The sequence below is a fragment of the Caulobacter segnis genome, assembly GCF_019931575.1.
In the GTDB taxonomy this organism is placed as follows: Bacteria; Pseudomonadota; Alphaproteobacteria; order Caulobacterales; family Caulobacteraceae; genus Caulobacter; species Caulobacter segnis_C.
Map to the genome: position 1 here is coordinate 4,526,270 of NZ_CP082923.1, position 57,671 is coordinate 4,583,940.

The window sequence follows — 57,671 nt, forward strand, 5'->3', positions numbered from 1 at the left end:
GCCGGAGTCCGCGTTGAACTGGAAATTATAGCCGGCCACGTTGGCCGCCGTGTGCGCGGCCGCCGGGTCCTTCCAGATGATGTACGGCGAGTCCGGCCCGGTGTTGATCGCCGGGCTCTGCACGCCGACGAAGTTGCGCAGCAGGCCGAAGTCCGGACGCGACAGGGCGCGCGAGGCGGCGAAGCGGACGAACTGCTTGTCGGTCAGGCCGAAGCGAACGTTGAAGCTGGGCAGCCAGTTGTCGTGCGTCTGGCCGTAGTCGTTCAGCGCCGAGCCGCCGTTCGAGAAGGCCAGCAGTTCGGGCTTCAGCCAGCACGAGATGTTGGTGACGTTGTTGCCCGACAGCGGCGTGGAGCACGGGATCGCGGCCGCGGTCGCGTACCAGGTGCTGACCGGATAGGCGACGCCGCCCGAACTGGACACGTCGGTGTGGACGTAGCGCAGGCCGACATTCCCCTGGACGGTGACGCCGTCGAAGATCGTGGCGTCCTGGCCGCCGAACCTCAACATGGCGTAGGCCGCCGTGGTCTTCTCCCGCACCTTCAGCATCTCGGGCGCGATGAAGCAGCCCTCGGTGTTGGTGGTGCGCTCGCACAGTGGGGTCCACTGCATGGGCGAGTTGGTGGTCTTGCCCGACAGCGCCTTGATCAGTCCGTCGTGGTCGGCCAGCGTATCCTTGCTCAGGAACACCATGTCGCCGTTGGGGAAGACCTTGCCGTTGTAGAAGTCGCCCAGGCTGTCGACGCTCCAGATGCCCGCGCCGTAGCCCTTGAAGGTGTCGGTGCGGCCGCAGGCGGCCGGGTACGGGGTCGGCGTGGTGTTGTCGATGTTGAAGCCCGGGCCGTTGCAGTTCCACGGCGCGGCCACCGGCGACCAGTTGTAGGTCGAGTAGCGCACGTTCTGCTTCCGGTCGGCGTAGCGCACGCCCACCTTCAGCGAGTTCAGCCAGCCGCCGCCTCCGAAGCTGTATTCGGCGTCGGCGCGCAGGGCCAGTTCCTTGGCGTCGTTGTCCTCGTAGTGGTCCTGGATGAACGGGATCCAGTAGTTGTGCGGGTTGGCCAGACCGCCCGCCGCATAGTTGACGTTCGAGCCCGGCAGCAGGGTGATCTTGGGCGTGCCGTCCTTGTTCACCTCGTACTTGGCGTCGGCCATCGTCCGGTTGGCGACCAGGATGTCGTAGTTGTTGGTGTCGGCCTTGATGTATTGGCTGTCGAAGCTGGTCTTCAGCTTGTCGCTGACATCCCAGTCCAGGTGCATCGAGAAGTCCTTGGTGCCCTCGGAGTGGTTGAAGTTCCGGGCCTGGTTCTCGATGTAGAGGCCTTCGCGCTGGGTGGCGCAGGTCGCGCCCGCGCCGCAGTAGTTGACGAAGGGCAGGCCGGCGACCGCCGAGCCCCGCGCGATGTTGTCGGCCGTGCTGCCGCCCCAGTCGCCGGTCGGCTGGGTCAGGACGCCCGAGGTCAGCATGCCGTCGGCGCCGAAGGTGAAGGCCGGCGTGCCGGCGGCCGGCGCGAGGAAGGCCGTGGTCTGCGGCGAGAAGGCCGGCGAGGCCCAGAGACCGAAGCCGACCACGTTGACGCTGCGCTCGAGCCAGGCGTTCTTGTAGTAGCTGTCGTTGTACTGGGCCGAGAAGCGGACGTTGCCCTCGTTGTTCTCGTACTGGAAGGCCAGGGCCGTGCCGTGGCGCTTCCGGTCGTAGACGACCTGCGAGTAGTTGACCTGGTCGGGGATGAACACCCAGCTCGACCCGCCGTATGGGTTGGCCGTACAGGCGATCGTGCCGTCCGACTTGACGATCGGCTTGCCGCTGGCGTCCTGGTAGCCGGCCGAGCAGAACGTGCCCAGGCGCTGCATCACCACGCCTTCGGTCTGGGTCAGGACGTGCGAGTTGGCGTAGTTGGCCATCAGCCCGACGCGGCCGATGCTGGTGTCCCACGTCTTGGTGATGATGCCCGAGTACTCGTAGGTGACCTTCTCGGACTTGTCGCCGTAGTTGGCCTTGCCGGTGACCGAGATCACCTGGTTCTTGCTGTCGAACGGCAGGCGGGTGCGCAGGTTGACCGTGCCGGCGATGCCGCCCTCGATCATCTCGGCCGTCTGGTTCTTGTAGCTGTCGACGCCGGCCATCAGCTCCGGCGAAATGTCGTTGAAGTTCAGGCCGCGATTGGCGTCGGCCGAGAAGCTGTCGCGGCCGTTGAACTCGGTGCGCACCTGGGTCAGGCCGCGGATCAGCACGCTGGCCGGCTCGGCCGAGAAGTGCGAGCTGTCGTCGCTGGACTGCAGGCGCGAAACGGTGACGCCCGGCACGCGCTGCAGCGCTTCGGCCACGGACTTGTCGGGAAAGGCCCCGATGTCGGTCGCGGTGATCGAGTCGACCACCGTGTCGGAATTCTTCTTGATGGTCTGGGCGGTCTCCAGCGACTTGCGCACGCCGACCACCACGACCTCGTCGACGGTGTCGTCGCCCGGCGCGCTCTTGGCGGTTTCCTGCGCATAGGCCTGGCCGGCCATGCCGACAGCGCACAGCGCCACAAGCGAAACGGTCCCCCGCAGGACAGACTTCCGGCCCGCGCCGAAATCGAACTTCCTCATCCCTCGCTCCCTAACGTCTTGATCGCCCGCGCCTGATCGCGGGTCTCGTGTTCGGTTCACGCCCCCTCACCGATCGAGCGGACGCCTCATCGCTTGTTGTTGCTTGTCCCGGTCGCCCGAACGCGCTTCGTGCTCGCGGCCGGACGCTTGCCCGACGCCCATCGGCGCGGGATCCCTCCTTCGTTTCCCCCGAGAGCATTTTACGCAATTTTTGCGCAACTTCCGGCGCCCCGGATGGCGCGAAGCCATCAGTCGCGGGGCCGCCACACTCTCTTGTTGCGTCGTTTTTGCGCGAATTTGCGCGCCTTGCAATAGCGCCGTTACGGAAAATTACGCAAAATTACGCGCAGTGTCGCGGGAAACACTTGAAGGGCAAGGCTTCGAGATCCGCGTTACGCAAACATGTTGCGCAAATTTTGCGTTGAGCCGATAGTGAGGATCGATGAAGGGGCCGGCCGTCGATCCACGCAAAACCTGCTCCGCCGCCACGACCCGCGGACGGCGTCTAGCCGCGTTCGGCGTGGTCGCGGATGGTCAGGGCCAGGATCGCCCCGACGGCGAAGGCGCCGCCGGCCAGGGCCAGGGCCAGGATCGCCTGGCCGCCCAGCACGCGCGCCACCAGCGGCCCCAGGACGGTGGCGGCCACCATCTGGGGGATCACCAGGAACAGGTTGTGGATGCCCATATAGACGCCCATCTTGCCCGGCGGCACGGCGCTGGAGAGCATGGCGTACGGGGCCGACATGATCGACGCCCAGGCCAGGCCGATGCCGACGATCGGCAGCCACAGCAGCATCGGATCGTCGATCAGCACGAAGCCGGCGAAGCCGACCGCGCCCAGGGCCAGGCAGACGGCGTGGCTGGCGGGGCGGCCGATCCGGCGGGCCAGCAGCGGCAGGGCCAGGGCGGCGATGGCGGCGACGCCGTTGTAGCCGGCGAACAGCACGCCCACCCAGTCGGCCCCGGCGTTGTAGGCGGCCGAGGCGGTGTCGACGGCGTCGTAGTGGCGCGCGGTCACGGCCGGGGTGGCGTAGATCCACAGGGCGAACAGGCCGAACCAGGTGAAGAACTGGACCACCGCCAGGCGCTTCAGCACCTCCGGCATGTGGACGATGTCCTCGACCACCTCCAGCAGGCCGACCGAGCTGCGCCCCCGGCCGCGCTGCCAGCTCGTCGCCAGCTGCGCCGCGCCGAAGATCACGCCCAGGATCGCCAGCACGTAGATCTCGCGCCCCCAGCGCCCGAGGAAGGCGCAGAGACCGACCAGGACCGCGCCCGCGATCCACAGCAAGCCGCTGCGGCGCATCCAGGCCACGGTCTCCGCCGTCGGCGTCCGCGCGGCGATCGCCGGCGCGCCCGAGGACAGGCGCTCGGGCGGGGTCTCGGTGGTGGTGAACACGGTCCACAGCACCGCGACCATCAGGCCGGCCGCGCCGACATAGAAGGCCGCGTGCACGGACGGCGGCAGCACGCCCGGCGCGGCCTGGCCCGAGACGCCGAACCCGTGGGTCAGCAGCCACGGCAGGGCCGAGGCGAACACCGCTCCCGCGCCGATGAAGAACACCTGCATGGCGAAGCCGGCGGTCCGCTGCTGGTCCGGCAGCGAGTCGGCGACGAAGGCCCGGAACGGCTCCATGGCGACATTGATCGAGGCGGTCAGCAGCCACAGCGCCAGGCTGGCGGTGATCACCGTCGGGGCGTTGGGCATCAGGACCAGGGCGACCGCCGTCAGGATCGAGCCGTACAGCAGGTAGGGCCGGCGACGCCCCAGTCGCCCCCAGGTCCGGTCGCTGAGATGGCCGATGATCGGCTGCACCAGCAGGCCCGTGATCGGCGCGGCGATCCACAGGATGGCCAGTTCGTTGACGTCCGCGCCCAGGGTCTGGAAGATCCGGCTGGTGTTGACGTTCTGCAGACCCCACACGATCTGCACGCCAAACAGGCCGCAGCACATGTTCCAGATCTGAAGGAAGCTGAGACGGGCCTTGGCCGGCGGCGGCGACGCGGTCGCGCCCGGGAGGTCTTGCGGCTCTCCTGGCAAAGGCTTTCTTTTCCCCCGGCCCTACGGCCTTTTTCTTATAGTTAGAGCGCGATGGCCGACGATAACAGCAACAACATCACGCTTGAAGACCTCGCCGCCCTGGCGGGGGTTTCCGTCTCGACGGTGTCGCGGGCGCTGAACGACCACCATTCGATCAGTACACGGACCAAACAGAAGATCTGGGCCCTGGCCCGGGAGCGCGGCTACTCGTTCCGGCGCTACATGCCGGCTGCGCCGATCGGCGCCGAGGGGGCGATCGCCATCGTCATGCCGCGCACCCACGGCCGGCCACTGCCGCTGTCGCACCCGTTCTTCCTGGAGCTGCTGGCCAATATCGGCGAGGCCGCCCGCGACCGCGGCTGCGACTTCACCGTCAGTCACACCGCCCCGGCCAACTATGACGACCTCTATCTGGCGGCGACGGCCAGCCGGGCCAACGGCGTGATCTTCCTGGGCCAGGGCGACCTGCACGAGGCCTTCAACCAGTTGGCCGCGACCGACGCCCGCTTCGTGGTCTGGGGCGCCCAGCTGCCCGGCCAGAAATATTGCTCGATCGGGTCGGACAACTTCCTGGGCGGCCGCCGTGCGACGCTTCACCTGGCGCGGCTGGGCCGCAGGCGGATCGTGTTCCTGGGCGAGACCCATCCCGAGGCCGTGCAGCGCCGCGACGGCTATCTGGACGCCCTGCGCGAGAGCGGGCTCGAAGCCGACCCGTCGCTGATCCTGCCCGTCGATTTCGAACTGGAATCGGCCGAGGCGGCCATCAGCCGCCTGCTGCGCCGCAAGGCTTCGTTCGACGCCATCTTCGCCTCGTCCGACCTGATCGCCCTGGGGGCCATCCGCGCCCTGGGCCGGGCGGGCCTGAGCGCGCCCAAGGACGTCTCGGTGGTCGGCTACGACGACATGCTGCTCTCGCGCCTGTCGACCCCGACCCTGACCACCATCAAGCAGGACACCTACAAGGCCGGTCGCCTGCTGGTCTCGCGCATCCTCGACGCCGACGGCGACCATCGGCCGGAATATCTTCCGACCGACCTGATCGTGCGGGAGTCGTGCGGGGCCTGAGCGCCTATTTCGGCTTGATCTCCAGGATCGAACCGTCGGGCCCGTAGGCCAGCGGTTCGATGGCGATCGAGCGCCTGTGGTCGCCGCCGCCGGGCAGCAGGTTGTCGTGATAGAAGAACCACGTCCGCCCCTTGGCCTCGATGATCGCCTGGTGGTTGGTCGAGATCTTCAGATAGTCGAGGATCACGCCGCGATAGGCGTAGGGGCCCGTCGGGCTCTTCGACGTCGCATAGACGATCTGGCCCGGCCAGCCGGTCGAGAAGCTGAAATAGTAGAGCCCCGCGCGCTTGTGGATGAACGGGGCCTCGCCGTACTTCTTCTTCGGGTCCTCGGCCGGGAAGCCGGTGACGACGATATCCTGGATCGGGCCGGCCAGGCTCTTCATGTCCTTGCCCAGCTTGACGATCTTGGGCGCGCGGGTCCCGAAGACCATGTAGGCCTGCCCATCGTCGTCGATCAGCACCTGGGGGTCGATCGGCTCGGCCCCGGCGTTCGCGTCGCGGGCCTTGTCGACCAGGGGCGCGCCGATGGCGTCGGTGAACGGGCCTTCGGGCCTGTCGGCCACCGCCACCCCGATCTTGTCGCCGCCGACCGGAGCGTAGAAGTAGTACTTGCCGTCGCGATAGGCCGCCTCGGGGGCCCAGGCCTTGGCGTCGGGTTTGGCCCACTTGAACACCGTCACGCCCAGGAAGGCGCCGCCGTCCTTCCAGGTCTTCAGGTCCTTGGAGGTGTAGAGCCGCCAGGTGGTCGAGTCCCAGTACTTGCCCGAGTTCGACGCGTCGTCGGTGGCGTAGAGGTAGTAGCCGCCCTTGAAGGCGTGCGGCGACGGGTCGGCGTTGAACCGGGGGCTGATCGGCTCGCCGGCGAACGTCGGACCGGCGACCAGGACCGCCGCGAGCAGCAGGGAAAGACGCTTCATCTCAGGAACTCCTATTGCGGCGGCGTGGCTTGCGCGGGGCGCGCCTTGTCAGGCGTGGCCCTTTCGCCCGCGAATGGTTCGAGGCGGAAGTTGACGCGGGTCGGCTCCAGCTTGGGACGGTACTTCATGTGCGCCAGGCCAAAGCCGTTCCAGGTGGTGTCGCCGCCGATCCCCCACTGGACCGCGTCGACCAGCAGGGTCGCATCGCCGTGCGGGACGATGTCGCTCGACTTCCAGGTCCCGGGCGCGCGGCGATAGAGGTCCTCGTACGGGAAGGCCAGGGCCTGCATCATCAGCGGCTTGTCGCCGGTGACGCGGACGCCACGCCCCTGCCCGCTCAGCTCCATCCAGCGGACGTCGATCTTGTTTCCGGTGTCCTGGGGCCGGATGTAGTCATGGTCCTGGGCGGCCACCGCCCCGCGCCACAGGCCGATTGGAGCCGAGGTGTAGCGGTCGACATAGGTCTCGTGCGGACCGCGTCCGTACCATTCCACCGTCTTCATCGCCTCAGGGACCGTGAACCACAGGCCCACGCGCATCGGGGGCGGCAGGTCGTCCTTCAGCGGGGTCAGATCGCCGGTCACCGCCACCGAGCCGTCGCCGGCCATGGCGTAGGTGGTGGTGAAACGCGCCGCGCCGGCGCCCAGGGCGTGCTCGACGACGATCCGGCCCGCCTTGGCGTCGACGGTCACCGCGCGGGTCTGGCGCTGCTGGGTCATGACCTGCCAGGGACGCTGCATGGCCCCGAGGCCCGTGCCGGCGTCGTTGTCGGTCTCGGCGCGCCAGAAGTTCGGCTGGCCGCCGCGCGCCAACACGACGCCGTCCTTGGCGTAGCTGTCCACCAGGCCCGTCGCGCGATCGATCTTCAGCACGGCCCCGGCGGCCGACAGGGTCACCGCGTCCTTGCCGTCCGTAGCCACCGCCGCGCCCGAGCGGGCCACCTCGATCCTGGCCGAGCCCTTCAGCGCGAACTGCTCCCAGCCGACGACATAGCCTTCGGGCGTCAGCGGAACCGAACCAGCCTTGGCCTTGGCGCGGAGGGTCAGGAAGTATTCCGCCCCCGGCTCGCGCGCGGCCGGCAGCGGCAGGGCGATCGCCTGGCGCTGGCGGGCCTGGGTGGCCAGATCGGGCAGCGCGCCCGAGGCGGCGACGACGCCGTTCGCCTCCAGCACCCACTCGAAGGAAAAGCCCGACAGGTCGCGGAAGTCATGGCGGTTGATGACGGTGACCCGACCGCTGGCCTCGTCGAAGCCCTCGAACTGGATCGGCGACATGACCTTCTGAGCTTCGTAGACCTGGGGATTGGCGGTGCGATCCGACTGGATCAGGCCGTCGCCGAACTCGATCTCGCCCCCGGGGTTGGGCCCGTACTCGCCGCCGTCGCCCCAATAGCGGCGACCATCCTTGGCGTAGCGGTACATCGACTGGTCGACCCAGTCCCAGATGAAGCCGCCCTGCAGCTTGTCGTACCTGTAGATGGTGTCCCAGTAGTCCTTGAGATTGCCGCCGGAATTGCCCTGCATGTGGGCGTACTCACACTGGATCATCGGCTGGGTGCGCGTGGGATCGGTCGCCCAGTCCACCATCTTGGTCACGTCGTCGTACATCGGGGCGTAGATGTCGACATAGGTGTTGGGCACGTGCTCCCAGGGCCGCGCGCCCCAGCCCAGGTACGAGATCAGACGCGAGGGATCGCGCTTGCGGGCGGCCGCGGCGGCCTTCTCGAAGTTCTGGCCGATGCCAGCTTCGTTGCCGAGGGACCAGAAGATCACCGAGGGGTGGTTCTTGTCGCGTTCGACCATGTTCAGCACGCGGCTGACATGGGCGCCCTCCCAGGCCGGATCGAAGCCGATCTGGCGCTTGTCGCGCTGGGACGGATCGGCGTTGCCGTAGCCCATATAGGCGTGGCTCTCGATGTCGGCCTCGTCCATGACATAGAGGCCGTACTCGTCGGCCAGGGCGTACCAGAGCTCGGCGTTGGGGTAGTGAGAGGTGCGCACGGCGTTGATGTTGTTGCGCTTCATCAGTTCGATGTCGCGGCGCATCGAGGCTTCGGAGATGACGTGGAAGGTCTCCGGGTCGTGCTCGTGGCGATTGACGCCGCGGATGACGATGGGCTTGCCGTTGACGGCGACGCGGCCGTCCTTGATCTCGACGGTGCGGAAGCCGATGCGCTGCGGCGTGGCCTGCAGGACCTGGCCCTTGGCGTCGAGGACCTCGACCAGCAGGGTGTAGAGGTTGGGTGTCTCGGCGGTCCATTGGCGCACGCCGGGGACGGAGGCCGACAGGGTTTCGGTCCTGGCCGCGCCGGCGGCGACCTTGCTCTCCTTGGTGAGGACGGTCTTGTCGCCGTCCAGCAGGGTCATGCGGACGGTGACCGGCTGGTCCCTTTTCGTCAGCTGGACGTCGGTCGCCAGCACCCCGTCCTTGTAGGCCTTGTCGAGGCCGGCATGGACGAAGAGGTCGGTCAGCCGCGTCTTCGGGACCGCCTTCAGATAGACCGACCGCTCGATGCCCGAGACCCGCCAGAAGTCCTGGTCCTCCAGGTAGGACCCGTCCGACCAGCGGTGGATCTGGATGGCCACCGTGTTGGCCTTGCCCGGCGTCAGCAGGGGCGTGACATCGAACTCGCTGGGCAGCTTGGAGTCCTCTGAGTACCCCGCCTCCTGGCCGTTGACCCAGACCCGATAGGCCGAGCCGGCCGCGCCGATGTGCAGGATGACGTCCTGGCCCGACCAGCCCGCGGGGATCTCGAAGGTGCGCCGATAGTTGCCGACCGGATTGGTCGCGTGCGGGATCAGCGGACGATTGGCCGGGAACGGATAGGTGATGTTGTTGTAGCGCGGCTGGTCGTAGCCCTCGGTCTGCCACATGGCCGGGACCTTGATGGTCTTCCAACCGGAGACGTCATAGTCGGGCTTCTCGAAGCCGTCCGGGACCGCGTCCGACGAGGGCGAGAAGCTGAAGCTCCACTGGCCGTCCAGGGTCTGGTAGCGGGCCGACTGGGTCGCATCGCCGGCCAGGGCCGCCGCGCGGCTCTCGAAAGCGAAGTGCGTCGCGCTGGCCGCCAGCTTGCCCCGCGCATAGACCGCCGGGTTCTCCCAGTCCGGCCGCGAGGCGTCCACCTGCACCGGCTGGACCTGGATTTCCTCGGCCTGGACGGCGAAGCCGATCCCCAGGCCGTTCATGGCCAGTCCAGCGACGCCCGCCAGCAAACCCCGCCTCATACCCTTCATCCCTACGCTTCCTCGTCCCGGTCGAAGGTCAGCCCGCGACCATTTGTGCATTCGTTTTCGCGTCGCGGTCACGCTAAGCCAAGACCTCGGATTCAGCGCGGCGCCAGCCCCGCCAACGTCCGCGACCGGCGCCGCGCCACCTATGCGACGCCATGGTTCCGGTAACACAACCTTGGCCGCTCTTTTGGCCTGACCACTTCGGGAACGCGAAAAATAATTTCTAACGTAAGGTTGTGAGAAAATATACTAACTAAACCAATTTAATGTAAAAAACCTCATGTAATCAATTAAGTAGCCGGCATGTTGCATATTGGCAGCACGGAAACGTTGTCGTCAATCTTATTCGTCAGACAAATTGAACGAACCGTCCTGACCTGTTATCGCTAAAGAGGTCAGGCCAATAATCCGCCAGCCAAGGCGGTGAAAAAGACAACAAGGAGGAGGGAATATCGTGAGCCCCAATATCAGCCCCGCGCGCGTCCTGAAGATCGCGCTTCTATCCGCCACCGTGATCGGGGGGCTGCCCGCCGTCGCCGCCGCGCAAGACGCCGCCGCGAACCCGAGCGACACCCTGGAAGCGGTCGTCGTGACCGGCTTCAAGCAGAGCTACGCCAACGCGGTCCGCTCCAAGAAGGCGGCCATCGAAATCACCGACGGCATTTCGTCGGACGGCCTGGGCCGCTTCCCGGACCTGAACGTCGGCGAGGCGCTGCAGCGCATTCCGGGCGTGCAGATCAACCGCGAGGCCGAGGGCCGCGACGCCACCATCAACCTGCGCGGCATGCCGGGCGAATACGCCCGCACCACGCTGAACGGCCAGTCGTTCGCCGGCCCCGCGCTGCTGCGCGACAACCAGGGCTCGCCGCTGGGCGCCTTCAATTCGGATATCTTCTCGGCCTTCGTGATCGCCAAGTCGCCGATGGCCAACACCACCTCGGGCGGCCTTTCCGGCAATGTCGACCTGCAGATCGCCCCGGCGCTGTCGCGCAAGGACGGCGGCTTCATGAAGGGGTCGTACGAGTACAACACCCTGGGTAACCTGGGCGCGCCGGCCGGCACCATCGGCTACAACAAGCACCTGACGGACGACCTCGCGGTGTTCGGGACGCTGGCGTACAAGAAGGAAAACTTCCGCCGCGATACGGTCCGCCTGAACAGCTACGACTATCTGACGTCGGCCATGACGGGCCTGACGCCGACCCAGTTCAACGCCACCTATGGCCAGTACTTCTCGGCCACGGCCTGCCCGACCAGCGCCACCTCGTACTGCCGCTCGCTGGGCCAGGCGCTGGGCCTGACGCAGGCGCAGGTCGACGCGGCCGGCTACGTCACCAGCAACACCGGCTCCAAGAGCAAGAACGGCGTCTGGGCCAACAGCCAGATCCGCCAATACACCCGCATGAACGTCGGCAAGGTCTGGTCGGGTTCGGCCGGCGTCGAGTGGAAGCCCAACGACAACACCAAGGTCGGCCTGATCGGCTTCTTCACCGACCGCAACCTGCCCGACACGACCCAGTATTTCCTGATCAACACCGTCCTGCCGTCGTCGACGGCCGGGGCGGGCACGGTGATCAGCCCGACGGGCACGCCGATCCAGACCAACGACGGCCGCTACCTGTACCAGAGCTACACGTTCAACAACATGAACGCGCTGTCCTCGACGCGCCTCTATTCGCAGCGCCAGAAGTCGGACGGCGTGCTGGGCAATGTGGAGTGGAGCAACGACGACTGGCGCATCACCGGCGCCCTGACCCTCTCGTCGGGCTCCAACGCCTCGGTCGAGACCGAAGTCGACGTCGCCAACTACACCCGCGCGGGCGGCAACGGCGTCTCGGGCTCGCTGACCACCGGCCTCGATGACATCGGCAACTTCAAGTATGTGACCACGCCGTCGCCGCAGAACTCGATCACCACCGGCCAGACCTGGACCTGGGGCGGCGCCAGCGACCCGACGGCGTTCTACAACAACGGCTCGAAGGCCAACTCGACCAACCAGATCCAGATCCAGGGCACCGAGAGCTTCGCCAAGAACGAGCTGAACAGCGCGGCGTTCGATGTCGAGCGCTTCGTCAAGTTCGGGCCGGTCAAGAGCATCCAGGGCGGCGTGCGCCTGGAGCGCGAGAAGTACGTGTCGACCGGCTACCGCGTCTACGCCTATGGCGCGCAGTTGCAGAACATCACGTCGAGCATGATGGTCACCGCGCCCTTCGTCGACGACTTCATGGGCGGCACGGCCGGCGACTACAATCGCAACTGGCAGGTCCTGAACGTTCGCGACTTCCTGAACGCGGTCCGTCCGGTCACGGCCTATCAGGGCGGCGGCCTGTCGACCCAGGGCTTCAACATCCAGTACGCCGACAGCAGCTACTACGACAAGAACTTCACCAACAAGAACGATATCAATCAGTTCTACATCCAGGCGAAGTACGACACCGAGATCTTTGGCCACGGCGTGCGCGGCAACTTCGGCGGCCGCTACGAAGACACCAAGAACACCATCACGACCCTGGACCGCACCACCGCGCCGACCGACTCGATCGGCTCGGCCACGGCGTTCAAGACCGACGTCTACGTCAACAAGTACGACTACTTCCTGCCGTCGGCGATCTTCGTGGCCGACGTCACCGACGACCTGATCCTGCGCGGCGCCTACTACAAGACCTATGTCCGTCCGCACCCGCGCCAGTACTCGCCGTCGACCAAGGTCAGCCCGGCCCAGATCCTCAACAGCAGCCTGACCTCGGGCACCGTGAGCGTCTACGACGTCTCGGTGCAGATCGGTAACAACAAGCTGAAGCCGTACCTGGCCGAGTCCTTCGACCTGTCGCTGGAGTGGTACAACCGCCCCAACGGCCTGGTCTCGCTGGCCTATTTCCGCAAGAACATCACCGGCCGCGTCGCCACGACGACCGATCCGTCGATCATCTGTCCGGCGGACGGCTCGACCTGGGGCTTCGGCGCCCTGTCGTGGGATGGCACCTACTGCAACGCCACCAGCCTGAGCAGCGCCACCAAGCAGGTGCACGTCAACGCCAGCGGCGCCTACAACCTCGACAAGCCGACCACCGTCGAGGGCGTCGAGTTCAACATCCAGCAGAACCTCGATTTCCTGCCGGGCTTCTGGAAGAACTTCGGCGGCAGCTTCAACTACGCCTACACGACGTCGAAGAGCCCGGCGATCGCCCCGTTCCCGGGCATCTCCAAGCACAACGTCAACGTCATCGGCTACTACGAGACGCCGAAGTACGGCGTGCGGATGGTCTACAACTACCGCTCGGACTACGGGCTGAACGCCAACGGCACCTACAGCGGCGGCTCGCGCTCGGTGAAGCCGCGCGGCCAGCTGGACATGTCCGCCTCGTACAACGTCACCGACAACTTCACCCTGTCGCTGGACGCCTACAACCTCACCGACGCGGTCCGCTTCGAATACGAGAACGATTACCAGGTCTCGCGTTGGGTCGACTACGACGGCCGCACCTTCACCCTGACGGCGCGCGCCACCTTCTGATCTTCACTTCCCCTGTGAAGCCACTTGATAGCCGGTCCATTCGTGGACCGGCTATGTTTTCGAGACCTCGGAGGATTCTGATGCCGGACCGTCGCACGCGCCTTTCGCCCATGCTGGTTCTGGCCACGGTCTTGATGACCTCCTCCTCCGCGCTGGCGCAAAGCGCCGCGCTCTATGCCCAACCCGTCCTGACCGTCGGCCTCGGCGACGACAACGAGGGCGACACCATTCCCGGGCCCACCCTGCCCAACGGCTCCATCCACCCCTCGCCCGAGACCCCCAAGCCCAGCAACGCCGGCTACAACGCCGCCGAGCCGATCAGCGGCTTCGCCCAGTTGCATTCGCAGGGGTCGGGCGGCGTCACCACCTACGGGACGTTCCTGCTGTCGCCCCAGGTCGGCGAGGCCCAGTTCGACGAGGCCGCCCACCTGTCGCCCAAGGCCGACGAGGTCCTGGCCGCCGACCAGTATTCGGTCCTGCTGGCGCGCTACGGCGTGCGCGCCGCGGTCACCCCCGCCCACTATTCGGCGATCTATCGCCTCGACTATCCGGCCACGGACAAGGCCCAGCTGGTCTTCGACGTCACGCGCAAGGTCGGCGGCCTGGTGGCCTCGGACCAGGCGGACGTGAAGCTCTATCCCGCCGAGGGCAAGATCGTCGGCCATGTGAAGGCCAAGGGCTACTGGAACCCGGCCCTGATCGACATCTGGTTCGTGGCCAAGTTCGACCAGGCGCCGACCGCCTGGGGCGTCTTCGACAAGGATCAGCGCCGCGCCGGCGCGACCGAGGGCAAGACCGGCTCCGACGAGCGCCTGGGCTCGTGGCTGACCTTCAAGACCACCGCCGGCAAGCCGCTGCTGGTCAAGATCGCGGTGTCGTTCACCAGCGCCGAGACGGCCGAGGCCTTGCTGGATCGCGAGATCCCCGACTGGAACTACGACGGCGTCCGCCAGGGGGCCCAGGCCGCCTGGAACGACCGGTTGGGCGAGATCGAGGTCTCCGGCCTTTCGGACGCCGAGACCCGCCGGTTCTACACCGCCTTCTACCACGCCTCGACCCATCCCCGGGATCGCGGCCTGGACCAGCCGGCCAAGGAGCTGGGCCGCCCGAACTGGGACGATCACTACACCCTGTGGGACACCTACCGGACGCTATTCCCGCTGATGTCGGTGCTGCGCCCCAGCCAGTATGCGGCGAACATCAATTCGCTGATCCACACCTTCGACAAGTTCGGCGCGGCCGACACGGCGATCATCGGCGGCCAGAACTATCACGTCGGCCAGGGCGGCGATGAGGTCGACAACGTGCTGGGCGAGGCCGCCCTGCGTGGCGCGACGGGCGTCGACTGGAACGACGCCTGGCGGGTGACCCACTTCAACGCCTTCGAGCGCCGCCGGCCGCGCTATCTGGAAAGCGGCTGGTTCGGCGTCGGCGACCTCAGCCCCGAGCCCAACAACCAGCGCGCCAAGTCCGGCTCCTCGACCCTGGGCTTCGCGCTCAACGACTATTTCGCCGCCCAGGTCGCGGCCAAGGCGGGCAAGGCCGACGAAGCCGCCAAGCTGACCGAGCGCTCGCAGAACTGGCGCAAGATCTTCAATCCGGACACCGAGAGCGACGGCTTCAAGGGCTTCCTGATGCCGCGCTATCCGGACGGCAAGTTCCAGGACATCGATCCGAAGCTGGGCTGGGATGGCAAGGTCCACAACAATGTCGGCTACTACGAGGGCACCGCCTGGATCTATTCCTACGGCGTGCTGCACGACCTGCCGGGCCTGGTCGAGGCCATGGGCGGGCGGGTGCGCTTCAACGAGCGTCTGAACCACGCCCTGGACGCCGGCCTGATCGACATCACCAACGAGCCGTCGTTCGCCACGCCCTGGCTGTTCCACGCCCTGGGCCGTGCGGACCTGTCGTCGTACTGGGCCGGGCAGGTGTTCAAGCACTTCACACCCACCGCCTATCCGGGCGACGAGGACGCCGGGGCGATGAGCTCCAACTATGTCTTCAACCGCCTGGGCCTGTTCCCCAAGCTGGCCAGCGATATGTTCTACCTGCACGGCCCGCGCCATCCGCGCAGCGTGTTGCACCTGGAAGGCGGCAAGACGCTGGAGATCCTGGCGGCCAACGCCGGCGTCGATCGTCCCTACATCGCCAGCGCCAGCCTGAACGGAAGGCCGCTGGCCGGTCCGTTCGTCTCGCAAGCCCAGTTGCTGGCCGGCGGGACGCTGAACTTCACGATGAGCGCCACGCCCGGCCAATGGGCCTATGACGGCGCGGTGCTGAAGGTCGAGACCGATGTCCCGACCCTGGTCGACGGCAAGACCTCGACGGTCTGGACCGCCTCGGCCGGCCAGTCGGCGGTGTTCGCCCGCCCGGCGGCGACCTGCCTGAAGGCCTACACCGTCAGCGTCGGCGCGGCCAAAGACAATGGGGAAGCCGATCCCACGGCCTGGCGCTTCAGCGGCTTCGACGGCAAGCGCTGGGTCAAGCTGGACGAGCGACGCGGCGAGCGCTTCGAGCATCGCCACGCCACGAAGACCTACGATCTGAAAGCCAAGGCCTATGCCCGCTATCGGCTGGAGCTGACCAAGGGCAAGGCCGTCCAGGTCGCGGAAGTCGAACTGATCGCGGCGGATCCGTCCGCCTGCCGTTGATCTTGGCCGCGCGTCTTCTAGCGTAGCCTTGTGTGTTGAGTGCGAGGGAGTGTGCCGATGAAGTGGGTCCAACTGGCGACCGTGAGCGCCTGCGCGCTGACCCTGGCGCTGGGTGCGACGACCGGCGCCCATGCGGCCAAGCCCCTCACGCGAACCGCCGCCGAGGCCGAGCCGATCTTCGCTGACAGCGCCGCGCGCGGCGGCTTCGTGCTGGTCGCGCCGGGCAGCATCCCGACCATCGTCGTCGATCCGGCCGACGCCGCCGTCGTCCGCCACGCGGCTGACGACCTGGCCGACGACATCAGGACCGTGACCGGACAATCGGTAAGCGTCGCGGCGACGCCCGCCGGCAAGACCGCCATCCTGGTCGGCACGCTGGGATCCAGCCCGCTGATCGATCGGCTGGTCGCGGCCAGGAAGGTCGACGTCTCGCGCCTGAAGGGCGCGTGGGAAAGCTTCGTCATCGCCACGGTCGACCGTCCCCTGCCCGGCGTCGACAAGGCCCTGGTGGTGATCGGCAGCGACCGGCGCGGGACGGCCTTCGGAACCTACGAGGTCGCCCAAGGCATGGGCGTCTCGCCCTGGGCCTGGTGGGCCGACATCACGCCCCAGCATCGGGACACGCTGGTGGTCCGGGCGGGCGTCCATCGCTTCGGCCCGCCGTCGGTCAAGTACCGGGGCGTCTTCGTCAATGACGAGGACTGGGGCCTCTATCCGTGGGCGGAGAAGACCTTCGATCCCGAGCGCGGCGACATCGGCCCCAAGACCTATCGCAAGATCTTCACCCTGCTGCTGCGGCTGAAGGCCAACACCCTGTGGCCGGCCATGCACCACACGACCGCGCCGTTCAACTCCGACCCGGCCAACGCCAAGCTGGCCGAGGAGTATGGCATCGTCATGGGCTCGTCCCACGCCGAGGCCATGCTGCGCAACAATGTCGGCGAGTGGAAAGACGACCCGGCCAAGTTCAACTACGCGACCAATCCCGAGGGCGTGAAGGCCTATTGGGAAGAGCGCGCCAAGCTAAACGGGCCCTATGAGAGCCTGTGGACCCTGGGCATGCGCGGCATCCACGACACCGGCATGGTCGGCCCCAAGACCATGCAGGAGAAGGTCGCCCTGCTGGACAAGATCATCGGCGACCAGCGCGAGATCCTGAGCAAGGACGTCTCGCCGGAGGTCACCAAGGTCCCGCAGATCTTCGTGCCCTACAAGGAGGTGCTGGAGATCTATCGCTCGGGCGTGAAGGTCCCCGACGACGTCACCATCGTCTGGCCCGACGACAATTTCGGCTACATCCGCCAGTTCGCCAGCCGCGAGGAGGCCAATCGCAAGGGCGGGGCCGGGGTCTATTATCACCTCTCGTATCTGGGCTTCCCGTTGTCGTACCTGTGGCTGAGCACCACGCCGCCGGCCCTGGTCCAGGAGGAGATGACCCACGCGTTCGATACCGGCGCGCGCAATGTCTGGGTCGCCAACATCGGCGACATCAAACCAGCCGAGATCGGGACCAGCCACTTCCTGGAGATGGCCTGGGACATCGACCGCTGGCGCGGCAAGAGCCAGCGCCAGTTCCTGGAAGACTGGAGCCGCCGCGCCTTCGGCCCGGCCCTGGCCGGCAAGACCGCCGAGCTGATGGATCGCTACTACCGCCTGAACTTCGAGCGCCGCCCCGAGCATCTGGAGTGGCTGCCCAAGGCCGAGAGCCGGCACCTGTCCGACTACACGCCTGACGAGGTCAACGACCGCCTGCGGGCTTTCCGCAAGCTGGTCGCCGAGACCAAGGCGGCCAGCGCCCAGGTCTCGCCGTCGCAGGCCGACGCCTGGTTCGAGCTGGTCGAGTTCCCGATCCGCGTCTCCGCCGCCGCCAACGTCCGGTTCTTCGCCGCCGAGCGCTACAACGAGCTGATCGACAACGAGCAGGCCATGGCCCGTTCGGCCGGCGGCGCGGCGGTCGAGGCCCAGGCCGAGATCACGGCGCTGACCGAGAAGTTCAACACCCAGATCGCCGGCGGCAAGTGGCGCTGGCTGATGCCCGAGGAGCCGGCCGACAGCCAGTGGCGCATCTACCGCGCCCGCCCGGTGCCGATGCCCGGCGGCGGCCTGATCGCCGATCCGGCCAAGTTCCTGGCCGTGGTCGACGGCAATGCGCCGGCCAATTCCCCGATCACCGAGGCCGAAAGCTTCACGTCCAACACCGGCTGGCGGCTGGTCGAGGGTGTGGGCCGGGGTCAGGGCGTGATGATCGCCGACAAGCCCGGCGCGACCCTGACGTTCAGTCTCGACGTCGCCTCGGACGGCCGCAGCGTCCAGTTGGGCGTGCTGCCGATCTTCCCGGACGGCCAGGGCCAGGAGATCGCCGTGGACGTCGGCATCGACGGCGCCGCGCCCCAGCGGGTCAGCTGGCCGCGCGCGGTCGGCTCGCCGGCCTGGGCGCAAGGCGTGCTGGACAACCTGCTGAAGGCCACCGCCGGCCCCGTGCTTTCGCCGGGCCGCCACACCGTCACCGTCACCGCCCGAACGGGTCGCGTCGCGCTGGACCAGCTGCGCCTGGCCACGCCCGAGGTGATCCCGACCCACGAGAACCACTAGGAGCGCCGATGACCTCGACCCTCAGCCGTCGCGGCCTGCTGGGCGCGTCCGCGGCCTTGACCGCCGCCCTCCCCGCCGTCGCGGCGACCAGGAAGGCCGCGCCGAAGAAGAAGCCGCTGCTGGCCCCGACCCCGCCGATGGGCTGGAACAGCTGGAACAGCTTCGCCACCACGATCAACGAGGCTCAGACCCTGGAACAAGCCGGGATCATGGCCCGCGAGCTGCTGCCCGCCGGCTACGACATCCTGACCGTCGACATCCAATGGTACGAGCCCGGCGCCAGCAGCTACGAATACGCCGCCAAGCCCGTCCCGACGATGGACGACCACGGCCGCCTGCTGCCCGCCCCCAACCGCTTCCCGTCCAGCGCCGGCGGCAAGGGCTTCAAGCCCCTGGCCGACAAGGTCCGCGGCCTGGGCCTGCGCTTTGGCGTCCACCTGATGCGCGGCGCCCCGCGCCTGGCGGTCGAGCAGGGGTTGAAGGTGCTGGGGACCGACATCCCGATCGCCGACATCGTCGACAGGCGCAGCATCTGCTCGTGGAACCCCGACATGTACGGGGTGGATATGACGAAGCCCGGCGCCCAGGCCTATTACGACAGTGTCTTCAAGCTGCTGGCCTCGTGGGGCGTGGATTTCGTCAAGGTCGACGACCTCTCGCGCCCCTATGACGCCCACGCGGCCGAGATCGAGGGCATCCACCGCGCCATCGGCCGTACGGGCCGGCCGATGATCCTGTCGATGTCGCCGGGCGAGACCCCGGTCGTGCGCGGCGCCCACGCCAAGGCCCACGCCCAGATGTGGCGCATCTCCGACGACTTCTGGGACGACTGGAAGATGCTGGACGCCCAGTTCACGCGGCTGGAGAACTGGTCGCCCTATATCGGCGACGGCGGCTGGCCCGACGCCGACATGCTGCCGCTGGGCCGCCTGGCCCTGGGCGAGCGCGACACCAAGTTCACGCCGGACGAACAGCGCACCCTGATGACCCTGTGGTCGATCGCCCGCTCGCCGCTGATCATGGGCGGCGACCTGCGCCACCTGGACGCCCCGACCAAGGCGCTGCTGACCAATCCCGAGGTCCTCGCGGTCAACCAGGCTTCCAGCGGCAACCGCCCGCACTTCGTAGAGGACGGCGTCCGCGTCTGGACGGCGAAGGCCAAGAACAGCGACAGCTACCTGGCGCTGTTCAACACCGGCGGCAAGCCGCGCGAGGTGGGCGTGGACCTGAAGACCGTCGGCCTGCCGGCTTCGGTCGCGGTGCGGGATCTGTGGGTGCGGAGCGAGGCCGGGCGGGTGACGGGCCGGTTCGCGGTGGAACTACCGGCGCATGGCTCGGGACTTTACCGGTTGGCCTCGCGCTAACCCCCAACACCGCTCATCCCCGCGAAAGCGGGGACCCAAGCCGAGTCTGGTAACCAGGGCTCGGCGCCCCAGCTCCCACCGCCACTTGGGTCCCCGCTTTCGCGGGGATGAGCGGATAGAGAGTCAGCGTAGAGTCTACTGCCCGTTCGGCGGCGCCTGGAACGTCGCCGCCCAGGCCGAGGGCTTGTCGCCCATGGTCAGCTCCAGCACCCCGCCCTTGGCCAGTTCGTCGTGGGTGATCCAGGCGCGGTCGATGGCCTTGCCGTTCAGCTTCGCCGCCGTGACATAGCGGTTGGCCTCCGAGGCCGCGGGCGCGGAGACCACGAAGGTCTTGCCGCCCTCGAGCGCCACCACGCTGCGCGTGAACAGGGGCGAGGCGATGTAGTAGTAGGGCTGGCCAGCATTCGGATAGAGGCCGATGGCGTTCCAGACATACCAACTGCTCATCGCCCCGGCGTCGTCATTGCCCGGCAGGCCCGTGCGGCTGAGCTTGTAGTGCTTGGCCATCAGCGTCCGCGCGATCTCGTCCGTTCGATCGGGACGGCCGGCGTGGATGTAGAGATACGGCGCCAGGATATCGGGCTCGTTGCCCTGCGAGTAGTGGCCGTCGAACAGGTGGTCCAGCCACGCGACGAAGCCCTTGGCTCCGCCCGTCTTGGCCATCAGCCCGGCCACGTCCTGCGGCACATAGGTCGAGTACTGCAGCGAATTGCCCTCGTAGAACACCGCGTCCCACCAGGGCCCCGAGCGGTCGGGATACTCGTAGGTGCAGCTGTAGTTCTCGACCCACTCGCCGTTCGGATAGCGCGGGCGCACGCAGCCCAGGTTGTCGTCCCAGATGTTCTTCCAGTTGCCGGCGCGGGCGAAGTAGCGCTTGGCGTCGTCCGTCTTGCCCATCGCCTTGGCCACCACGCCAATGGCGTAGTCGTCATAGGCGTATTCCAGGGTCCGTGAGGCCGAGCGGGTCTGCGTAAACGGCACATAGCCCAGCTTCAGATAGTCTTTCAGCACCCGCCCCTGCAGGAAGGGCTGGTCGCTGTCGACCTCGGCGTTCTTCTTGAGCGCCTCATAGGCCAGGTGCAGGTCGAAGCCACCGAGCTTCTTGACCACCGCGTCGGCCACCAGGATGTCGCCGTTCGAGCCGCCCTGGGTCATGCCATTGGCCCCGGCGATACGGGAGTCCGGCATCCAGCCGGTGTGCTTGTAGGTGTCGATCAGCGAACGGAGCATGTCCCGTTGCCGTTGCGGCTGGATCACCGTCAGCAACGGATGCAGCGTCCGGAAGGTGTCCCACAGGGTGTAGAAGTCCTCGTAGTGCGGCTCGTCCGATTTCCACCAGACGTTCTCGCCGCTGAGGTCGTGCGGCATGGTGTGGCTGCGGTAGAGCGCCGAGTAGAAGATCCGCTGCTGTTCGTCGCTGCCGCCCTCGACCTTGATCTTGGCCAGGGCGTCGCCCCATTGGCCCTCGGCCGCCTTGCGGACCGCGTCGAAGTCCCAGCTGGGCATTTCCTCGGCCAGGTTGGCGCGGGCCTGGTCGGCGCTGATGAACGACACGGCCAGCTTCATCTGGACCTGTTGGTTGCTGGTCGTGTCGAAGGTCAGATAGGCGCCGAGGCGGTTCGAGAACTCCTGCTCGGTGTCGTACTCGATCATCAGGCCCTGGCGGTTGGCCGCGCTCTTGACCTGGACGCCGCCCTCGCTGGCGCCGACGCCGGGCTTGGTCTCCATCCAGCCCTGCCCGGCCTTCCAGGCCCCGAAGGCCTTGGCCCGGCGATCGGTGACCGCATGGAAATAGAGGGTGTAGGGCGCGGGGTTCCAGCCGCCCTCGACCGTGACCTCGCCGGAGAGGGTGTGGTCGTCGATCAGCTGGACCTTGGCCAGCCTGACGCGCTGGCCGCGCCCGCGCATGGCGACCACCGAGCTGACGTCGAAGATCAGCTGGCTCTCGGCCGCGGCCGGATAGGTCAGGCGCTGGAAGCCGACCCGGCGCGAGGCGGTCAGCTCGACCTCGATGCGCTCGGCGTCGGTGTTGCCCAGGCCCACGGCGTAGTAGCCCGGCGCGGCGCGCTCATTGGTCTTGCCGAAGTGCAGGTGGTTGACCCGCAGCGGACCGACCGCCGGCGTGACGCGGAAGTTGCCGTACTTGCCCGAGCCGCCCGTGCCGCTGACGTGGGTGTAGGAGAAGCCCATGATCGGGCTCTTGGAGTCGTAGCCGTGGGTGTCGGCGTTGGTGGTGTCGGGGCTCAGCGACACGAAGCCGAACGGCACGCCCGCGCCCGGCACGGTGTTGCCGCCGGTGACCCCGCCGCCGTCGGTGCCGACGAACGGATCGACCTTTCCGATCAGATCGCTCTGAGCCCGCGCGCTGAAGGGAAGCACGACCAGGGCCGCGCCCAGAAGAAGGGCTCGAAAGGAACGCATCGGCGCCATCCTGAATGGGGCCCGCTACGCGTCAGGCCTTGTGAGTACGGGCGTAGTGGTCGAAGGCGACGGCGGCGACAATGATCAGGCCGATCACCACCTGCTGGAAGTACGAGGTGACGTGCATGATGACTAGACCATTCGACAGGACGCCTATCAGAAGGGCGCCCAGGACGGTGCCGCCGACATTGCCCGAGCCGCCGGTCAGGCTGGCGCCGCCGATCACCACCGAGGCGATGACCCGCAGCTCGTAGCCCGTGCCGGCCACGGCCTCGGCCGAGCCCAGGCGCGCCGACAGCAGGAAGCCCGACAGGCCGGCGAGGGCCCCGATCACCGCGTAGACGCTGGTGACGATGAAGTCGACGTTCACGCCCGACAGCCGCGCGGCCTCGGCGTTGCCGCCGACGGCGTAGATCTGCCGGCCGTAGCGGGTGTAGCGCAGCACCATGTGGCCGACGATCGCGACCAGGGCGAAGACCACGATCGGCACGGGGACGAACAGGATCTCGCCCGTGCCCCACCAGCGATAGGCCTCGTCGAAGCCCGAGATCGGCCCGCCGTCGTTCAGCAACAGGGTCGCCCCACGCCAGACGGTCATGCCGCCCAGGGTGACGATGAAGGCCGGCACGTGCAGCCAGGTCACCGCCTTGCCCTGGATCAGGCCGCCCAGCAGACCGACCAGGCTGGAGACGGCCAGGGCGACGAACCAGGTCGCCGGTCCGGCGCCGACCACCGCCGTCACCACATAGGCCGCCGCGATCGAGGCGAAGGCCAGCAGCGAGCCGACCGCGACGTCGATTCCGCCGATCAGGATCACATAGGTCATGCCGACCGCGATGATCCCGTAGATCGACACCTCGCTCAGGATGTTCAGGGCGTTGCGCACCGTCAGGAAGCGCTCGTTGACGGTCCCGAAGACGGCGATCAGCAGCAGCAGGAACAGGATCGTCCGGTGCTTGCGCGCGAAAGCCAGCAGGTCGAAGCGGCGTCCAGGCGGCGGGACAGCCTGCCGCTGGGCGGCGGGATCGGGGGTGAAGGTCGGGGAAGCGGTCATTGGGGACGGTGTTCCATTGCCGGCGCCGGCGGCGCGCCGGTCGCCATGTAGGCCATCAGGCCCTCTTCAGTGGCCGCCTCGGCGTCGAGATCGGCGACGACCGCGCCCTCGCGGAAGACGACGATGCGGTCGGCCACGGCCATGACCTCGGCCAGTTCGGACGAGATGACGACGATCGCCACGCCCTGGGCCGCCAGGTCCGACAGCACCTGGTGCACCTCGGCCTTGGCCCCGATATCGATGCCGCGGGTGGGCTCGTCGACGATCAGCACGCGCGGGGTCAGGGCCATGGAACGCCCCAGCAGAACCTTCTGCTGGTTGCCGCCCGACAGCTTGCCGATCGCGGTCTCCTGGTCGGCCATCTTGATGCGCAGCTTCTGGCGATAGGTCTCGACCAGGTCGCGCTCGGCCGCCTCGTCGACCCATTGGCCCAGGGCGCTGATGGGCTTCAGCGCCGGCAGGCTGAGATTGTGGCGGATGGAGTGATCGAGGAAGCAACCCTGCTGCTTGCGGTCCTCGGGCACCAGCATGACCCCGGCCTTGATGGCGTCACGCGGCGACTTCAGCTTCAGCGGCTTATCGTCCAGGCGGATCGAGCCGCTGGCGATGGCGTCGGCGCCGAAGATCAGCCGCGCCAGGTCCGTGCGACCGGCCCCGACCAGGCCCGCCAGGCCGACGATCTCGCCGGCGCGGACCTCCAGACTGATGTCCTTCAGATAGCCGGGCGCGGCGATGCGCGGCCGGCGGGGCGTGACCTTCTCGACCTTCAGCACCACGCGGCCGGGCTGGCCCGTGCGGGCGCGGCGGACGAACTCGACGTGGCGGCCGACCATCAGCCGGACCATGTCGGCGACCTCGACCTCGGCGACGTCGCCGCTGGCCGCCCAGCGACCGTCGCGCATCACCGTGTAGCGGTCGCACATGGCCTTCACCTCGGCCAGGCGGTGCGAGACGTAGATGACGCTGATCCCGCGCGCCTTCAGGCCCGCGATGATGGCGTGCAGGCGGTCGACCTCGCGACTGGAGAGGGCGGCGGTCGGCTCATCCATGATGATCAGGCGGGCGTTCAGGGTCATCGCCTTGGCGATCTCGACCATCTGCTGCTCGGCCACGGTCAGGCGGCGGACCATCTCGTCGGGATCCAGCGGCAGGCCCAGTTCGTCGAGCAGCACCTGGGCGTCGGCGCGCAGCCGGCTCCAGTCGATCAGGCCCAGCCGCTTGGGCTCGCGGCCCAGGAACATGTTCTCGGCGACGGTCAGCTCGGGAAACAGGTTGAATTCCTGGTAGATCGTGGCGATGCCCAGCTGCTGGCGGCGCAGCGGCGTATCGCGCGGATCCAGCACCTGGCCGTCGAAGGTCACCGTCCCTTCGTCGGCCGCGTGGGCCGCCGACAGGATCTTGATCAGGGTCGACTTACCCGCGCCGTTCTCGCCAAGCAGGGCATGCACTTCACCGGCCCCGACCCGCAGCCGGACCTGGTCGAGGGCCAGCACGCCGGGAAAGCGCTTGCTGACCTGGCTGACGTCCAGAAGGGTCATGGCGACCTACTTCACCTCGGCGATGCGCGAGGCTTCGGCGAGGTTGGCGCTGGTGATCAGCACGGGGGTCAGGCTGACGCTCTTGGGCGCCGCGCCGGTCTTGATCTTGTCCACCGCCTGGCGAAGGGCCGTGCGGATCTGCTGGCCCGGGTTCTGTTCGACGGAGGCGACCATCTCTCCGGCCTTGATGCGGGCCAGGGCCTCGGGAATGGCGTCGAAGCCCAGAACCTTGATGCGGTTGGGCGGGAAGCCCGCCGCGCGCACCGCCTCCAGCGCGCCCATGGCCATGTCGTCGTTCAGGCACAGGATCACGTCGGGCGGGTTGTCGTGCATCGAGGTCAGCACGTTCTGGGTCACCGTCAGGGCCTGGTCGCGCTTGGAGTTGGCGGTCTGCTCGGTGACGATCTTGAAGCCCGCGCCGCCGGCCGCCAGGCCCTCGTGCACGCCTTTCACCCGCTCGATCGAGCTGGAGCTGCCGGGGTCGTTGGTGATCACCACCACGCGCGCGCCGCCTGGATAGGTCCTGACGACCCAGTCGGCCATGGCGCGGCCGCCGGCCACGTTGTCGGCCCCGACGTGCGGGACCGGCGCCTTGGACCCGGCGATGTTGCGGTCGACCGAGATCACCGCCACGCCCTGTTCGGCCAGCTCGTCGGCGGCCGTCGCCAGGGCCTTGGAATCCGTGGGCGCGACGATCACCACCTTGGCGCCCTGCACGGCGGCGGCCTCGAGGTCGGCGATCTGTTTGGAAGAATTGTTCTGGGCGTCCAGCACCTGGACCTTCACACCCAACTTGGTCGCCTCGTCTTCCAGCTCGCGGCGCATGGCCACGAAGAAGGGCTGGGACAGGTCGTTGAAGCTGACCACGATCTCGGATGCGCCCGCGCCGCCGCGCGAACAGGCGCCCAGCAGGCCCGCCGACATCCCGAGGCCGGCGGCCAGGCCGAAAAAGCGTCGGCGCGACGGCGGGGGGCGGGTCATGCTCTCTTCCTCTCCACGAACGATTATGCGGGCGTCGAGCGCCCCTGTTTTTTGGAAGGGTGCATGGAAGGTAAATTCCATGTCAAGGAGAATGAGAAAAGTCTTTTCATTATTTCCGCCCCGGCTCCCGCTCGGTGGCGTGGCCTTCGCGGGCGCGGAACCCGCACTTAACGGTCTTTTCAGCCAAGCATGAACCTATGCTGGTCCGGAGGTCGCGCGCTCTTCATGTCGCCGCCAGAGTTTCGTCCTGAAGGCGCCGCGAGTCCGGCGCGGGCGGCGTCCAAGGAGTCGCCTGGCGCCTACGGCTATCTGGACATCCTCGAAGCCAACCAGGACAGCGCCTGGATCCTGCGCGTGGACGGCGTCGTCGAGCACGCCAACCAGAAGGCCCTGGCCCTGTTCGGCGCGCCTGAGGCGCGGATCGACTGGCGCGCCCTGTGGCCCGAGGAAAGCCGCTTCTCGCTGGACCGCTCCTTCCACTCGGCGACCGAGGGCGCGGTCGCTCGCTTCCGCGCGTTCCTGGGCGGCGCCGCCAAGGCCCGGATCTATTGCGACACCACCATCGCCCCGGTCAGGGACGCCGAAGGCCGCATCGTTCGCCTGCTGGCCACGGCGCGAGACGTCACCGAGGACGTCGAGACCCAAGGCTTCCTGCGCACCGTGCTGCAGCTGCTGCCGCTGCCCCTGACCGTCAGGAACGTCGAGGACCGCCGGTACGTCCTGATCAACCGCGCCGCCGAGGACGCCCTCGACCTGGTCGCCGACGAGGCGATCGGCCGGACCGTCGACCAGGTGCTTCCCCCCGCGCGCGCGGCCCGCACCCACGCCATCGAGGCGGCCGTGCTGCGCAGCGGCGAGATGCAGGTCCTGGAGGAGGCGATCGAGATCGGCGGCGAGACGCGCCACCTGCTGATCAAGACCCTGGCCACCTATGACGACATCGGGGCGCGCCATGTGGTCACCCTGGGCGAGGACGTCACGGCGCGCAGGCGGTCGGCCGAGGCCCTGCGTTCCGCCCTCGACCAGGCCGAACAGGCCAGCCAGGCCAAGAGCGCCTTCCTGGCCAATATGAGCCACGAGATCCGCACGCCGCTGAACGGCATCATCGCCGGCGCCGACCTGCTGTCGAAAACCCTGACCGACCCTCGCGCCCGCGAGCTGGTCGACATCATCGCCGCCTCGGGCCGCAGCCTCGAGGGCCTGCTGTCCGACGTGCTGGACCTGGTCCGCATCGAGGCCGGCCACATGGTGATCGAATCCGCGCCGTTCGAGCTGGGCGACATGGCCCGCTCGGTGGGCGCGCTCTGCGCCCTGCGCGCCGACGAGAAGGGCGTGCGCCTGGAGGTCACCGTGTCGGACGCCGCCGAGCGGACCGTCACCGGCGACGGCGCCCGGCTGCGCCAGGTGCTGACCAACCTGCTGAACAACGCCGTCAAGTTCACAGACCGGGGCGAGGTCGCGCTGCGCGTGACGTTGGACGACCAGGACCGCACGCGCTTCGAGGTGATCGACACCGGCATCGGCTTCGACGCGGCGATGAAGGCGCGGATCTGCGAACGCTTCCAGCAGGCCGACGCCTCGTTCACGCGCCGCTTCGGCGGCACGGGCCTGGGCCTGGCGATCTCGCGCGAGCTGGTTCAGCTGATGGGCGGAGAGCTCGACTGCGACAGCACGCCTGGGGTGGGCTCGTCCTTCTGGTTCGCCCTGCCCCTCGCCGCCTCCGCGCAAACGGCCCCGCAGGTCGAAGAGACTATGGAGGCCCCGGCCGGGGCGGCGCGCGTGCTGGTCGCCGACGACCATCCGACCAACCGCAAGGTGGTCGAACTGATGCTGGCCGAGGTCGCCGACATCGTCACCGCCGAGAACGGCCTCGAAGCGGTCGAGATGTACGCCCTGGCCCCGCCCGACCTGGTCCTGATGGACATGCAGATGCCGGTGATGGACGGCCTGGAGGCGGTCCGGCGGATCCGGGCGCTGGAAGCCTCGCTCGGCGCCGCGCGGGTCCCGATCATCATGCTGACGGCCAACGCCCGTCCCGAGCACATCCGCGCCAGCCGCGAGGCCGGGGCCGATGTTCACCTGCAGAAGCCGATCACAAGCGCGGCGCTGTTCGCGGCGATCGGTGAGGCGATGGACGCCCACGCCGACGACGAACAGGACGCGGCGTTGGGCGCCTGAAGCGGCCAAATTTTCCTGCGATCTTTACCCCGCCTTCGCACATCCCTGCGATAGTCCGTCACCAATAAACAGTCGGCGATTTCATGGGCTTGGCATCAGCAGCGACGGTCTCGGACACCACGGTTTCGACCGGTGAGGGCGCGCGGGTCGCGCAGCGCCTCGAAGCGGCGCGCCAGGTGGTCGAAAGCCGCTTCCTGGAAGCGGGCGACGTCTTGTCGCGGGCGGTCGAGGGCGTGGGCGCCCTGATCGCGGGCCTGGACAGCATGCGCGGCAATCTCGACGCCGACACGGTGACCACCACCACCGCCGACCTGGCCCGCGCCGCCGAGTCGCTGAAGTCCCTGCCCGACAGCCTGGGCCAGCGCCGCGAGCGGGTGGCCGAACTGGTCAAGTTCGGCGATCGCCTGGGCGCCTGCATCGAGGAGATGCGCCAGCACCTGGCCTACCTCCGCGTCTTCGCCATCAACATCAAGATCACCTCGGGCGGCATCGCCGCCGCCGGGCCGGAGTTCGCGATCTTCGCCCAGGAGATCTACGACTGCATCGAGTTGGGCCGCACCCAGCTGGACGCCTTCGCCGGCGAGCTGTCGAGCCTGGACCACACCCTGCGCGGCGCCCTGGTTCACGAGCAGGGTCTGGCTCGCGACTGCGTGGCCCTGCTGCCGGCCGTGCCCGACGCCCTGACGGCCAGCGCCAGCGCCATCGCCGCCCACCACGGCCGCATCGTCGAGGTCGCTCTGAGCGTCGCGACCCTGGCCCGCGACGTCCAGAAGAAGGTCGGTTCAGGCCTCGCCGCCCTGCAGATCGGCGACATCACCCGCCAGCGGATCGAACACGTCCAGGCCGGTCTCCAGTATCTGGACCAATCGGCCGAGATCGCCGCCCTGGCCGCCGAGCCGCGCGCCCGGGCCCACGCCTTCATGCACCGCCTTCTGGGCGCCCAGCTGACCGCGACCGCCGAGGACTTCCACCGCGAAGTGTCGCGCATCGGCCAGAACGTGATCGGCATGGCGGCCGACGCCGCCGAGCTGCTGCGCCTGCGCGACCTGGCCTCGGGGCAAGCGCCGGGCCAGACCGACGGCGCCGAGACCAATTTCCTGCGCGACCTGGAAGGCAATGTCGGCCAGGCCCTGGAGCTGGTCGGCGACATGACCGCCGGCGAGCAGGCCGCCGAAGACGTCAGCCGCTCGGCCGCCGTCTCGGCCCGCGACCTTTCCGAGCGGATCGCCGGCATCCAGAACATCCGCGCCGACGTGCAGATGATGGCGCTGAACACCACGCTGAAATGCAGCCGCATCGGCGAGACCGGCAAGCCGCTGGGCGTCATCGCCATCGAACTGCGCCAGCACGCCATCCATCTGGAGAAGTCGGCGGGCCTGACCACCAGCGCGCTGGAAGGCCTGTTCGCGGCCGCCGAGTCCCTGGGCCAGCGCGAAGCGGTCCAGGATGGCGAGGACGGCAAGGCGGCCGCCGCGGCCAATGTGCTGAGCGACGCGGTCGCCCGGATCGGCAAGGCCGGCGACGGGGTCGAGACCGCCCTGACCGCCGTGGCCCGTCAGGGCGCCGAGGTCGTGGACATGCTGCGCCGCGCGTCCCAGCGCTTCGACTTCCACAAGCAGATCGGTTCGGTGCTCGACGAGGCCGCTGGTCAGCTTCTGAACCTGGCCGGCGAGGGCGAGATCGCCACCGACGATATCGCCGCGGCCCTGCGCCCGACCGTCGACCGCCTGGCCAAGCAATACACCATGGCCCAGGAGCGCGAGGTCCACCGGGCCCTGACCGAGGGACTGGGTGACGGCGCCGGCGAGGTCGAGGCCGAGGTCGCGGTCGTCGAGGACGACGACCTGCTGTTCTAGGACGCGGACGTCAGGGGCGCTGTATTCGTCGCTCTCCAGACCGACGGCGCGCTAGTCGAAACGCGCGAAGACCTTGTGCGTGAATGTCACGATGACGTCGTCGACCTGATCCCAGCGAACCGTGCGCCAGCCGATCTCCGGGTCCTGCCTGTTGTGATCGGAGGGCCCGGGAAACACCCCGCCATAGACGACGTCCACGTGGTCGTCGTCACCGGCCGAAAAGGTCATGTAGGGCAGCGGCTGGCCGACGGGATGGTCGGGGCGCTTCACTTCCAGCCGGTACTTCGTCGCCTCGGCCTCGACCACCGCCTCATACCGCGCCTCGCAGTGGTGCGCGTGGGCGCGATCGACCAGCGCGTTGAGCAACGGCTCCAGCCTTTCGTTGGCCAACTTGCGGAAGCTCGCCTGATCGACGTGCGACCGCTCTTCCGAAGTCGTCATCTCGTGCTCGATCGCGCCTTCGAAGGCGCGCGGCGGCGGCGCGCTGGCCTTTTCCGTCCGGGACGTCTTTGGCCGCACCGTAAATCCGAAGATCGACACGATGCACACCACGACGATCGCGGTCACCAGGATGGTTGGCAGTATTTCGAGCGTCTCAGGTCGCATGAGTGTCCTCCAGCCTCGATAGGCCACCGCCCACCCGCGGACACATTGTCTTGAATCAAATCGGCCCAGGGATCGGCCCGCGACCGAAAGCCCGCCGCTTACCGGCTCGCCGCCCGCAGCATCTCGGCCGCCAGGTTCTGCAGCGGCGCCACGCGGTCGACGCAGCCCAGCGCGATCGCCTCCTTGGGCATGCCGAACACCACCGAGGTGGCCTCGTCCTGAGCCAGGGTGAAGGCGCCGGCCTGCTTCATCTCGGCCATGCCGCGCGCGCCGTCGTCGCCCATGCCGGTCATGATCACGCCCACCGCGTTCGAGCCCGCCGACCGGGTGGCCGAACGGAACAGGACATCGACCGACGGTCGGTGGCGCGAGACCAGCGGGCCATCCTTGACCGAAACGTAGTAGCGGGCGCCGCTGCGCTCCAGCAGGGTGTGCTTGTTGCCCGGCGCGATCAGCACCCGGCCGCGCCGCACGGTGTCGCCGTCCTCGGCTTCCTTGACCTCGACCGCGCACAGGCTGTCCAGCCGCTTGGCGAACGAGGCGGTGAATTTCTCGGGCATGTGCTGGACGATGACGACGCCGGGCGAGTCCAGCGGCAGGGCCTCGAGGAACACCCGCAGCGCCTCGGTGCCGCCGGTCGAGGCGCCGACGCAGACGATGGTCTCGGTGGTCCGCGCCATGGCCTTCGTCGCGCCCCCCTTTGGAACGGGCGGCGGCGGCAGCATGGCGTCGGCGGTGAGTTTCTTTTCCGGCGTGTGGTCAGGGCGCACGAACTGCGGAACCGGCCGCTTGGAGCCTGGGATCCGCGCGCCGGCCGCGGCCTTCACCGCGTCGCAGATGCGGATCTTCGATTCCAGCAGGTGGTCGGCCACGCTCATCTTGGGCTTCAGGATGATGTCGACCGCGCCAGCCTCCAGCGCCTGCAACAGGGTCTCGGACCCGGCCTCGGTCAGGGACGAGCACATCACCACCGGGATCGGCTTCTGGGCCATCAGCTTGCGCAGGAAGGTGATGCCGTCCATGCGCGGCATCTCGACGTCCAGGGTGATGACGTCGGGGATCTCCTCGGCGATGCGCTTGGCGGCCACGAACGGATCGGACGCCACGCCCAGCACCTCGATCTGCGGATCCTCGGACAGGATCGAGGCCAAGGTCTGCCGCACGGTGGCGGAGTCGTCGATGATCAGAACACGGATCTTCCTGCCCGCGACCATGGAAACCTACCGCTTCTGGAACACGGTGTTGGCGATTTGCACGACCGGCAGGTCGATGCCGACGATCGACTCGGAGTGTCCCAGGAACAGATACCCGCCAGGAGCCAGATGGTTGCACAGGCGCTTGAGCACCTTGGCCTGGGTCGCCTTGTCGAAATAGATCAGGATGTTGCGGCAGAAGACGATGTCGAGGTCGTTCTCGATCGGATAGGCGTCGTCCATCAGGTTCAGGCGGGCGAACGACAGCTTGCCGCGCAGCTCCGGCTTGATCCGCACCTCGGGACGCGAGGCGTCGCGCGCGCGCATCAGATAGCGCTGGCGGCGGGCCATCGAGACCGGCTCGATCATCGCTTCCGAGAACCGGCCGGCGATCGCCTGGTCCAGCACCTCGGTGCAGATGTCGGTGCACAGGATCGAATAGTCGAGGCCGCGCTGCTTCTCGCAGAACTCGTCCATGATCATGGCGATCGTGTAGGGCTCGGCGCCCGTCGAGCAGGCCGAGCTCCAGATCTTGATCTCGCGCTTGCCCCGGGTCGCCAGGGCCGGCAGCCCCTTGGCGACCAGGAAGTCGAAATGGGCCGGCTCGCGGAAGAACTCGGTCTTGTTGGTGGTGACCGCGTCGATCAGGTGGATCGTCTCGCCGGCTAGGCCGTCCTCGTCGAACAGGTAACGGCAGTACTCGTTGACGTCGGAGATCCGCGTGGCCCGCATGCGGCGGCGCAGACGGCCCTCCAGCATGGTGCGCTTATTGGCCGGCATCTTGATGCCGCTGTAGTCCTGGATGAACGTCGCCAGGCGCTGGAAATTGCGAGCGCTGAGTTGTTCGGCTTCGGGCGCCTGCAGCGCGGCGGCGGCATGTCTCGACACGGGCTTCTCCGTTCGCGGCGTCTGTCGCGCCGTTCGTCTCTCGGGCGGCCTGTTCTAGGCCGCCGGGCTCATGCCGCCTGGGACAGGGCGGCGGCGTCCTGGCTGGTCAGCAGGCGGGCGAGGTCGAAGATCACGACGAAGCCCCCATTCCCGGAGGAAGAGTCCCGACGCACCACGCCCCGGATGTATTCCGAGCGCCACGGCACGCCGATGTCCGGCGCGGCCTCGACCTGATCTTCCGAGAAGGCCACGACCTCGATCACGCGGTCGGCGATCAGGCCCAGCGACAGCACGCGGTCCTCCAGCGGCACGTCCAGCACCAGGATGCGCGTCGCGCCGTTCGGCTGCACGGCCGGCAGGCCCAGCTTCAGGCGCAGGTCGATGGTCGGGGTGCCCCGGCCGCGCACGTCGGTCAGACCCATCAGATAGCTGGGCCCTTCCGGGATCGCGAACGGCGCCTGGTAGTCCAGGATTTCGCGGACGTGGGCGACCGAGACCGCGAAGACCTCGGCGCCGAGACCCAGGGTCACGTACTGCTGATCAGCGGCGCCGGCCATCAGGCGTACTCGCGGAAGTCGGCGTCGTCGGCGTCCGGGCCGCCATTGGTCAGGTCCAGGGCGAAGCCGTTGGCGCGGGCCTGCTGGGCGGCCACCGTATTGCGCGGCGCGCTGGACGTGGCCGGCTTGCGGGCGACTGACGCGGCCGGACGCTTGGCGGGCGCCCGGGTCGGACGACGCGCCGGCGCGCTGTTGCCGGTGCGGAAGTAGGCGATCGAGGTCTGCAGCTCCTCGGCCTGGGCCGCCAGTTCCTCGGACGTGGCCGACATCTGCTCGGACGCCGAGGCGTTCTGCTGGGTGACCTTGTCCAGTTGCTGGATGGCCTCGTTGATCTGCGACGCGCCGATGTCCTGCTCGCGGCAGGCGGCGCTGATCTCGGCGACCAGTTCGGCGGTCTTGCGGATGTTCGGCACCAGGGTGGTCAGCATCTCGCCGGCCGATTGGGCGGCTTTGACCGTGTCGGACGAGACGGCGCTGATCTCGGCGGCCGCGCTCTGCGAGCGCTCGGCCAACTTGCGGACTTCCGAGGCGACCACGGCGAAGCCACGGCCATGTTCGCCGGCGCGGGCGGCCTCGACGGCGGCGTTCAGGGCCAGAAGGTCGGTCTGGCGGGCGATCTCCTGAACGATCGTGATCTTCTCGGCGATCGTCTGCATGGCGTCGACGGCCTTGGACACGGCCTGGCCCGAGGTCTCCGCGTCGATCGCCGACTGGCGGGCGATCTTCTCGGTCTGGGCGGCGTTGTCGGCGTTCTGCTTGATGTTCGAGGCCATCTCTTCCATCGAGGCCGAAGCCTCTTCGGCCGACGAGGCCTGTTCGGTGGCGCCTTGCGAGACCTGCTCCGAGGCGGCCGACAGCTCCTGGCTGCCCGCCGAGACGTTCTCCGAGGCCGAGATGGCGTCCGAGACCACGCCGCGCAGGCGCTCGATCATGACGTTCACATGCCCCAGCAGATCGGCGATCTCGTCCTTGCCCGTGATCTCGATCGTCTTGGTCAGGTCGCCGTCGGCCACCGAGCGGACGGCGTCCGAGGCGCGGTTCAGGCCCTTGCTGACCGTCACCGAGATGTAGACCGCGGCGGCGGCGGCGATCAGCAGCGAGACGGCCGCCAGGATGATCAGGCTGTTGCGAACCTTGGCGAAGTCCTTGTCGGCGTTGTCGGTGGCGGCGTTCAGCTGGGCCTGCGACAGCTCGACCAGTTCCTGCACCTGCGCGCTCGCCTCGGTGACGGCCTTGCGGCCCTCGCCCATCGAGACCGCCGTGGCGGCGGCGTCGTTGTTGGCGGCGGCCAGGGCGTAGACCTGGTCGTGGGCGCTAAGCAGACGCTCCCAGGCGCTGCCCAGGGCCTGCCACTTGGGCTTGCCCTCGGCCGTGGCCAGGCCCTCGGCCTTGGTCAGCAGCGCTTCGAAGGTCTTCTTCTCCTTCTCGACCGACGCCTCGAGGGTCTTCACCTCCTCGGGGGTGTCGACCAGGACCATGTTCTTTTCGAACCGCACCACATTCAGCATGTGGATGTTCAGCTCCTGCGCCGCTTGCAGGCGGACGGCCGGGCCGTCGACCATCGCGTTCATGTCGCGGTTGGTCGAGGACAGGCTGTTCACCCCAAATAGGGTCGCCGTCAGCAACAGGGCGATGATCAGGCCGAAAGCCAGCCCCAGCTGCAGTTTGATCGTAAAGCGCATGGTCGTGATCCTTCGGCGTGAGCGGGGTCGAGGGTCAGTATTCGGTGAATTCGCGGTCGTCGGCGTCCGGGCCGCCCTGGCTCAGGTCCAGGGCGAAGCCCTGGGCGCGAGCCTGCTGGGCGGCGACGGCGCGCGGCGCCTTGCGAGCGGCGGTCTTCGGCGCGGTCGGCTTGGCGGCGGCGCGGGCCGGCAGGCGCACGACCGGAGCGGTCGGCTTGCGCGCGCCCTGCCCGCCGTTCGACAGGCGGAAGTAGGCGATCGAGGCCTGCAGCTCTTCGGCCTGAGCGGCGAGCTCTTCCGAGGTGGCCGACATCTGCTCGGACGCCGAGGCGTTCTGCTGGGTGACCTTATCCAACTGCTGGATGGCCTCGTTGATCTGCGAGGCGCCGATGTCCTGCTCGCGGCAGGCGGCGCTGATCTCGGAGACCAGCTCGGCGGTCTTGCGAATGTTCGGGACCAGGCTGGTCAGCATGTCGCCGGCCGACTGGGCGGCCTTGACCGTCTCGGACGACACGGCGCTGATCTCGGTGGCGGCGCTCTGCGAGCGCTCGGCCAGCTTGCGGACTTCCGAGGCGACCACAGCGAAGCCACGGCCATGTTCGCCGGCGCGAGCGGCCTCGACGGCGGCGTTCAGGGCCAGCAGGTCGGTCTGGCGGGCGATTTCCTGCACGATCGCGATCTTCTCGGCGATCGTCTGCATGGCGTCGACGGCGCGGTTGACCGCTTCACCCGACACTTCGGCGTCCTGGGCCGACTGGCGAGCGATCTTCTCGGTCTGGGCGGCGTTGTCGGCGTTCTGCTTGATGTTCGAGGCCATCTCTTCCATCGAGGCCGAAGCCTCTTCGGCCGACGAGGCCTGTTCGGTGGCGCCTTGCGAGACCTGCTCCGAGGCGGCCGACAGCTCCTGGCTGCCCGCCGAGACGTTCTCCGAGGCCGAGATGGCGTCCGAGACCACGCCGCGCAGGCGCTCGACCATGCGTTCCAGGGCGATGCCCAGCGTGTCCCTGTCCGACAGCGGCTTGGTTTCGACGGTCAGGTCGCCGTCGGCCACCTTGTCGGCGACGGCGGCGGTGGCGCGCAGGTTCTCGGTCATGCGGTTGACCGTGTCGACCAGGTCCTTGATCTCGTCGTTGGTCGTGATGTTGACGCGCTGGTCCAGGTCGCCCAGGGCGACGGCGTTGGCTAGGTCGGCGACCTTGCTCAGGCCCCTGCTGATGGTGATCGAGATCCAGGCCGCGGCGGCGCCGGCGATCAGCAGCGAGCCGATGATGACGGCGATCAGGAAATTGCGCGCGGCGGCGAAGGTCTGGTTGCCTTCCTCGTCGGCCGCCTTCAGCAGTTCGGTGTTGTGGGCGACCAGATCATCGACGCGCTGAGTGACGGCGTTGGTCAGCGGACGCTGGACGGTCGACATCATGGCCACGCCCTCGGCGCGGCGCCCCGCCATCATGGCCTCGCGCATCTTCAGGTCGATGGCGGCATAGCCCTCCCAGTCCTGGTTCAGCGCGGTCCACTTGGCCTTGCCTTCCTCGCTGTTGGTCTTGGCGATGCCCTCGTCGATCAGCGACTGGACGACCTTGCGCTGCTTCTCGGCCTTCGCGTTCTGGCTGCGCAGCTCTTCGTTGTCGGTGGCCAGGCCCATGTTCTTCTGGGCGCGGGTGATCTGCAGCAGGGCGATGTTGGCGGCCTGGGCGCGTTGCAGCTGCGCCATCGGGCCGACGATCATCGCGGTCTGGGCCGAGTTGATCTTGTTGAGCGCGTTGATGCCCAGCAGCGTCGAGGCCGTCATCAGGACGATGAGCAGACCGAAGGCCAGGCCGAGCTTGAGTTTGATCGTGAAGCGCATGTTGAAAGTCCAGCTCAGGCTTGCGGCGCGTTGATGGGGGTGACGACGGCGGTCTGGCCGCGCGCCGCGAAGATCTGGTCGAGGTCGGGGATGACGATCACGTCGCCGTCCCGGCGCGCCAGCAGGCGAATGAAGTCCGCGCGCCACTTCAGGCCGACGCGAGGGGCGTCCTCGGTGATGTCGTGGGCGATGGAGGTGACTTCGTGAACCTTGTCGGCGCGCAGGCCGATCAGGGTCGGCTCGCCGTCCAGGTCGTGCTCGATCACGACAATGCGGCTGTCGATCGTCGGCTCGGCGGTCTCCATGTCGAAGGCGACGCGCAGGTCGACCAGCGGGATGACCCGGCCACGGAAGTTGATCACGGCGCCGACGAACGGCGGCGCGCCCGGCACGTCGGTCTCGGGCAGCAGGTCCAGCACCTCGCGCACGAGGCCGGCCTCGAGGGCGAAGGTCTCGCCGCGCAGGTCGAAGGTCAGGGCCTCGATCGGGCCGGTCGGAAGTTCGGTGGTCATGTCCGGGCCCCTCTTCAGCTGGCAGCGCGCATCTGCGCGTCGTGGCGTTGGCCGGCAGCCACCAGACTGCCGATGTCGAGGATCAGGGCCACGCCGCCATCACCCAGGATCGTCGCGCCCGAGAAGGCGCCGGCGTCGGCGTGGAACGGCGACAGCGGCTTGATGACGGTCTGGTGGTCGCCAAGGATCTGGTCGACGACCAGGCCCACGCGCTCCTGGCCCGTGGAGACCACGACGATCTTCTGGTGCGGATCGGGCGCCGGGCCCGTCTTGAACATCTGGCGCAGGCGGATGAACGGCACCAGCTGGTCGCGCAGGGTGATCAGGCTGCGGCCGGCCGAGCGGATGTCCTGTTCGACCGAGAGCTCCACGCATTCCTCGACCGAGGACAGCGGGATCACGTAGCGGCCGTTGCCGACGCGGACCAGCAGGCCGTCGATGATGGCCAGGGTCAGCGGGATGCGCAGCGACACAACCGAGCCGTGGCCCGGCGTGCTGGTGATCTCGATCGCGCCGCGCAGGCCCTCGATGGTCTTCTTGACGACGTCCATGCCGACGCCTCGGCCGGACAGATTGGTGATCGCCGCCGCCGTCGAGAAGCCGGGAGCGAAGATCAGCTGCAGCAGCTCGTTGTCGCTCAGCACCTGGCCCGGCTGGATCAGGCCGTTCTCCTCGGCCTTGGCGCGGACGCGGGCGCGGTCGACGCCGCGGCCGTCGTCGGTGATGGTGATGACCACCTCGGCGCCCGACTGGCGGGCGGCCAGCACGATGTGGCCGGTTTCGGGCTTGCCGGCGGCGCGGCGCTGCTCGGGCGTCTCCAGGCCGTGGTCGGCCGAGTTGCGAATCAAGTGGATCAGCGGATCGGCCAGGCGCTCGATGACGGTCTTGTCCAGCTCGGTCGCCTCGCCCTCGGTCGAGAGCGTGATCGACTTGCCGGTGTCGCGGGCCAGGTCGTGGATCAGGCGGCGGAAGCGGCCGAACAGCTGGGCGATCGGCACCATGCGGACGACCATCATGGTGTCGCGCATTTCCGAGGCCAGGCGCTCGATCTCCTCGGCGACGGCGCGCAGGGCGATGTCGCTGCTGCTGGCCGCCAGTTGCTTGAGGCGCGACTGGGCGATGACCAGCTCGCCCACGCGGTCCATCATCTCGTCCAGGCGCTCGGCCGGGACGCGGACGGTGTCGCCGCTGGCCTTGGCGGCGCGGCCTTCGTTGGCGGCCTCGACCGGCGCGGCGGCGGCGGCTTGCGGCGCGGCCTCGGCGACGATCTCGGCGGGGGCTTTGGCCGGCGTCTCGACGGAGGCCCGGGCGACCGTCATGTCCTGGATGTCCAGGGTCATGTCGTCGATCACGAAGATGAAGACGTCCTCGATCGCGTCGCGGCCGTGCTTGGTTACCAGGGTCACGTCCCAGGCCAGATGGCACTCGGTCGGGATCAGGGCGTCGAAATCGGGAACGGCGTCGGTGACGGCGACGACGGTGCATTCGCCCAGCTCGCGCAGCTCGTCCAGCAGGGGCAGCGGGCGGGTGCCATTGACCAGGGCGTCGGCTGGCAGGCTGAACTTCACGCGCCAGGTCTTGAGGCCCGGGGCGGCGGGGGCGGAGGTCGGGTCAGCGGCGGCGGACGCGGCTGGCGTCTCGGTGGTGGAACCGCCGGCGCTGGCGACCACGCGGTGCAGCTCGGCCAGCAGGGCCTCGCCGGCGGCCGCTTCGGCCGGCCGGCCGTCGGCCAGGGCGCGCATGTGGTCCTGGCAGGCCAGGACGGCGCCGACCAGTTCGGACGTCGCGGCGACCTCGCCCTTGCGGACGCGGTCGAAGGCGGTTTCGCAGTGGTGGGTGAAGGCGGCGAGGGCGTCGAAGCCGAACATCGCGCCCGAGCCCTTCAGGGTGTGGAGGCCGCGGAACACGGCGTCCACCAGATCACGATCCCCGGGACGGTGGGCCAGGTCGAGCAGGCCCTGCTCGATGTCCTCGAACAGCTCCTGCGCTTCCTGGCGGAAGATCTCGACGGGATCCTGGCCGCTCACTTGGCGAGGACCTTCTTGACGACCCGGACCAGCTGCTCGGGATCGAAGGGCTTGGTCAGCCAGCCGGTCGCACCGGCCGCCTTGGCTTGCGCCTTGATCTCGGCGTCGGATTCGGTGGTCAGGAACAAGATTGGCACGCCCGCGCCGGCCGGGCGCTTGCGCAGCTCGCGGATCATGGCCAGGCCGTCCATGATCGGCATGTTCAGGTCGGTGACGATCAGGTCGAAGCCGCCGGCGCTGCCCTTGTCCAGGCCGTCCTGGCCATTGACGGCCTCGGTCACGGCATAGCCTTCACCGCTCAGGGCGATCTTGATCGCCTGACGGATGCTGGCGGAATCGTCGACGGTGAGGATCGCGGTCATTGAGCTGCCCCTTGAAGCCAGAACTGGGCGCGGTCCGAGGTTTCGTCGTCCAGGAATCCGCCGCGCCGCAGGACTTCCAGTAGTGAGCCGGCGGCCGGCTTGTTGAGCGACAAGCCGACGCCGTTTTCGCTCGCCTTACGACGAGCAGATTCCAAGAGTTGGACGAATGTCAGATCAGTTTCGGTCAGGTCCTCGACATCGATGACGACGCCACCCTGCTCGCGGAGCAAGGCTCCGAGCTGCTCGTGAGCTTCACCGATATTCGAAATCGTCACCTCACCGGCGAACGAGATCGTTCCTAATCCGACGTCAGACAATAAAGTCGCCCCCGCGACAAATATATATCGCCGATATGCGAAATATTTGGCTGTGGAAACTTTGTGGGTCTCGACCTTAAATTACGGTAAATGGGACAACCTGAGGCGGAGCGGCAATTTGTCTCGATTTTGCCGGCGGCGGGGGCTTCACGCGCGCCCGGACCTTCGCGACAAGGACCTTACCCTCAACGGTTGCGCTCGCGCCCGCCGACCCGCGACCGAATGACGCACCGAGGGTCAAGAAAAAGGGGCCGCGCTCAGCGCGGCCCCAGGAAAGGCGTCGATCTCGGGGGAGACGGCCTAGAACTTGTAGCGGACCCCGATCCGGTAGTTCGGACCGCTGGCGCCGTACGACTGGATCACCGGGTCGGTGTAGCTGTAGCGGGTCGCATTCTCGTCCGTGATGTTCAGCGCCTCGAAGGTGATGCTGACCTGCTTCAGCGGCGAGTAGCGCACCGACATGTCGACGTTGGTCGTCGACGCCGAGGCCCCGAACTCGTTGATCAGCGGGCTGTCGCAAGCCGAACCGTTGGCCTGCAGGCCCGGGTCACAGTTGCCCGAGGTCAGCGGATAGGTCGTCTTATAGCCGTCGCGCTTGGCCATCGAGACGCGGGCGTTGAACTTCTCGGTCTCGTAATAGACCGTCAGGTTCAGGCCCTTGGGCGAAGCGCCCAGCCACGGACCGGTTCCGTAGGTCGGCGGCTTGGTCACCGTGCCCGCGCCTGCGACGACCGTGCCCGGGTCGAGGATGTAGGTCAGCTTGGTGTCCAGCTTGGTCATGTTGAACTGGACGCCCAGGTTCTTGAAGTACCAGGGCAGGAAGGTCAGGTCCTGCTGGAAGTTGAACTCCCAGCCCTGCAGGTAGCCGCCGGGCGCGTCGCGGACCTGACGCGCCAGGACCGGGTTGTTGGCGTCGATGTAGGCGCGACGGAAGACGTCGCCGCCGGTCTCTCCCGGGAACTGCAGCTTCAAGGCCGCGATGGCGTCGGCGTCCAGGAAGTTCGATAGCGGCGCTTCGTAGAAGACCGTCTGCGGGAAGCTGTCGATGTCCTTGCGGAAATAGGCCAGGCTGATCAGACCGCCCTTGTTGAAGTACCACTCGGCCGCGATGTCGTAGGCCTTGCCGCGGAACGGCGACAGCTTGGTGTTGCCGACCGTGATCGTACCGCCGATCGACGAACCGTCGCCCGGAATGCTGATGCCGGTGACGGCCGGCGACAGGTTGCCCAGCAGCGGACGGGCCATGACCTTGGCCGCGGCGAAGCGGATGTAGAGGTTGTCGTAGGCCTCCCAGGTCAGGTTCCCTGACGGCAGGGTGTCGGTGTAGTGGTTCTCGCCTGTGATGCGACGGCCGGCGGTCGTCTCGCCATAGGCCAAGACGTCCGTCTCCGCCTGGCGCACGCCGACGTTGCCGAACAGGCGGCGGCCGCCCCAGACTTCGTAGTTGAAGTTGAACTGCGCGTAGTACGACAGGTTCTTCTCGGTCACGCCGAAGCTGGCCGTGCGGTTGCGCTTCCGGGTGATGCGGAAGTCGCCGTACTTGTTGATGCAGTTGCAGTCGAAGCCGAAGACGCTGCTGAACGCCTCGAGATTGGGCGCGAAGAAGCTGGTCGTCGTGCCCTCCGGCACCTCCAGGCCGTCGCCGAACTCAATCGCCTGGCCCAGCGATGCAACGGTGACCTTGGCTTCCTTCTCGGTCGGGTTCAGCAGGTCGCTGTTGCGCTCATACTGGTCGGTCGAGAACTCGAACTCACGCTTGGTGATACCGGTCTTTATGGTCCAGTTGTCGTCCAGATCGTAGGTCAGGTCGATCTTGCCGCCCTTGTAGTCGTTGATCGTCGTGCGCCGATAATTGCGCATGGCCGAGAAGCCCTTGACGATCCCCCACTGGCTCGGGTCGGCGGCGTTGAAGCCGACATTGAACTTGGGCATGGTCGTCGCGCCGCGCTCGTCGAAGATGAACGGTCCCTGCACGTCCATGGCGTTGAACTCGACCAGGGTGCCGACGTTGACGTTCTCCGAACGCGAGGTCCCGACCGACACCTGGGCCTTCAGCTTGTCGCTGAACTCGTGGTCCAGGTTGACCGACACCTGGCGGAAGTCGGTCGTGTAGGCGCCGCGGTCCGCGCCCGAGCGCCAGTCGACATTGGCCAGCTTCAGATATTCGGCGTTCTGGCCGACCACGTCGGCGTCCAGCACCTTGACCGCCGGACGGCCGATCAGCTGGCCGCGGAATGGCAGGGTCGAGGCCGGACCGGCGTAACCGGGCGACAGCGGGTTGGTGTAGTAGTCGTAGGCGTCCAGATTGTAGGGGTTGTAGCTGTAGGTGTAGCCCGCCACCGGGGCCGCGCCGTTCAGCGCCTGGCCGCAGTCGGTGCCGGGCGACAGCTCGGTCTCGGCGGCGAAGGTGCAGGTTCCGGGATACAGGCCGCGCAGCTGGGCGTCCGTCATCGTCGTGCCGGCGCGGGCCGTGGCCGTCGGGACGTTGGCGCCGTACGAGTAGCTGGCGTTGGTGTTGTTGCGGTTCAGGCCGACCGCGCCGATCTGGTAGTTGGTGCTGACGCTGTCGAACTTCGAATACAGGCCGTCGACGGTCAGGCGCGTGCGCTCGGCCAGTTGCAGCTGGAACGACCCGGTCAGGCCCAGGCGTTCGGTCTCGACGTTGCGCTGGTTCAGCGAGGCCAGGGCCGGGAAGCGGATCAGCGAATTGTTGCAGCCCGGCGTCGTCGGGGTCAGGCCCGCCACCGCTTGGGCGGCCACGGCTGCGCAGCCCGGATAGAGCTTGGCGTAGGCGGCCGGATCCGAGCCGGTCATCGCCGCATAGGCGGCCGGATTGGCCATCGGATTGTAGTAGTTGGCCGGATTGGCCTTGTAGGCGTCCAGCGCCGAACCCGTCAGGGTGGTCGGGATAAGGGCGCTGAACACCGTACCCGTCGGCGCGGCGAAACCGGCGCGGCCGGGCAGCTCGTCGCCAGTCCAGGTCGAGCCGCGATAGACGTAGTCCGACGAGCCGGTGCCGCGGTTGTAGCTGTCGTCCTCGGAGCTGCGCTTGGCCCAGGCGGCCGAGACCAGCACACCCATCTTGCCGTCGAACCAGCGGTCGGAGAACAGGCCGGTGATGCGCGGCGAGTGCTTCTTGCCGTTCTGGTAATAGGAATCCTCGGCCGAGAAGGCCATCTGGCTCTTCTTGTAGTCGAACGGACGGCCGGTGATCAGGTCGACCGTCGCGCCCAGCGAGCCTTCGTCGGCCTCCGCCGAGGACGACTTGCGCACGCGGACCGAGCTGAACAGCTCCGAGGCGAAAGCGTTGAAGTCGAAGGCGCGCGAGCGGTTGGGGCTGGAGCCGGCGTCGTTGGCCGCACCCGTCGACAGCGCCTCCATGTTGTTGATCCGTACACGGCTGAAGTCGCCCGACAGGCCGCGCACGCTGATGGTGCGGCCTTCGCCGTTGTCGCGGTCGATCGAGATGCCGGGCAGGCGCTGCAGCGACTCGGCCAGGTTGGAGTCGGGGAAGTCGGCGATGTCCTCGGCGTTGATGGCGTCCATCATCACGTCCGAGTTCTTCTTCAGGTTCAGCGCGCTCTGCAGGGAGGCGCGATAGCCTGTGACGACCACCTCGCTGACGGTCTCGGACGGCGCGGGCGCGGCGGTCTGGGCGGCGACAAGGCCCGGCGCGGCGGCGGCGAACGCGGCCGTGGAGATGCCGGCGAGCAGCAGCGCCCGACCCCGGCGCCTGTTTCGATCGATGTTCATTTGGTTCCTCCCCAATTTGCTTCGTGGTTTTCGGCGGCGGGCTCTTTGTTTCGTCCCGTCGCCGGATGGCGGCCGCTTCAGGCGGCCCGTGGCGTCGGCCAGGCGCGGTGATCAGGCGACATCGGGATCGCCCCGCGCGGCGTTGAGGTCTCGGACCAGCTGCCGGTCGGGGCGAAACAGGATCGTTCGCTCGCCGCCCAGTTCGCGGGTCTGGCCGTTGATGGGATTGACGAGGGCGTAGGGGCGCGCCTGGCGGACGGCCAGTTCGCCGATCCGCGGCACGTCCAGGCTGTGGCCGTCCAGCAGCGCCTGGCGCATGCGGCGCAGCAGCGCGCCGACGAACAGATCGTTCAGCTCGCGATCCAGGCTGCGCGAATAGTCCAGAAGGGGTTGCACGAAGGCGCCGTCAACGCGCATCGCGGCCTCGTCCGGCCGGGGCGCATCGCGCAGGGCGATCGATATGGCTCAGGGCTCGCACGCGGCCGCCTCCCTCCCTCGCGACGAAAAACGTCGCTTTCCCGGTTGGACACCGGTGTCACTTCATTCGACATAAACATGCCGAATTTGGATTAGAAAGGGAAAAGTTACCGGTCACATGCGATTTTCAAAGCAATTTATTGCTCAAAATTGAGACCAATTATGGTTCAACGAATGAACTTCCCTCATCCGCACAACAAAACCTCCCCGGTTGGGATTTATTTGCCGGCGCATTGAATGGCAGGCCGCGAGGCCGCATCGTCGGCGAAAGACCGGCGCATAACGAATGGGAGGAGCCGTGGCGAAACCGCAACGGCCGCGCGCCGACGAGAGCGCGTGGACCTGGAGCCGGCGCGCGGTGTTCCGTGAGAGCTACTGCGACGACTGGGAGGACCTGCGGCTGTTCCTTCGCGCGCGCTTCGGCCCCGGGCCGCCCGAGCCCGAGGACCTGGCGCAGCAGGCCTTCGTCAAGCTGGGCGAACGGCCGGCCGACCAGGAGCACGAAAGCCCGCGCGCCTTCGTGTTCCGCGTGGCCATCAACCTGGCGCGGGACGCCCTGCGCCGTCAGAAGATGGCCTATCGCCTGGTCTCGGCGTCGGCACCGGCGCTCGAGCCCGACGCCGCGCCGGACGCCGAGCGGACCATCATCGCCAAGCAGGAGCTGGACGTGCTGAACCGCGTGGTCGAGGGCCTGCCGCCGCGCCATCGCCGGTTCCTGGCCGACAACCGCGTGGCCGGCCTAAGCTTCGCCGAGATCGCCCGCCAGAACGGCGTCTCCGAGGCGTTGGTGCGCAAGACGGTGGGCGAGGCCGTCGCCGCCTGCCAGCGCGCCGTCGCCGGCGGCCCGATAGACTTTCGAGGATTGTCACGTGAACGCAACCGCCGCGCCTGACGGCGACGTCGAGGACCAGGCCCGGGAATGGGCCCTCTCCGTGTTCGGCGAACGACTGTCGCCCGAGCGCGCCGAGGCGCTTGGCCAATGGCTGGCGGCCGATCCGCGCCACGCCCAGGCCTATGACCAGGCCGAGCGCCTGATGCTGGCGCTCGGCGACGTCGACGCCCTGGCCCGGCGACCGGTCCGAGATCGTCGCCAGACCTGGCGCTGGGCCGCCGCCGTCGCCCTTCCCCTCGCCGCCTGCCTGGCGATCGGCGTCGGCGTCGCCGCCCGCCCGACGATCCTGGAAAGCGGCCGCGCCGTCCGGACCCTCACGCTCGCCGACGGCAGCCTCGTGACCCTGGCTCCCGAGACGCGCCTGAAGACGACCGGCTGGCTGGGCGGACGCCGCTATGTTCTGGAGCGGGGCGAAGCGCTGTTCGATGTCCGTCACGCGGGCGGACGCCCGTTCCAGGTTGATGCGGACCGGACACGGGTAACCGTGCTGGGCACGCGGTTCGAGGTACGCCGCGCCGAGAGCGGCGAGATCGCCGTGGCGGTCGCGCGCGGGCGCGTGGCGGTGCGTCGCGACGCCGGCGGCCCGGCCTTCGACGCCGTCCTGTCCCGAGGCGACAGCGTCACGCTGGACCCCCGCGAGACGCGGCGGACACGCCTGGCCGATCCGGAAGCCATCGCCGACTGGCGCCGCGGCCGCCTGAGCTACGCCTCCGCCCGCCTGATCGACGTCGCCAGCGATATCAGCCGCTTCTCGACCGTCCGCGTCGTCGCCAGCCCCGCCGTGGCCGACCTGCGCCTGACAGCCAGCTTCCGCGCCGACCAGGCCGGAGCCTTCGTGGCCAACCTGCCCACGGCCCTGCCGGTCGAGGTGACGCCCCGCGCCGACGGCGCCCTGGTCGTCACGCCCAGAACCACGTCCGCGCGAAACGGGAAATAGAGAGCAGAGAGGCGAACGCGCCAACGCCCGCGCCGAGCCGGATCACGGCCGCCGCGTCGATATCAAAGGCTTGGGAGAAAATGGCGCGCCCGGAACGATTCGAACGTCCGACCCTCAGATTCGTAGTTGATCCGAGCCGGTTCTCAGAAATTACGCCATCGCACGCCAGAACACTACAAACATTTGTAATCAAAAAGAAATTGGCGCCGCTCGTCGCACGCGCTAGGGTTACATCGTAATTCAAACCGTAGACCATTGTTTGCAAAACCCCAGTGCAAAACCCAGTGCAGTTCGGTTTGAGGGATGTAGCTGGAGCGGCGAAATGGCGGATTTGAAGATTGCGCTGAGCGACCGAGCGATCACCCAACTGCCGCCTCCTTCGGGCAAGCGGTACACGGTGCGCGACACTGACTTGAAGGGCTTCCAGCTCGTGGTCGGCGCACGGCGGAAGACGTTCGTCGTGCAGGGCGAGTACTGGGAAGACGGCCAACGCCGGGGCAAGACAGTCTCTATCGGGTACGCTGGCGAGCTGAGCGTCCGAGAGGCCCGGGTCAAGGCCAAGACCCTTCTGGCCAAGATCGCGAGCGGCGAACTGATCCGCGAGGAAGAGGCGGCCGCTCAGGCCGCGGCTGCCGAAGCTGCGCCTCCCGTCATTCCCATCGGCGGCGTGACCCTTCGACAGGCTTGGGCCCGCTACAAGACCGCCTTGGAGCGCAAGGATCGTAGCGAAGCGACGATCGACGGCTACGAGGACCACGTTGAGCGATTGCTGGCCGACTGGCTGGACAAGCCCCTTCGGGAGCTCGGAGAGGATCCCTCGCAGGTCGCGACCCGCCACGATCTGCTGACGACCAACAACGGACCCAGCGCCGCTAATGGCACGATGCGGACCCTGCGGGCGATCTACAACCACGCCCGCAAGAGCCACCCGTCCCTGCCCCCCGAGAACCCGACCCTCGCGGTCGATTGGAACGTCGAAAAGCGACGCGACACGGCCATGGGCATCGACGATCTACCTGGGTGGTTCGACCAGGCTCGGCGCCTGCGTCACCAGGTCCGTCGTGAGTTTCATCTTTTCACCCTGCTCTCGGGCAGCCGGCCAGGCGCGCTGCTGCAGTCCAAGGTCTCGGACCTGAACCTGCGCGAGCGCATCCTGCATATCCCGCGCCCCAAGGGCGGCGCGAAGAAGGCCTTCGACATCCCGCTCTCACGGCCAATGATCCGATGCCTGATCAGAGCCATGCGGGCGGGTCGCGAACTGCTCCCCGATCAGGCGCGCATCTGGCTGTTCGTCGGCGAGAGCGAGGACGGGCACATGGTCGAGCACAAGGAAAAGCGCGAGGTCCTCGACAAGTGGGGCAACGACCTTCGGCAAACCTACAGGACGCTGGGTCAGGAGGCGGAGCTCTCCGACCTCGACATGCACCTGCTGATGAACCACAGCCTGCCGGGGGTGAACGCCGGCTACATCACGCGCGCCAAGCTGATCACGGGCCATCTGAGGACGGCCCAGGAGAAGCTGTCGGCGCTGATCATCGCCAGGAGCGGGGTCGACGCTCCGGTGTGGCCGCGCCTGCCCTCGCGGAAGATCGGTGATCCGCTTATCGACCCCACGCTTCCAGATCCGCGATCGCTGGCGGCGAGAGCCATGGCTGCCTAGGCGCCTCGAACGACGATCCACGCACGGGTTGCATTTTCCGGAAAATGCAACCAAATCCTAGCTTCACCTTGTGTGAGGCGGGTCGTCATGAAGTTTGAAGTCGAGATCGATGACGCGTTGATCGAGCGGTTGACCGACGTGATCGCTCAACAGCTCAAGGACGATCCAGAGAAGCGAGAGCAACTAGCCGCATTCGCTGTGGCGGAGGTGATCGGCTGGATGTCGGCCCAGGTCACCCACACCTCGATGACCGACCAGCACACGGCATGGCTGGAGAAGCTTCTGCCATTGTTCTTCGGTGATCAGCCACCGACCGCCGAGCGCATCTATAATGGCTTTTCCGTCCCCTACGGTCGCGCCGCCTACATCGCGCGCGTCTTGTTGGAAAAGCAGCACTCCGACTGGCGGAAGAAAGCTCGCCAGACGCTTTTGACCGCCCTCACCACCGATGAGCGGAAAAAGGAGGTCGAAGAAAACCTCGGCCGAGGTGACGCACTTCGCTACGTGCCCGTTTCGCTCGACTCGGGCGCTTATCGCGAACTGACAGTTATGGTCGCGGAAATCTTCGAGGCTGACCCGCCGCTGGCGCCTCCCGTCGTCAAGGCTGCGGGCCTTGGACGACGCACCGTCGAAATCCCTTCCCAACTCTTCGAACCCCTCATCGCCAAGCTCGAGGCCTGATCATGGAATCGACCACGCTGGTCTCTCTCTCCGGCTCCCTGATGAGCCTTTTTGGACTCTTGGTGAGCTTGTTCTCGATCCACCTGGGCAACTGGCTTTCCAAGCTGCAAGCACTGCGCACCAAGTGGGACGTCAACAGCGGCTCGGGCGACTCTGAGCGCGCTGCACGACGAGAATGCCGCTTCGCACTTGTGGAGATCTACAACTGGCAACCGTTCGTGATGACCACGATCATCGCCGGCTTCGGCGTAGCCGTACTCTGCTTCTTCAACGGCGTTCGGCTCGCCGCACAGGTGAGCTTTCCCAGCGGTTATGTCGGCCTCTACAACGGCTTCTTCGGGATCATGATCACCCTGCAAATTGTCCTGCTGGTTTGGGGTTGCCTGGTGGGCTCGAAATTGAAGGCCGATGTCGACAAGGCCTATAAAGCGCCGGCGCCGAAGGCGAAGTGATGCTGGCCCGGCGAGCCGCCGGGGCATACCTCAAAGAGGCTTTGGGTAGAGGGGCGTCGCTCAATCCCTACGAGGTCCGCACCTACCAAGTGACCGCTGCCTTTAAGGCCGCGACCCAGCTTTGCAATGGCCACAACGCCGTTCTCACCTTGCCGACCGGCACGGGCAAGACCGTGATCTGCGGGATGACCGCCGCGCTTTTCAAACAGGCGCGGCCGGACGCCCGTGTTGTCATCACAGCACCGCGCAGAACGCTTCTCAGCCAGCTCCATGCCCGGTCGCGATGGCTTAATCCAACCGCGTCCACTGCGATCGTCGGCGCGGATCCACGGCAGGACGACCGGTTCGTCCGGGCGGCGTTTCACCACGTGCCGATTGTCTTCGGGATGCCGGAATTCCTGACGCGGAGGCTCCAGCGCCGGGTCGTTCCTCAAGATCAGGTCGCAAGCATCGGACTGGTTATTGTCGACGAGTTCGACGCCTTTCTCACATTGCGCTACTTGGCCAAGGGCGTCGTCGCCGGCTTCCACGAGGCCTTCGCCGAACTCCGGGCGGCAATCCCTGACGACTGCCGACTGCTCTTGGTGAGCGCGACAACGCCAGAGGCGAGTTCACCCGATCCCGGCGCGTCGCTTGATCGCCGGCAAGAAGTGAGCGCCCAGGTCGCGTTCCGCAGCTTCCTCGATGAGGCCCTGAACCCCGAGTATGTGACGATATCGCCGCGCTACTACGAGGCTTATATCCCTCATGCCGAACTCGCTTTTGTGGCGGTCGACGATCTAGAGGTTCGTGACCTCGACCAGGCGATCGACGATGATGTCAGCCTGACGATCAATTGGATCTCCGGCGCCATCGGCGCGTGGATCGATCCAACCTACGTCCTTCCGAGACTCCCCATCATACTGAGCGGGCGCATGGGCCTATTTCCAGGCGGACCCAAGCTGGCGGGCGACGGCCCCCTGAAAGGATTGCTGGGACGGCTGTTGTTTCTCAGCCATCTGCCTGACTTCATCTACGAGGATATGGCCGAAGGCGTCACTTGGCGGATCGAAGAGACAACCCGTTTCACCAGCGAACTCGACGCTCGCATGAGAACGACCGAGAAGAGGATCCAGGCCTCGATCCCAGACAAGCCCGACGCACCTATTCGACGACCAAAACTCGGCGCCAAGTTCGCCGCGCTTGAAAAAATCCTAGCCCGCCATGCCGATGAGCGAGGCGTGATCTTCTTCCGGTATGTCAGGGTGCTGGAAGCCGCCGCCTTGGCCTTGCGGGGACAAGGTTGGAACCTCCTGGTCGTGCATGGCGAGCGAAGTCTACAGGACAACGACGCGGCGTTGGCCACCTTCAGGGCGACACCAGGCATGCTGCTGCTGATCACACGCGATACCGGCAAGCGCGGCCTGGATCTCCCGGAGGGGGACTTCGCGGTCTTCTATAGCCCCAAGGCGCGCGAAGACGTCACCTGGCAAGAAGTCAGCCGGATTCGCAGCACGATTGGCTCGCCCAAGCAGACCTACATCATGTTCTATGCGCAGACGGGAGAAGCCGAAAAGACAGCCAACATGCTCGAGGCTTTGGAGCGCACGACACATTCAAAGGCGATCAAGATCATCACGGTCAGCGATCTGACGACCGTCGACTGAGGTCCGCGCTCTGCAGCATCGTCCAATCGCCAGCTTCGCCAGTGAGCTACCCGAACGCTACGCCGACCGCAAAAGCAGCGGTCGCCACCCAAGTAGCAACGGAGCTCTTCATGTCCAAAGCCCTGACTATTCTGGCCACGGCGGCCGGTCTGGCCACCGCCACCATGGCGACCGCGGCCGAGACCGCGCGCCCGACGATCGTCCTTGTTCACGGGGGCTTTGTTGATGGTTCGGGCTGGCAGGGCGTCTATCGCCAGCTGACCAAGGACGGCTACCCGGTGACCGTCGTCCAGAACCCCACGACCTCGCTGGCGGACGACGTGGCCGTGACCAAGCGCGCCATCGCCGCCGCGCCGGGCAAGGTGATCCTGGTCGGTCACTCCTATGGCGGCGTGGTCGTTTCCGAAGCCGGCAATGATCCCAAGGTCGCGGGCCTGGTCTACATCGCCGCCTTCGCGCCGGACGCTGGAGAGTCGGTCTCCTCGCTGATCGCCAATCCCCCGCCTGGCGCGCCAGTCCCCCCGATCCTTCCGCCCGTCGATGGAAACCTCCTTCTCGACCGATCCAAGTTCGCCGCCTCCTTCGCCGCTGATGTGAAGCCGGCGGATGCGGCCTTCATGGCGGACTCGCAAGTGCCTTGGGGCGTCGCGGCTCTACAGGGCGCGATAACGACGCCGGCCTGGCGGGCCAAGCCCAGCTGGTATCTGGTCGCCACCGACGACAAGATGATCCCGCCGCCGGCGCAGCGCGCCATGGCTGGACGAGCGCAGGCCGACGTCACCGAGACGCCTGGAAGCCACGCGGTCTATGTCGCCAATCCGGCCATCGTCGCACAGGTCGTCGAAAAGGCGGCTACGTCGGTTCAGGCCAAGTCGGCGGCGCGCTAAGCTCACCCGCGAATATCCAAGGTCGAGGCGGACGTGGAGCGATCAGAAGGAGCTGTTCAGGTGGGTGGTGTCGACATCCGTGTCGCGCCTTCTCGCTTCCAGGCCAGAGGCGTCTTCGCGGGCGACTTCAACCTGTTTGAACTGCGCTACGACCTCCCCCGGGTCGCGCCGCGTGGACGCGTGCCCCAGCGCACCGACGTCTACGCGGTCAGCGTCCGCCTTGCTCCGGAGTCGAGTGAAGTCGCGATGGGCGGCCGGGCGAGACTGATGTCGACCCAGGCCGGCCAGGCGCGGATCTACTACGTGCCGGATGTCGACTGGTATGCGTACCACTCGCCGCGCCACTCCCTGGAAATCCTGCTAACCCGAGAGTTCCTTGATCGGGTGACCGAGGACCTGGGGGCGCGTCCGATCGAGCAGTTGGGGTATGGCGCCGGCGTCGTGGACGACGCGGTGCTGACCCGGTTCGCCAAGATGGCTCTGCCGTTCGTGGCGCAACCAGAGTCCTTGGATCCCCTTTGGGGCGACCAGTTCATGTGGTCGTTCGCGACCTATGTGGGCGCTCGCCATGGCGATCTGGCGACCACGCGTCCGACGATTGGCGGTCTCTCACGATGGCAGATGCGCGCCGCCCGCGACATGATGGAGGCCTCACTCGCCGAGGGCACAACGATCGAGGCCTTGGCCCAGCTCTGCGGCGTGCGCAAAAGCCAGTTCGCCCATGCCTTCAGCCGCTCCTTCGGCGTCTCGCCCTACCGCTGGATGATCGAGCGTCGCATCGCTAAGGCCAGAACCATGCTGACCTCAGGCGCCTGTATCGCCGAGACCGCCTTGGCTTGTGGCTTCGTCGACCAAAGTCACCTCTCCAGGGCGTTCAAGCGCAGCGTCGGCTGCTCGCCAGGGGCGTGGCGGCAAACCCTGATGGCTTGATCCCTGCCTAGCCACGAAAGGGTAGGACGCGGATGCCAAGGCCAAAGGCCGGGCATCGGCGCCCGTCGGCGAGACCGGGGGTGCAAGCGGAGTAGCTGCCTTCACGGGGACCCGGCTGCAAGGCGCAATGCGCCTGAAGCAGGGCGGAAGGCGGCTCGAAGCGCGCCCGGGGCGGAGCCCCAAGCCTGCAGGGATCCGTCTGCGATGAAGTAACTCCCGCATCACCGCCATCTGAGACCGGGAAGCACGCCTAGGACGATCCATGTCAGCAGATTGGCGACATATCCACAGGGAAATGCGTCTATTTGTTCTTCAATGACGACAATGGCTTACCGGTCTCGGAAGTGGAAAAAGTGGTCCGTAGGGGGTCTGTAGCCCCCCTGTTGCATCCGCTGCTCCACAACACGACGCTCTTGACCGACACGGCGGTTTCGCCACCCATACCCGAAGGGATTTCCGCAATTCATGTTGCTGAGGAATCCCGCATTGTCCCTCCCCCGAAAGCCAAGCCAATCGCCGTCGCCCGCGGTGTCCGTGCGCGACCGCATCACTGTAATCATCCTCGGGATCATCAAGATCGAGGGGACGGGCAAGGGGGTGGCCTGGGCCACACGTCTGGGCATGACCGCCTTGATCATCGCGGCGCTGAAGATGCTGCTGCCGCTCGTCCATTGATCGCCCCTCAATGGCCTAGCTAGGGTGCGATCATGGAAGAAGAAAAGATCATCGGCCTGATCTTGGGCTCGTCCGTCATCGGTGGCGTGATCAGCGGTCTTATCGCTCAGGGCGCGCCGTGGTGGCGCGAAAGGCTCGCCGCCAACAAGACCGCGGCGTTCTCGGCGCTTCGCCTAGCCTTGTTGCTGGAGGAGTTCGCGGGGGACTGCGCCAGCCTGTATGGCGACCATGACACTTACCGGTCATCCCGGGGTGGGGCGGGCGCGTCTGCTAGACGCCTCCCCGAGTTGAAGGAATATCCCTCTGATATCGCCTGGCAGGCGCTTGGGACGGACCTGACCACCAAGGTTTTGCACTTCCGAGTGGTCCGTGCCGACGCCGGCGCAATGATCTCGGCGGACGCAGAGTTCGCGGACCAGTGGGACCATCCAAACCTGATCGCGGAGACAGCTCTTAAGATCGGCCTGAAGGCGCTGGCTGTAGCCCACGACCTTCGGCGAGCCCGCAAGCTGGCGCCCGCCCATGTCTCGCTCGACCGCACGACCGAGGCCTACCTGACATCGGCCCTGGCGCGGATCGCCGAGCGAAGCGCCAGGCTCGCCGCGCGTGGCCATGACGAACTGTAGAGCGTCGAAGGGACCGACGTTCGTCAGCGGGAGACGTCCTTCCGGAGGATCGTTTCCAGCTCACCGGGTTCGTAGAGCGGACTGCGATGGTCGTTCGCCTCAAGGTACTCGACATAGCCTTCGGTGGTCGGCCCGCCGAGATTGATCGCCAGCTCCTCTCCGAACAGACAGACCACCGCGTAATACTCGTTCGCAGGCGTCGCCAGGATCGTGAACCCGTGGAGCACTTGGTAGGCCTCCGCGTCGAAGAGCGCGTTCTCGTCATAGATGCGGCGTTGGTGAATCGGCCATTCGGCCGGCTGATCCCCCTGACGCGCGAACCGTCGGATGGCGGCGAGCTCAGACACGTCAAGCACTTGGTCGGTCGTAAAACCCTCGCGCAGTAAGCGGTCGGCCAAGACCTCAACACCCACCTTCGCGGCGAAACGGCTGAGAAGGCGCGTGTCTGGCGGATCCGGCACGACCACGTAGAACTGCCCAGACGAAATAGATGAGAGCGCTTGTAGGAGGCGATCTTTGTCCTCCGGTCGCCACGGCTCGACCGAAAGACCGTCTTCGGTCTGGTACAACGCGACAGCCATCCTGGCGGCGGGGAAAACCGCCTTCACGGGAATGGGCAGGCCGCGCTTGTTCCGGACTTCCTGGCGGTGGCGCAGATGAATGAAGAAGTCCGAGTTGAGGAGCGGCCCCTCCACCTTCCGGGCAAAGTAGTTGTTGCAGCGATCACAGACCACGCCGGGGGCCAACCAATGGTCCACGTTGCCGAGGCTTTCAGGCAGTATGTGCTCTCGGCTCTTTGAGCCTGCCGAGTCCTCGGCGCAGAAGATGCAGCGCACGATCCGCCCCCTTACCCGAGCCGCACAAGCCCATCGAAGGCATGGTTCAGAGCCCGCCAGTCTCCGGCCTCGAGCCTGAGAAACGGGACCTTCAGTTCGATAGCGTAATTTCTGGCGACAGCCTCGGCTCGCGCTTGTTGGTGGGCGAGAGTTTCCACACTGCGATCGGGCCTGAAGCGGGCGTCGGCGAGGCGGCGGGCGCGGAGGGCCACGGGGTCGTCATGGACGAAGGCGACCAAGTTGGGGGCCAAGCCGGCGACAGCGCTGAGCGGGACGTCGACGAGCTGTTGATCGTTGTCGATGATGCTGTGCCCGTCGAACAGCACTGGCCGGTCGGGGGCAGCCTCACGGGCTATCTGGAAAGTGGCCACCAATTTGGCCTGGTTATCACGAACCACGTCTGCGGGCGCGGTTCTCAGCGCCTCGCCAGTTGTCCGCATAGCCGCGCGCATCAGGGCGCTGGCTTCCAGATGTAGGACCTCCGGGCGCTGGGCGGATAGCTGGCTGGCGATCCAGCCCTTGCCGACGCCGGAGAGACCAAACATCGCCACCACCGGAGCCATCATCACACCTCGAACCCTAGTTCGAGGCGGCGACGGATCGGGGCGAAGCGTTCGGTCGGAAGGCTACAGATGGACTGGGGCGGGCTGCCGTTGAAGACCCCCTCGCCGGTCAGCGTCGCCAAGGGCACTGTCGGGTCCAGGTGGCCGATGAGCAAGAAATCGATCACGCGGACGGGGGCAGCCCTCTCAGCCACCATCTGGCGCAGCTCGGTCTCCGAGAAAACCGATCGCTTGGCCGTCAGGCGCACCAACTCTTCCACGTCATCGGTCTGCGAGACACGCTCGACGACGCCAACGCTGGTGATGGCTTGGGACGACAACATCCCCCCGGTCTTGGACTGGTAGAACAGCAGGACGTCGCCCGGATCCAGCTTGGTCTTGGACCGACACAGATAGACCTTCCGGATGGTGTTGCCGGGCGTGCGATCGCGTCCGCCCGTGATGAGCGCAGGCTCATCGGGAAAGAGCGGCATGGGCGCGGCGAACGCCAATTCTGGAAAGAGCTTCTGGTGGTAATCGCCTTGGATCGGAACGCAGAAGACACGAGCCGGGTCGTCGGCGACAAAGCGCGGATAGTTCGTGCGAACCGTCGTGAAGAGGTCAGGACCCGCTTCCGACCACTCAAGACGCTCCTTTGAAAGCGGCTTTTCGAATATGAGCTCGCCGTCGGCATGGGCCGCGGTCTGCAGGAAGCCGTAGTACTCCAGAAGGCGGATCAGCGTTTCCTGATTGGCGTAGGTGGTGACGTAGGTGAGATCATAGCCGTTACGCTGGGCGTACCAGAGGACCTGCTTGAGTAAGAGTTCTCCCAGCTTCTCGCCGCGGTACTCGGGGCGCACCTTGAAAGTGCAGATCTTCAGGATCTTCTCGCCTGGAAGGGTGACAGCCGCCTCGGTTCGACGCTCGTCCTTGCGCACGACGATCCCCGCCAAGGCGCTGTCCACGGTCACGACCCAGCAGGGCCGATGCTCCTGAACGCACTTGCCCCACCACACATTGAAGTCGGGATAGCCTTCGCGCAGGCTGTCAAAGATTTCGTCGGATTGATCGACCTCATAGGCCTTGCGCTCTTCGATCAGCGGCAAGGCCACGGGTGTTGGATCGAACGTCCGACGCAGCCAGGCGAGCGCATCCGCGACGGTCAGTACCTGGCTCGCCAGCGGCGACAGCTTGACCCGGCCGTGGATCCCCAAATCTTCCGTGATCAGAAGATCGACGGCCTTGAGATCCAAGGCGTGAAGCAGCGCAACATCAACTTCGTCGTTGGGCTTGCGAATAGCGCCGAACTTGGCTTCCAGCGCCGCCTTCTCGGGAAGCTTGGGGGCTTTCAGCTCCTGAAACTTGCGGACCTTGCTGAGCGAAATTTCCCGTCGGGTCGCATCCTTGTCTCGGCCGATATCCGCCAGCGCCGCCTCGTGGACGAAAACGCCGACCGTGAACTCGGCGCACTTGCGCACGAGCTCGGCCAGGGCCGGATCCACCCGCTTGGGGTCCTCCAGTCCAATGAAGACGTTCGTGTCAATTAGTAGCTTGAACGCGCTCATGATTCAGCAGGGGATAGTATTCCTGCCGAAGGTACATGAAGGATTGCGGCGCCACGAAACCAAACTGTTCCTTGAGATCCGCCGCCGCGACTTGTCGGGCGAACGGGCGGACATCTTCGAGAAGAATGGCGTAGCCCTCGTCCAGACCGCTGAAGTATCCGTCGAAGGTCTCACGATCGATGCAGGCGGCTTCGCCATGCTGTTCCCACAGATCGTCTAATTGCAGACGGCGGACGCCGCTGATGCTTGCCGAACCGACGATCGCTTGGGTCGGACTGGTTGAGTAGATCAGAATGATCGCGCCGGGCGCAACCGCCTCGGAGAAACGACGGCGAAGCTCGACGGTCTTCACGCCCTCCACGATCTTCTCGACGTGGGTGGGGTGAATGCTGACCAGAAAATCGCGCCTGCTGGACTCTTCAGCCATGCCATCATCCCACTAATTGGTGCTGGCCAGTGAATCACACCCAGATTCAGTGTCCAAGCGCTATCTGAGCGGCGCGAACCTGACCGCCGACGAAGCCAAATCCCAAGTCATTGCGCCCAGAATTGACCATGAACAAATGAAGAACATTTGAGATTCGATCAAGCGCCTCAACTACCCTCGCTCCTCGCTGCTAGGGGTTCGGCCACGCCAAAAGACGGGCTCCGCAGTCCGCCATCGTCCTCCTCGGTGGCGGGATATCCAAAGGTCGCCGCGCCTTGGGACGGCCGAGCGTGAGGGAAGCTACTCGAGGCTCGCCCGGTTGGACCTCAGCGCCTCGAGCATGAGCTGGCGCAGTCGCCCCTGCGCCGTCGCACGCTGCCTGGCGAGGGCGATGAACTTAGCGTCCGGCCGTACGAACCCGCTTGAGCCCAGCGCGTCGAAGTGTTCTTCAAACGCGGCGCACAGAACGATGAACGCATCGATCGCTTCCGGGAGCGGATCGGTTGGGATCTTGCGCGCAAGCCAAGCGTCCAAGCTCAACCCCGCCTTGGCTGCGCGGCCTTCTTCGTAGACACGCTTGGAGCCCACCAGCGAGGCCCGCAGCGCTTCAAGAACTGGCTCCCGCGGCCTGGGCTCGTAGCTGCGCACCCGCCGATTGCGTGGCCTCCGATCAAAATCAAAATTTGCGGCATAGGA

At 67.0% G+C, this 57,671-nt stretch carries 42 protein-coding genes (2 of these 42 running past the window's edge); 17 read left to right on the top strand and 25 right to left on the bottom strand.

Going from position 1 to position 57,671, the window contains the following annotated elements; genetic code table 11:
* Together K8940_RS20635 and K8940_RS20640 are read right to left on the bottom strand one after the other, a co-directional pair.
* A protein-coding gene (locus K8940_RS20635) for a TonB-dependent receptor (protein ID WP_223391919.1) crosses the window boundary here: on the bottom strand, positions 1–2,589 show its 5' portion. The gene continues 780 nt to the left of window position 1, outside the view; only the first 2,589 of its 3,369 coding nucleotides appear in the window; the start codon lies at positions 2,587–2,589; its stop codon lies off the left edge, out of view.
* A gap of 505 nt (positions 2,590–3,094) precedes the next feature.
* On the bottom strand, positions 3,095–4,543 hold the full coding sequence (locus tag K8940_RS20640; protein ID WP_223395930.1) for an MFS transporter: 1,449 nt from the start codon (positions 4,541–4,543) through the stop codon (positions 3,095–3,097).
* Between the two features lie 138 nt (positions 4,544–4,681).
* Between K8940_RS20640 and K8940_RS20645 the strand changes: the two genes are divergently transcribed.
* A complete protein-coding gene (locus K8940_RS20645) occupies positions 4,682–5,695 on the top strand; it encodes a LacI family DNA-binding transcriptional regulator (protein WP_223391920.1) in 1,014 nt (337 codons plus the stop codon).
* Between the two features lie 4 nt (positions 5,696–5,699).
* Here the strand turns inward: K8940_RS20645 and K8940_RS20650 are convergent, their stop codons facing one another.
* Positions 5,700–6,614 carry a family 43 glycosylhydrolase gene (locus K8940_RS20650; RefSeq protein ID WP_223391921.1) on the bottom strand — a complete coding sequence of 305 codons (915 nt, stop codon included), beginning with the start codon at positions 6,612–6,614 and terminating at the stop codon, positions 5,700–5,702.
* Positions 6,615–6,625: 11 nt separating this feature from the next.
* Positions 6,626–9,841, bottom strand: coding sequence for a glycoside hydrolase family 2 TIM barrel-domain containing protein (locus K8940_RS20655; RefSeq protein WP_223391922.1), 3,216 nt, complete (start codon positions 9,839–9,841; stop codon positions 6,626–6,628).
* A gap of 460 nt (positions 9,842–10,301) precedes the next feature.
* On the opposite strand from K8940_RS20655, the gene K8940_RS20660 reads away from it, so the two are divergent.
* From K8940_RS20660 to K8940_RS20675, 4 genes are all read left to right on the top strand, one after another.
* Positions 10,302–13,361, top strand: coding sequence for a TonB-dependent receptor (locus tag K8940_RS20660; protein WP_223391923.1), 3,060 nt, complete (start codon positions 10,302–10,304; stop codon positions 13,359–13,361).
* Between the two features lie 110 nt (positions 13,362–13,471).
* The gene (locus K8940_RS20665; RefSeq protein WP_223395933.1) at positions 13,472–16,015 is read left to right on the top strand and encodes a GH92 family glycosyl hydrolase; all 2,544 of its coding nucleotides are present in this window, start codon (positions 13,472–13,474) and stop codon (positions 16,013–16,015) included.
* A 57-nt stretch (positions 16,016–16,072) separates the two neighbouring features.
* Positions 16,073–18,607 (top strand): glycosyl hydrolase 115 family protein, encoded by a 2,535-nt coding sequence (locus K8940_RS20670; protein WP_223391924.1) that lies wholly within the window; start codon positions 16,073–16,075, stop codon positions 18,605–18,607.
* Positions 18,608–18,615: 8 nt separating this feature from the next.
* Complete coding sequence (locus K8940_RS20675; protein ID WP_223391925.1) at positions 18,616–19,971, top strand: glycoside hydrolase family 27 protein; 1,356 nt, start codon at positions 18,616–18,618, stop codon at positions 19,969–19,971.
* 135 nt (positions 19,972–20,106) lie between these two features.
* Here the strand turns inward: K8940_RS20675 and K8940_RS20680 are convergent, their stop codons facing one another.
* From K8940_RS20680 to K8940_RS20695, 4 genes are read right to left on the bottom strand one after another with little or no spacing between them, the layout of a single operon-like run.
* Positions 20,107–22,392: a GH92 family glycosyl hydrolase gene (locus K8940_RS20680; protein WP_263285785.1), complete on the bottom strand. Its 2,286-nt coding sequence runs from the start codon at positions 22,390–22,392 to the stop codon at positions 20,107–20,109.
* Between the two features lie 31 nt (positions 22,393–22,423).
* Positions 22,424–23,446 carry an ABC transporter permease gene (locus K8940_RS20685; RefSeq protein ID WP_223391926.1) on the bottom strand — a complete coding sequence of 341 codons (1,023 nt, stop codon included), beginning with the start codon at positions 23,444–23,446 and terminating at the stop codon, positions 22,424–22,426.
* Positions 23,443–24,984: a sugar ABC transporter ATP-binding protein gene (locus tag K8940_RS20690; RefSeq protein WP_223391927.1), complete on the bottom strand. Its 1,542-nt coding sequence runs from the start codon at positions 24,982–24,984 to the stop codon at positions 23,443–23,445. Before K8940_RS20690 ends, K8940_RS20685 begins: the two co-directional genes overlap by 4 nt.
* Before the next feature lie 6 nt (positions 24,985–24,990).
* Positions 24,991–25,965, bottom strand: a complete 975-nt coding sequence (locus tag K8940_RS20695) for a sugar ABC transporter substrate-binding protein (RefSeq protein WP_223391928.1) — start codon at positions 25,963–25,965, stop codon at positions 24,991–24,993.
* A 225-nt stretch (positions 25,966–26,190) separates the two neighbouring features.
* On the opposite strand from K8940_RS20695, the gene K8940_RS20700 reads away from it, so the two are divergent.
* Together K8940_RS20700 and K8940_RS20705 are read left to right on the top strand one after the other, a co-directional pair.
* Entirely contained in the window at positions 26,191–28,143 is a 1,953-nt protein-coding gene (locus K8940_RS20700) for a PAS domain-containing hybrid sensor histidine kinase/response regulator (protein ID WP_223391929.1), read from the top strand.
* 83 nt (positions 28,144–28,226) lie between these two features.
* Positions 28,227–29,999, top strand: coding sequence for a hypothetical protein (locus K8940_RS20705; RefSeq protein ID WP_223391930.1), 1,773 nt, complete (start codon positions 28,227–28,229; stop codon positions 29,997–29,999).
* A 51-nt stretch (positions 30,000–30,050) separates the two neighbouring features.
* Here K8940_RS20705 and K8940_RS20710 read toward each other — a convergent pair whose 3' ends face one another.
* The 12 genes from K8940_RS20710 to K8940_RS20765 all read right to left on the bottom strand — a co-directional run bounded on the left by K8940_RS20710 (position 30,051) and on the right by K8940_RS20765 (position 44,159).
* Positions 30,051–30,605 (bottom strand): hypothetical protein, encoded by a 555-nt coding sequence (locus K8940_RS20710; RefSeq protein WP_223391931.1) that lies wholly within the window; start codon positions 30,603–30,605, stop codon positions 30,051–30,053.
* A 98-nt stretch (positions 30,606–30,703) separates the two neighbouring features.
* The gene (locus K8940_RS20715) at positions 30,704–31,819 is read right to left on the bottom strand and encodes a chemotaxis response regulator protein-glutamate methylesterase (protein ID WP_223391932.1); all 1,116 of its coding nucleotides are present in this window, start codon (positions 31,817–31,819) and stop codon (positions 30,704–30,706) included.
* A gap of 6 nt (positions 31,820–31,825) precedes the next feature.
* Positions 31,826–32,686, bottom strand: a complete 861-nt coding sequence (locus K8940_RS20720) for a CheR family methyltransferase (RefSeq protein WP_223391933.1) — start codon at positions 32,684–32,686, stop codon at positions 31,826–31,828.
* A 68-nt stretch (positions 32,687–32,754) separates the two neighbouring features.
* On the bottom strand, positions 32,755–33,243 hold the full coding sequence (locus K8940_RS20725) for a chemotaxis protein CheW (RefSeq protein WP_223391934.1): 489 nt from the start codon (positions 33,241–33,243) through the stop codon (positions 32,755–32,757).
* Positions 33,243–34,925, bottom strand: a complete 1,683-nt coding sequence (locus K8940_RS20730) for a methyl-accepting chemotaxis protein (RefSeq protein WP_223391935.1) — start codon at positions 34,923–34,925, stop codon at positions 33,243–33,245. Before K8940_RS20730 ends, K8940_RS20725 begins: the two co-directional genes overlap by 1 nt.
* Positions 34,926–34,959: 34 nt before the next feature.
* The gene (locus K8940_RS20735; RefSeq protein ID WP_223391936.1) at positions 34,960–36,771 is read right to left on the bottom strand and encodes a methyl-accepting chemotaxis protein; all 1,812 of its coding nucleotides are present in this window, start codon (positions 36,769–36,771) and stop codon (positions 34,960–34,962) included.
* 14 nt (positions 36,772–36,785) lie between these two features.
* Positions 36,786–37,283 carry a chemotaxis protein CheW gene (locus K8940_RS20740; RefSeq protein WP_223391937.1) on the bottom strand — a complete coding sequence of 166 codons (498 nt, stop codon included), beginning with the start codon at positions 37,281–37,283 and terminating at the stop codon, positions 36,786–36,788.
* A gap of 14 nt (positions 37,284–37,297) precedes the next feature.
* Entirely contained in the window at positions 37,298–39,310 is a 2,013-nt protein-coding gene (locus K8940_RS20745) for a chemotaxis protein CheA (RefSeq protein ID WP_223391938.1), read from the bottom strand.
* On the bottom strand, positions 39,307–39,672 hold the full coding sequence (locus K8940_RS20750; RefSeq protein ID WP_223391939.1) for a response regulator: 366 nt from the start codon (positions 39,670–39,672) through the stop codon (positions 39,307–39,309). The genes K8940_RS20745 and K8940_RS20750 overlap by 4 nt, the downstream gene beginning before the upstream one ends.
* Entirely contained in the window at positions 39,669–39,989 is a 321-nt protein-coding gene (locus K8940_RS20755) for a lipid asymmetry maintenance protein MlaB (protein WP_223391940.1), read from the bottom strand. The genes K8940_RS20750 and K8940_RS20755 overlap by 4 nt, the downstream gene beginning before the upstream one ends.
* A 300-nt stretch (positions 39,990–40,289) precedes the next feature.
* Positions 40,290–43,742, bottom strand: a complete 3,453-nt coding sequence (locus tag K8940_RS20760; RefSeq protein WP_223391941.1) for a TonB-dependent receptor domain-containing protein — start codon at positions 43,740–43,742, stop codon at positions 40,290–40,292.
* A 111-nt stretch (positions 43,743–43,853) separates the two neighbouring features.
* Positions 43,854–44,159 (bottom strand): HU family DNA-binding protein, encoded by a 306-nt coding sequence (locus K8940_RS20765; RefSeq protein ID WP_223391942.1) that lies wholly within the window; start codon positions 44,157–44,159, stop codon positions 43,854–43,856.
* A gap of 358 nt (positions 44,160–44,517) precedes the next feature.
* Here K8940_RS20765 and K8940_RS20770 point away from each other — a divergent pair, with 358 nt between their 5' ends.
* From K8940_RS20770 to K8940_RS20815, 10 genes are all read left to right on the top strand, one after another.
* Complete coding sequence (locus K8940_RS20770; protein ID WP_223391943.1) at positions 44,518–45,111, top strand: RNA polymerase sigma factor; 594 nt, start codon at positions 44,518–44,520, stop codon at positions 45,109–45,111.
* Positions 45,089–46,048 (top strand): FecR family protein, encoded by a 960-nt coding sequence (locus K8940_RS20775; RefSeq protein ID WP_223391944.1) that lies wholly within the window; start codon positions 45,089–45,091, stop codon positions 46,046–46,048. The genes K8940_RS20770 and K8940_RS20775 overlap by 23 nt, the downstream gene beginning before the upstream one ends.
* 322 nt (positions 46,049–46,370) lie before the next feature.
* Entirely contained in the window at positions 46,371–47,708 is a 1,338-nt protein-coding gene (locus tag K8940_RS20780; protein WP_223391945.1) for an integrase family protein, read from the top strand.
* 87 nt (positions 47,709–47,795) lie between these two features.
* Positions 47,796–48,389: a hypothetical protein gene (locus K8940_RS20785; RefSeq protein ID WP_223391946.1), complete on the top strand. Its 594-nt coding sequence runs from the start codon at positions 47,796–47,798 to the stop codon at positions 48,387–48,389.
* Between the two features lie 2 nt (positions 48,390–48,391).
* The gene (locus K8940_RS20790; protein WP_223391947.1) at positions 48,392–48,841 is read left to right on the top strand and encodes a hypothetical protein; all 450 of its coding nucleotides are present in this window, start codon (positions 48,392–48,394) and stop codon (positions 48,839–48,841) included.
* Complete coding sequence (locus K8940_RS20795; protein WP_223391948.1) at positions 48,841–50,487, top strand: DEAD/DEAH box helicase; 1,647 nt, start codon at positions 48,841–48,843, stop codon at positions 50,485–50,487. The genes K8940_RS20790 and K8940_RS20795 overlap by 1 nt, the downstream gene beginning before the upstream one ends.
* A 110-nt stretch (positions 50,488–50,597) precedes the next feature.
* A complete protein-coding gene (locus K8940_RS20800) occupies positions 50,598–51,374 on the top strand; it encodes an alpha/beta hydrolase (RefSeq protein ID WP_223391949.1) in 777 nt (258 codons plus the stop codon).
* A gap of 60 nt (positions 51,375–51,434) precedes the next feature.
* Positions 51,435–52,304, top strand: a complete 870-nt coding sequence (locus tag K8940_RS20805) for a helix-turn-helix domain-containing protein (RefSeq protein WP_223391950.1) — start codon at positions 51,435–51,437, stop codon at positions 52,302–52,304.
* A 528-nt stretch (positions 52,305–52,832) separates the two neighbouring features.
* Positions 52,833–52,979 (top strand): hypothetical protein, encoded by a 147-nt coding sequence (locus K8940_RS20810; RefSeq protein WP_223391951.1) that lies wholly within the window; start codon positions 52,833–52,835, stop codon positions 52,977–52,979.
* Positions 52,980–53,011: 32 nt separating this feature from the next.
* A complete protein-coding gene (locus K8940_RS20815; RefSeq protein WP_223391952.1) occupies positions 53,012–53,605 on the top strand; it encodes a hypothetical protein in 594 nt (197 codons plus the stop codon).
* 23 nt (positions 53,606–53,628) lie between these two features.
* On the opposite strand, the gene K8940_RS20820 is transcribed toward K8940_RS20815, so the two are convergent.
* The 5 genes from K8940_RS20820 to K8940_RS20840 form a co-directional block, all read right to left on the bottom strand.
* A complete protein-coding gene (locus K8940_RS20820) occupies positions 53,629–54,441 on the bottom strand; it encodes an HNH endonuclease (RefSeq protein WP_223391953.1) in 813 nt (270 codons plus the stop codon).
* A gap of 11 nt (positions 54,442–54,452) precedes the next feature.
* Complete coding sequence (locus K8940_RS20825) at positions 54,453–55,004, bottom strand: ATP-binding protein (RefSeq protein ID WP_223391954.1); 552 nt, start codon at positions 55,002–55,004, stop codon at positions 54,453–54,455.
* 2 nt (positions 55,005–55,006) lie between these two features.
* Positions 55,007–56,548, bottom strand: coding sequence for a GNAT family N-acetyltransferase (locus tag K8940_RS20830; RefSeq protein ID WP_223391955.1), 1,542 nt, complete (start codon positions 56,546–56,548; stop codon positions 55,007–55,009).
* Positions 56,523–56,975, bottom strand: coding sequence for an ASCH domain-containing protein (locus K8940_RS20835; protein WP_223391956.1), 453 nt, complete (start codon positions 56,973–56,975; stop codon positions 56,523–56,525). The genes K8940_RS20830 and K8940_RS20835 overlap by 26 nt, the downstream gene beginning before the upstream one ends.
* Positions 56,976–57,275: 300 nt before the next feature.
* On the bottom strand, positions 57,276–57,671 hold the 3' portion of the coding sequence (locus tag K8940_RS20840) for a hypothetical protein (RefSeq protein ID WP_223391957.1). It continues 387 nt past the right edge of the window; the window shows 396 of its 783 coding nt (coding positions 388–783); its start codon lies off the right edge, out of view; it ends in the stop codon at positions 57,276–57,278.

Coding starts and splice junctions, on each gene's coding strand:
- K8940_RS20670 (WP_223391924.1), top strand. CDS start 16,073: ATGAAGTGGGTCCAACTGGCGACCGTGAGCGCCTGCGCGCTGACCCTG.
- K8940_RS20750 (WP_223391939.1), bottom strand. CDS start 39,672: ATGACCGCGATCCTCACCGTCGACGATTCCGCCAGCATCCGTCAGGCG.
- K8940_RS20725 (WP_223391934.1), bottom strand. CDS start 33,243: ATGGCCGGCGCCGCTGATCAGCAGTACGTGACCCTGGGTCTCGGCGCC.
- K8940_RS20730 (WP_223391935.1), bottom strand. CDS start 34,925: ATGCGCTTTACGATCAAACTGCAGCTGGGGCTGGCTTTCGGCCTGATC.
- K8940_RS20715 (WP_223391932.1), bottom strand. CDS start 31,819: ATGGTCGCGGGCAGGAAGATCCGTGTTCTGATCATCGACGACTCCGCC.
- K8940_RS20705 (WP_223391930.1), top strand. CDS start 28,227: ATGGGCTTGGCATCAGCAGCGACGGTCTCGGACACCACGGTTTCGACC.
- K8940_RS20680 (WP_263285785.1), bottom strand. CDS start 22,392: ATGCGTTCCTTTCGAGCCCTTCTTCTGGGCGCGGCCCTGGTCGTGCTT.
- K8940_RS20830 (WP_223391955.1), bottom strand. CDS start 56,548: ATGAGCGCGTTCAAGCTACTAATTGACACGAACGTCTTCATTGGACTG.
- K8940_RS20735 (WP_223391936.1), bottom strand. CDS start 36,771: ATGCGCTTCACGATCAAACTCAAGCTCGGCCTGGCCTTCGGTCTGCTC.
- K8940_RS20765 (WP_223391942.1), bottom strand. CDS start 44,159: ATGCGCGTTGACGGCGCCTTCGTGCAACCCCTTCTGGACTATTCGCGC.
- K8940_RS20695 (WP_223391928.1), bottom strand. CDS start 25,965: ATGACCCGCCCCCCGCCGTCGCGCCGACGCTTTTTCGGCCTGGCCGCC.
- K8940_RS20825 (WP_223391954.1), bottom strand. CDS start 55,004: ATGGCTCCGGTGGTGGCGATGTTTGGTCTCTCCGGCGTCGGCAAGGGC.
- K8940_RS20700 (WP_223391929.1), top strand. CDS start 26,191: ATGTCGCCGCCAGAGTTTCGTCCTGAAGGCGCCGCGAGTCCGGCGCGG.
- K8940_RS20795 (WP_223391948.1), top strand. CDS start 48,841: ATGCTGGCCCGGCGAGCCGCCGGGGCATACCTCAAAGAGGCTTTGGGT.
- K8940_RS20835 (WP_223391956.1), bottom strand. CDS start 56,975: ATGGCTGAAGAGTCCAGCAGGCGCGATTTTCTGGTCAGCATTCACCCC.
- K8940_RS20710 (WP_223391931.1), bottom strand. CDS start 30,605: ATGCGACCTGAGACGCTCGAAATACTGCCAACCATCCTGGTGACCGCG.
- K8940_RS20675 (WP_223391925.1), top strand. CDS start 18,616: ATGACCTCGACCCTCAGCCGTCGCGGCCTGCTGGGCGCGTCCGCGGCC.
- K8940_RS20760 (WP_223391941.1), bottom strand. CDS start 43,742: ATGAACATCGATCGAAACAGGCGCCGGGGTCGGGCGCTGCTGCTCGCC.
- K8940_RS20685 (WP_223391926.1), bottom strand. CDS start 23,446: ATGACCGCTTCCCCGACCTTCACCCCCGATCCCGCCGCCCAGCGGCAG.
- K8940_RS20785 (WP_223391946.1), top strand. CDS start 47,796: ATGAAGTTTGAAGTCGAGATCGATGACGCGTTGATCGAGCGGTTGACC.
- K8940_RS20815 (WP_223391952.1), top strand. CDS start 53,012: ATGGAAGAAGAAAAGATCATCGGCCTGATCTTGGGCTCGTCCGTCATC.
- K8940_RS20640 (WP_223395930.1), bottom strand. CDS start 4,543: ATGTGCTGCGGCCTGTTTGGCGTGCAGATCGTGTGGGGTCTGCAGAAC.
- K8940_RS20740 (WP_223391937.1), bottom strand. CDS start 37,283: ATGACCACCGAACTTCCGACCGGCCCGATCGAGGCCCTGACCTTCGAC.
- K8940_RS20690 (WP_223391927.1), bottom strand. CDS start 24,984: ATGACCCTTCTGGACGTCAGCCAGGTCAGCAAGCGCTTTCCCGGCGTG.
- K8940_RS20800 (WP_223391949.1), top strand. CDS start 50,598: ATGTCCAAAGCCCTGACTATTCTGGCCACGGCGGCCGGTCTGGCCACC.
- K8940_RS20645 (WP_223391920.1), top strand. CDS start 4,682: ATGGCCGACGATAACAGCAACAACATCACGCTTGAAGACCTCGCCGCC.
- K8940_RS20790 (WP_223391947.1), top strand. CDS start 48,392: ATGGAATCGACCACGCTGGTCTCTCTCTCCGGCTCCCTGATGAGCCTT.
- K8940_RS20655 (WP_223391922.1), bottom strand. CDS start 9,841: ATGAGGCGGGGTTTGCTGGCGGGCGTCGCTGGACTGGCCATGAACGGC.
- K8940_RS20780 (WP_223391945.1), top strand. CDS start 46,371: ATGGCGGATTTGAAGATTGCGCTGAGCGACCGAGCGATCACCCAACTG.
- K8940_RS20665 (WP_223395933.1), top strand. CDS start 13,472: ATGCTGGTTCTGGCCACGGTCTTGATGACCTCCTCCTCCGCGCTGGCG.
- K8940_RS20650 (WP_223391921.1), bottom strand. CDS start 6,614: ATGAAGCGTCTTTCCCTGCTGCTCGCGGCGGTCCTGGTCGCCGGTCCG.